The organism is Pseudoalteromonas aurantia (assembly GCF_005886875.1).
GTDB classification, from domain to species: domain Bacteria; phylum Pseudomonadota; class Gammaproteobacteria; order Enterobacterales; family Alteromonadaceae; genus Pseudoalteromonas; species Pseudoalteromonas aurantia_A.
In genome coordinates, this window is the sequence record NZ_PNBY01000089.1 from 57,672 (window position 1) to 115,342 (window position 57,671).

The window sequence follows — 57,671 nt, forward strand, 5'->3', positions numbered from 1 at the left end:
CGCCTTTTCCTGACATAATCGTCGCCGCACTAATTTTCAATGCGGCGGTGTTTTCATCGATATCATTGTCAATAACAGATACTGTGACGGCGTTATCTTCATTGGTGGTCGCGGCATCATCTTTTGCTACTGGCGCTTGATCCTTGGCGGTAACAGTCACTGTTACTGTTGCAATCGCAGTGCCATTGGCACCATCGTTGATCGCATAGTTTATCGAGGCCTCTCCCACAAAGTCTGCATTTGGCGTAAATAATATATTTGCCCCAGACCAACTCACCGAACCCACCTCATTAGAGAGCGTTGCAGAGGTAATAAAAAGCGTATTGCCTTCTGGGTCTTGGTCATTAGCTAATACATTAATATTAACCGACTCACCTTGCACCGTTTCAGCGGTATCATCATTCGCAATCGGTGCTTGGTTTACTGGTAATACTACAGCCGCTAAATCAAAGTCTGCAATCACAGGGTCATGATCAGATGAACGATACGGTGTTTCACCAAACCACTTGGCTTGTTGAGCTTCAGTTTTATCCTCAGTATTGTAATCAAGCGCCGTCGCTTCATCAGCGTTAATGTGCCAGTGCATCACTTGCGCAACGCTATCCACTGAAGTATTTGCCGTTAATAAGTGGTCTAAACTTCCAGCCACCCCGGAGTAATAATATGAATAATTTTCGCCCGTGCCTTTGGCTAAATTTACATTAGTAAACCCTGCGTTATAAAACTCTAGCATAGGCTCTTCATAGGCGTAGGCATTAAAGTCTCCTAAAATGGCAAATATTGGTTCATCATTACTATATACCTCAGTGCTCATTGCACTGCGCGATTTCAGATCTGGGGCATTCAACTTTGCCGTTTTACCGAGGCTTTTAAGTAATGTTTTTGATGCCAATACACGCTGGCCATTACATGCGCCTTGCACATCATCATCCATATCTGCGCCACAAGAGCCCCCTTTCGAGCGGAAGTGGTTCACAATCACTTTTATTTCTTTACCACCAGTGATTGGCATAAAGCTCTGCATCATTGGCGGGCGATGTGCTTTGGTTTGTTCATCAAATGGCGCGTCAGTTATCACCTGTGGTACACCAACCGGCTGTACTCTATTACTACGATAAATAATCCCAACGGTAACCGCATCAGAGCCGACTTTGTCTAATTTCGGATTAACAAATTGCCAAGTGTGTTGCTGATCGCGCTCGTTTAACCCATCAATCAAGTTTTGAATCGCACTGCTACGACCAAACCCACTATTTTCTATTTCCATTAAGCCCACAACATCCGCATCCATGGCTGTAATAGCCCGGATAATTTTGCTGCGTTGACGCTTAAATTCTTTTTCGTTATTGGCACCTCTCCCTTTAAAATCAAGGAAATAGTTCAAAACATTAAAGCTTGCGACACGAATATGTGGTGATGATTTTCGGGCAAAAGGTTTGCCGCGCCGTGCATTTACATTATCAAATTGAGGCACAGTGGTTGGCAGTAACTTATACTTGCCGAACCCGTAATGGATCACACCACTAAAGCCTGAAACCTGCGCCCCTGAACGAAGCGGTTTGTCTGCACTAAATTGCGGGTAGTAGCTAATGCTTTCTGGATTGCGTTGTGTAGAATCGTCGTCTATCAATAGTACATTTCGAGCGTTCAAATCTGCGAGTGCTTGACGCTTTGGGTCGCCCTTACGGTATTTATTGGTCGGTTGCACACGCATGCCGTTAGATAATAATATCTCTCCATACTTTGTGAAGTTATGACTCAAAGTGACATGTAGCTTTTGAGGCAGCGTGACCCACATCCCTTCTAAAGACTCTTGCATAAAGTTTTCCGCAAACGGTAAATTAACCTGCGTTGGCGTTACCTTCGTCAATACATTGGTGGCACATGTGGTTATGTTTGCAGCGTCATTAAGTTGCGTTAAACCGTATTTTTCAGCCACTTTCGCTGTAAAACGAACTTGCTGGCCCACCGTAACCTCTGTGGCTGTATGCGCCACAAATATGCCTTCAGAAGTGGCTGTATTATCATCTTTTTGTGTGTCTTCTTCTTGTACAAAAAAGCCACCATGCTGGCCTGCACCTTGATAGCTTGCCACCACAATACCTTCTACCACGACACTTTTATCAACCAGTGGGCTTGTACTCTTCGCGCCTTGAATGGCACTGATTAAAGTCGCGCTATCACCACATTTGCCCAGTTCAACCGGTGATGTGCCGCTAGAACCACATGCTGCCGTACCACTGCACCCCAAGCCATCAGCAAGGTTTTTAGCAAAGCCTTGCCATTGTGCGCTTGGGTTAAATACATCTTCGCCGTTTACATCACCGGCTGTAATACCCGCTTTGCGTCGTAGCGTTTTATCTTTTGTTGATGTCTCGCCTGAGCCCCAGCTACTGCCTGGATCTGTCCCTAATTGACCAAACACATCGGTGACTTTCTCATCAACCATAAGCACCAAAGTATCGTCACCATTAAAATAAGTCACCGTACTGGTGCTATTTTGACGCCCCTTTATCTCTTCATTGGCACCACTATTGGCAATCACATAGCTTGCTTTATCGGCTAATACCCCTGATAAGATTTGCGAGCGTAGCCCTTCGGTTGCAAGTGGTTTACCATTGTCCGCAAGCACTATTTTAACGCGACTTAAATCTAGGCTCTCCCCCGAGAAGTTAGTGATCTCAATCGCTTTGTTATTGCTGCTGCCTTCAATATATTCGGTAAAAATGACATTATTTACCGGCGTATCATTACTGACTAAAATTGAAAAAGGCGCAAGTTCAACCGCTGTAGTATTGCCATCAGTCACACTGATAACAATCCCGTTATAACTCCCTTTGTCCGAAGTCGTTGGCGTGCCTGACAGCTCACCCGTACTGGTATTAAATGCAGCCCAGCTTGGTTTATTAACAATGCTAAAGGTTAAACTATCGTTGTCACTGTCATGGGCTGTAGGCACAAAACGGTATGTTTGATTAATTAATACACCCGTACTCGGTACGCCTGACAGTGTGGGGGGATGCTTAATGGTTTTTGGGTCAACCACGTCAATATTAAACGCCGCCAAACTCGTACTGAATACACCATCGCTCACAGAGATTTGAATATCACGATATGTCGTAACATCAGCTATTTCAGGCGTCCCAGTCAATGCACCCGTGACGCTATTAAACTCAGCCCATGTTGGTTTATTCACCACGGAAAACGCTAACGTATCACGATTCACGTCGCTTGCTGACGGCACAAAGCGATAGGCACTGCCAGCACCGATGCTAAGTACCGGGGAGCCGCCAATAACTGGCGCTGTCGGACCTATTTTTGGACAGGTTTTCCCAAACAACAATTCAGCAAACTCGCCATTATCGACAAACGGATTACGGTTGCCCTGCTGTTCTACTATGCGTTGATGGCGATCACGCTCTAGGGTATCGATAGGATCCTGACGATGCCACTGCATTAAATTACATAGGACACCTAACGTTGGTGACTTACTGCCACTTACCGTGTTAACCAGTTCTAAATCAGGCATGTTGCCGTCAGTACCATCGTAGCGTACGGCCATGTAAAACATCATACGCGCTGCATCACCTTTGACTGCATCACGTGGCTCAAACGAGTCATCATCAGTAAAGTTACCAGGCGCTCCACTTACCGGAGCCCCCCCCTCATCATAATCTTTATTACTACGCGCAGAATTTACTTTTACATTGGTAGGGCGTAAATGATGTATATCAGTGTAACCATATTGATTCTGTTCAGGAAAACCATGAGACTTTGGCCAGCTGTGCTCTCGGTTCCACTGTGTTGTTCCGCCACCATTGGTATTTTTGGCTTGGCTGCGACCAGAGTAAAACAAAATCACATTCTCTGAGTTTTGTGGATCTTCATCTGAGTACTTAAGTGCGTCCCATACCTGCGAATAGGTCATTTGCTGCTGACCTTGACGTGCGATCAGGGCTAACGCCTGCTCAAGTTCTGTATCAGTTTTGCCAATTGCTGAGGCATAGTATTGGCTGTAATCATAATTACTGCCTGGCTTGTCTGTCACCGTAATAGAGAACGACGGCAGACTTTGCGCAGTATTGTGTCCATCAGAAACAGAGATGGTAACATCAGCATACACCCCAACATGTACTTCATTTGGCGCACCACTTAATTGACCGGTTTTTGTATCAAACACAGCCCAACTGGGTTTATTATTAATTGTAAAAGTCAGTGTATCGTTTTCAACATCCGTCGCTTTTGGCGCAAAGCTGTAAGACCGAGTTGCTTGAATCGACAATGCTGGCGTGCCGGTGATTTGTGGTACATCGTTCGTACTAGCAGGCCTGACCAAAATAGAAAAAGATGCCAGCGCATCAGAAGCAGTCCCATCATTGACAGTTATCACAATACCAGTATGGCTACCAATATCAGCAGCTGTTATGTCTCCTGAAAGCTGACCTGTTGTTGTATCAAATTCAGCCCATTCAGGTTTATTTTCAATCGTAAAAATAAGGGAGTCGTTATCAAGGTTGGTCACACTTGGCGTAAAGTCATAGCGGGTACCGGCATTAACAACTGTTTTGGCAGCCCCACTAATTTTAGAAGGTATATTACCATCTCCACCACATGCCGCGACCCCAGAGCAGCCTAAACCATCAAAGGTATCTTTAGCAAAACCGACCCACTCATTAGATGGGATAAACGCGTCATCATAGATCGTATCTCCCACAATAATGCCTGTTTTACGACGTAATGTTCTATCGAGTGTGCTCGTCTCGCCACTGCCCCAGCTTTTACCCGGATCTGTACCCACTTGCCCAAAGCTATCAACCACTTTGCCATTTAAAAATAGCGTTAACGCGTCATTACCATTGAAGCTAGTCGCATTACTGGTTGTATTACTGAACGCTTTAAGCGCATCGACCGCGCCACCATTGGTCAATACATAACTGCTTCCTGCAGCTAAAGTACCAGAGAGTACAATAGGCGTAACATCAGCATGAACTTTACCATTGGTGGTTAATGCAATTGAAACCTGAGTTAAATCGACGCTAGATACGCCAACATTGGTGATTTCTAGTGCTTTGTTACTACCACCTCCTTCAACATACTCAGTAAAAATAACATTGGCTGTCGCTTGACCCATAACAAGGTTCGCACATACCCCGGCAATTATACTGCGTTTTAAATATCGCAATCGCCTGTAAGCGCGTGTGTAATTAGACATAATATTCCCGTGTGTGTATTTTATCTCTTTGGTTTTAATAAAGTTATTAAAATCGAGATTTATTAGCTTACTTTTTATACAAAAAAGCCCATTCACAAAATAGGCTGGGACTATAATAATGTATTATGAATTATTTATTAAAATTAAATTAATTACTCAAATTGAATTTACAACAAAAAGCAGCGGAAAAAATTAACAAATAGAAAGCTAAAAACACAAACTTAAGATACTGATAAAATTAACTTAAATATGATAAATGCATAAGTAATCTTCTACTACCAATGTAAAAAGCAAGACTGTCATTATTAGCAAAAACAAAATAAACACATTTTAGATACAATTGAAACCTATAATAAACAAGTTGGAACGGTATTATTTTTACATTCGTTTACATTGTGTGTAAATAACATACGATTTAAGATGGGCTTATGTCTTGCGTTACTTATTAATTGCAACAACGCCTCATTGTTCTACTTTTATCCAGAACACTTGCTGACAGTGAGTGCGAATTGCGGCCAGAACCACCTGACAAATTCGAGTATGATAAGCTCTGTTAATAGATTTCTTTGAGGAACCAGAGTGATGTTCGTTGATTACTTAAACACCCCGCTCGGTACAATCGAGTGCGTATCATCTGAAAAAGGCCTAAGACACGTCATATTTTGTGGCGACCAGGTCAACGAGGCGAACCCTAATAAAATTACTCATATGTGTATTAAACAACTCGCTGAGTACTTTGATGGTTTACGCAGTACTTTTACCATTCCACTTGACCCAGTAGGTACCGATTTTCAACAGCAAGTGTGGCATTGCTTAAACAGCATACCTTTTGGCGAAACTCGTTCTTATTTAGATATTGCCAAACAAGTTAATCGCCCGAAAGGATCGCAAGCCGTTGGTGGTGCCAATGGCAGAAACCCAATCAGTATCATTGTGCCTTGCCATCGTGTTGTAGCCAGCACTGGTAAGTTAACAGGGTATGCAGGGGGGATAGAACGTAAATTATGGTTACTCGAACATGAGGGCATTTGTATCAAAGCGTCTAATGAAACCAAACAGCTTGATATAAAAAACGTGTTACATACTCGCCAATCAAAAACACAATATTTAGTCTAACTGAATGTAGAACACGCTCTCTCTTTACTCGCAACTCAAAACGATGGTACTTTCCAACTCAGTTGTTATCAAAAAAGTCTTTAGTAAACGCTTTAACATTGATCTTTTTATTGAGGTTATGAGTAAATTGGAAAATATACGTATATTGATTGTTGGTGCTGGGATCGCTGGAAGTGCCTTATTTCGTCGTTTAAAAGCACAGAGACATCAAGTTGATATTATTGAAAAGTCGCCTACTTTAACCAATGAAGGCGCCGCCATCTGTTTGCCTGCCAACGCAATGATTGAGCTTAAAAAGCTAGACTTAGTTGACCAAGTTATGGCATGCGCACATCAAGTAGAGCAAATTGAGTATGCGCTATCGAATGGCAAAACACTCGCTAAAGCGTCGCTTAATGATGCCCCATTAAATAAAGCGCCCTTCGTCGCTCTAAAGCGCGATGCACTAATGAATATACTCAGAAAAGACATCGCCAAAGAAATAACGCTCGATACTTGCCTGACCGATATTGAACACACCGATGAAGGTGCTACCGTGACGTTCAATAACGGGCACTCTCAGCACTACGATTTAGTGGTCGCCGCAGATGGGATTAACTCACAAGTTAGGGAAATTATCCAACCTGACACGCCGTTACTAAAGCATACCGTGACCAATTGGCGATTTATCACCCAAAAGCCTTCACAAGACTTTCAACCTGTGTACTACGTAGGTAACACCTCATTATTTATGATTTACCCCATTAGTAATGAAGAAGTGTACTGCTATGGTCACGTTATCGACCCTACAGGGCAATACTATGCGATGCCTGTTAAAACCGCGTTAAATGCCATATTTGCCAACTATGCAGCGCCCATAAAACATTGCCTAGACAACATGCCTGACAATAAAGATATTGTTCGAGGTGGCCTAAAAAGTGTTGCTAAAACAGAGTCTGTTTATAACAATGTGGTATTAATTGGTGATGCCCTACATGGTTGCCCACCTAGTTTGCAGCAAGGCGCAGGTATGTCTTTAGAAGATGTAAACTGTTTGGCTGAACAACTTACTGATAACACACTAGATTTACAGCAAGCACTGGCAAACTATCAACAAGCCCGCAGTGCACGAGTCGCTTGGACAGTTCAAGAATCAAATAAAATTATAAAGTTTGCAAGGTTAGGGCAAAGCTTTATAGGGCGGTTAGTAAGAAACTTTATTATTCGCCGTACAGGCCCGGCAAATGTGGTTGGTTGGCGAAAGCTGTTAGCAGAAAAAATATAAGCACACGGCCAAAAGCATCATACACAATGGAATGCATGATGCTTTATCACTACAACTTATACAGCTTAATGACCCGATAGCACCGTCACTGTGTCATTAAATTTACCACCGACACCGCTGATCACCTTATAACCATCTATTTGCCTAATATGTCCTATATGTCGGCCAATATGGTTATATGAAGACACATACACACCATTTGCAGCATAAACACGTATAATATTATCACTACTGGTCAGAACGTGAACATTACTTTGCTCATCGACCGTCAAGCTTTTTGGTCCATTGAGATCGTGCATTAATTCAGTCCCGAATTCGCCAATACTTGCTACAGTCTGGCCATAAAAATCAAGGGTTGTAATGCTATGTTTACCATATTCTAATATATGTACTGATTGAAGCGCATGATCAATGGCAAAGTCTTTAATACCCTCCATCGTATCTGGTAAATGAATTTTACCCGCACTCTCGCCTTGCAACGTAAAAATACTAATTTCTTTCACCTGTTCAAAATATACATAAATAGAGTGTGCGTAACGACGAATTATTCGCGGCTTTAGCTGAACCTCAACCGTCTCTCCTGTTGGCGTAATAACCACCATACTAGGAAAAACGATATTTAATTTACGTAAGGCAGCAACCGACAGTCGTTGTGCCATTTGGTCAACATGAGTATTATTTTTTTGCTCTTGAGCATGAGCTGATAAACCCAGTAACCCCGCCGAACAAAGCGCTGAGGTTGATTTTAAAAAGGTGCGGCGTTCCATAGCTAAGCTTCTAAAATGTGTCACAGTAGATATATTGTCACACGATTAAATAATGATTTAAATTACACTCAATTACAGTCATAAAAGGTTTAAAAAGATTGAATCATCTTGCTATTTTAAGGTTACTCACGGCCTAAACTTTGCCAATAAAAAATACATTAGACGGAATCTCATATGAACTTACCTCTTCGTCGCATTCAGCTTTTGAGGTAAATGAAAAAGGAGAAATCATTGTCACCGAGCCAACTGATTTAGACTACGAGCTTGGCAATAATACTGCGACGCTGATGGTCGTCGCGACTGATAGTTTAGGCAATACATCAGCCGCTGCGGAAATAACCATTAACATCGAAGATGTACCTGAGAAAACCACAGAGCAACCCATAGCAACAGCATCAACAGATTCATCTTCAGAATCTTCGGGCGCTTTTGCTTGGCTTGCGCTGTTTGCAATACCTTTTGCAGCACTTCGCCGCCGTAAGCAAAAATAAGTCTGTAAATACATAGAGCGCCAGTCAGCATTGATTGGCGCTCATGATATAACTTTTAGTATTTACAAGGGTAATAGGTATCACCTCTTGCAACTATAATTGCAAGGTGGAGTTAATTTGAATTACCTATTTGCAAACTGCTTATACCATTCACTTTCACTGATTAAATCTTGCGTTGACTCTAATTGGTCAATAAACGTCAGCCCATTTAAGTGATCCAGTTCATGCTGAAAAATGCGAGCGACAAAATCATGAAAAGTTTTATGTTGCTCATTACCCTGTTGGTCAAAGTATTTAACGGTAATTGCAGTATGTCTAGGTACTAAGCCACGCATACTGGGCACACTTAAGCAGCCTTCCCACCCTTTTACTTTTTCTTTTGAATACGATAGAACCTCTGGATTGATGATAGCGGTGGGTTCCATTAAAGGTGCATCTGGATATCGCGCATTCGGCTTTGAACACATAATAAAGATGCGTTTACTATGATGTATTTGTGGAGCTGCAATTCCCACACCACCCGCTTTTGATACCACAAGCAGCATGGTGGTAATTAATTGCTGACACTCATCCGAGAGAATATCCTCTACTTTAGACGCGGGCTGTCTTAATACTGGCGCGCCCAACTGAGCAATATCATATCTGTGCGTGTTTACATTATTCATTGAGTTTCCTTTTTTATGCTCAGCTGACCGCGCGATGTTTACTTTGCTTTTTACTCTTAAATAAGCTGTGCGATATCATTACCCAACAATAACACTCACTTTATAAACTAGCTGATGATATGTTGATAACGCTAATTAGCTGCCAACACTAACTCAGCCAGCGATTTTTTTGACGCAACATGATTGCTAAACAACACATTCGTATGATTTACATCGGTTAAATAGTCTATGGTTTTTGGCACAGCACCTAACACTTGAAATTCTGTCGAGTTCAAATCATAAGACCACAACTGTGATGCTTCATTTACCCCATAAATTACATTATGTGTGATCACGAATCGCTTATCACTGCCTTGAGACATCAAGGGCGGAATTAAGGTATCTTCAACCGAGCCTGTTATCCAAAAACGGTCGAGTAGATCCGTGTAAATAACACGTCCATCCTCACTTTTTTGTGCCCATTTGACGCTTTTTTCACTCACTATTGTATAAGCTGAATTTCTCAAATTAAGCGCAACAAGCATAGGCTGCCCATCAATATTGACTAGCCCCAATGCACTGTCATCTTTACTGTTCCACTGAAACAACTCTCGAATAGGGTCATTCATCGGTATACGCTTTTGGCTGCCATCTAATAACACCCTGAATAACTCAGAATTCACATTCACTAACACACTCTGTCCATCTTGCGCCCAATGAATGCCATTAAAATAGCTGTCTTTTGGAAAATTACTGAGCTTTTGTGAGCCTTTACCATCATACAGCCATATTTGAGCCTCCCCCGAACGATTCGACTGAAAAGCGATTAAATCTCCACCAGGCTGAAACTGCGCTGCGTGTTCAAATTGAGTTGAACGGTCGAGGGTAACATAATTCTCAGCGTGTACATTTGATAACGCCATCATCGCAATATCACTATCATAAAACCCCTTTACCACTAATGCGCGCTGGCCATTTAGATGAAAAGTAGGCGTACTAATGGAAGTGTCTAATGGAATACTAATATTCGACACTTGGCCATCAAAGGTAAGGCCAAATAACTGTCGGCCAGTGCTAAAAATAAGCTGCTCATCATCAGGGGTAAAATTAGGTGAAATGCGTCGATAAGGTGATATTTCAGGTATGTTTTCAACGGGCTGACTCGATACGAGTTCACCACTTGGCCTGACTATATCTAAATAACGCTGGTGATCATTTCTCAGTACAATTAATGCGATTAAGTTATCTTTACCGGAGTAATCATAATCAATGAAACGGCCATCAAGCACATCATAAATAGTCTGACTTTCATTGCCAGAGACTGAATATAAGATCAGCTTCCAACGTTTATCAGTCAGCTGCATCAGTAACACTTGATCGTCATTCAACCATGTCGGTTTGATTATTTTGGTATTTTTACACTCCATGATTTGTGTCGGTTGATTATGCCCCTCAAATGCCTTTGCAACATCAAGACGCTGTAATGTATAACACTGCTTTTGGGTGACGGGTGTTGTGCAGTCGTTGGCTTCAATATAAATAAGCTGTTTGCCATCATCAGACAGGCTATGCTCACCATACGTGCCTAATTTATCCATGAGCGGGGTTTCACGCCCAGTTTCAAGATGCTTGGCCCAAATACTACTGCGACATAGTTTTTCAGGGTAACGCTGAAATATGACATATTGACCATCCGCTGAATACACACCACCATATTCTTTATTATCTGTTGCGGTCAATGAGCGTAGCTCTTTTACCTCAAATTCAAAAGGTTTAGAGCCATTGAAGTAACCCATACTGTTCAAGCCAATGCCTACCCCAAACAAAAGAGTTAACATAAAACCAGCAAAAATATGGCGCCAAGATCTGTTACCTTTTTGCCGCTCTTTTCCCCCAGCAAGTGCGTGTGTTTCATTAGCTGATTGCTTACTGCGCTTTGTTAGTTTGGGAGTCGTGATATTTGCTTGCCAACGTACCTCGCACTCCAAACTGTATCCTTGCTTGGCATGCGTTTTAATATATGCCTTCGATTCAAGGTTGGCACTTAATACTTTTCTTAATTGTGCAATACTCCTTTGTAACGTATTTGGCGTAACAATGGTATCAGGCCATACTGCGGTCAGTAACTCATCTTGGCTCACCACTTGGTTAACATTTTTAGCAAGGCACGTGAGTACAGCTAAAGCCTTAGGCGGCACTGTTTGAGTTTGGTGATCATAGGTAACTTGATTTCGAGAGAGGTCGATAAAAAAATCACCTACCCAATATTGAACAGACATATCTACGCTTTCCAAAGGTGAATAATATAAATTAATACGCTATTTAAATGAAAAACCATCCTACCATACCGTTTGAACATCCCAAAATTAGGCTTATAAACATATGATAAATATATTATTAATTTAAATTATCGATATATCATTTATAAATCAGCACAACATCAGGTTTTTCCATATTTTTGCCTATACAGTCAAGTTCAACATTGAGTCAAAAAGTATTCATTAAAATAATAGATAAAAAGGAAACACCATCATGACCATACAAAAACACTTTATCCTTGTGTTGAGCTATCTAGTAACCCTGTTAATTATTTCAGTCGCTCAAGCAAAAGAGTTTCATTTACCCAACACCCACATAGTGCCTATTAATGATACTCAGTTAGCGCGTCAGTACGAACTTTTAATTACTTTACCTGATGGATATAACAAAAACGCCAAAAAGCCTTATCCTGTGGTTTATTACACCGATGCCCCCATGCATGTTAGCTTACTCTCAAGCGCAAGCAACTTCATATTAAACGAGACTATTTTAGTTGGGATCTCATGGCAAACGAACACCACTGGCGCGCTCAAAAAACGGGGAGTGAGCGCTAGTCGTGTTCGTGATTATTCAATTAATGAATCGAGTAATGCTGCAAGACAAGCAAAATATCAATATGGTCAAGCCAGTACCCACTTAGCGTTTATAAGAAACACCGTGTTTCAATACATAGAAAAAAACTACGCTGCTGACCCAAGCAACCGCACCTACTTTGGTTTTTCATTGGGAGGATTGTTTGGGGCATACATATTAACGGCGCACCCTGATACTTTCAAAAACTACATCTTGGGTAGCCCAGCACTGCGCGGTGATATACCACTACTTACAAAGCTTAGTAACAACCACACACACCTTAATGCCAATGTGTTTATTTCTTACGGTGCATTAGAGTCAAAGCTTGCAGATCACGTAAATGAGTTTATTGATGTATTACAAAAAAGAAATGATAACAGCTTGAAGCTACAAACCGCGGTGATTGACGCAGCGGGCCACAGTGATTCATTTCCAATGGTTGGGGTACGCAGTATTATGTGGTTATCGTCGTTGACCGATATAAAGACGCATTAAAGCACCCCCTTCCTCACCACGGTGGTTGCCTTGTGATTAAAACGCTCTTGTGATAAAAACAAGACAAATTTGCCTGCTTTCATATCGTATTTACAACGTACCTAATGAAAGCGGCATACATCATAATTATATTAGCAATACCTAACGTTCTGCCCATCAATAACTAAAACGAAGAATGCACTATAAATACTTTTGCTTCGCTTTAGTCACCTTTTCAAGATAACGACGCGACTCATCGCGAGGATGATCATAACGCAGCTGTTTATACACGCTAGCTGGTGATTGTTGATTAATTTTTTTGACCGCTGTAGTGCGGCTTGGGTGGTAAGTTTTAAACACATTTCCCGCACCGCCATTATATGCTGAAATAATGGTGTATTCGCGGCTCAGTTGATGCTTCACTCCGACTAAATAACGGGTATTGAGTATTTTTAAATAGGCAGTGCCAATATCAATGTTTTGCTGGGGGCTCATAAGGGTAGATTTAGTGGGTTGCCCAGCACGATTTTTCTCCAATTTGTAAACATCGCGCCCCGCCGTTGCGGGCACAACTTGCATTAATCCGTACGCATTTGCATGACTCACCGCATACGGATTAAAGGCACTTTCAGTTTCAATAACAGCATAAATCAGTGCTGGTGAAATATTGTATTTTTTAGCCGACGCCAATACCGCATCACTGTATTTTAAGTGCCTTAGATGCTTGTGATCCGTCACTAAGTTAAACGTCACTTGTGTCATTTTTCGACCATTTTGAAGTAAGGTCGTTAAATTATTGGCCACCAAATAACTTGCATAGCGCTTTGCCCGCCATTCATAGCGCACCACTTGCCCGTCTTGATCACGTACTTGCGGGTATAAAAATGGCTCACCTGATAATGTTGGCGATTGGCTGGAGAATATATCTGTTTGACTGGGATCATCTGAGGTTAATAATGTTTCAAATATTGCCTGAGAGAGCTTAGACTTTATATTCTCCGTCGCAATCGTTTCAATGGTTACTGAGCCCTGAACGAAATCGACAATTGCTCGTGCTTCATAATCATTCGAGTACTTCACATAACGGGTATTACTGGGTAACTCTTTATTTGATTTACCCCATACTTGCTCAATGATTGCCTCTAAGTTGCCAAATAAACGCTGTATCTTCGCCATATCCTGATTTATAGACTGCTGACTTTTATTAATACCTTCAGCGATCACTGCAACATCATGTGGATTCTTTTGGATCTGCTCTGTTAGCTTCTTGATTTCTTTAGCTGATTGTAAATTCAATGTGGACTGACATGCTATTAAAAAAATGACAATATGAATAAGGGCAGCTAAACGCAGTATGTTTTTTTGCATAAAAGTTCACCTATCTGAGCAGGGAAATTGTTCCTTTACCTATTGTGAACCATACAGTTAGCTATAGCGAGTCAATATTTCAACAAAGTGACTCTTATCAGAAATCGTATATTTGGAAACAAATTGGGGAAGTCAGAAAGTTAGTTGAGCACTAACTTTCAAATAAAAGAAAAAATTATTTCGTCTTACTTACTACAGGTACCTTGAATTGCTAACTTCAATGGTTTAATCGCTTTTTTTCCTTTATCTTCAGAAACAAGCTCTAGGTTTGCACCACCAACCATCACACCCATTTTTATATATTGTTCAACAAAGTAGTGTTTTCCAGCCTCAGTTTCTAAAAACAAATCATTAGGTGAAAACTCCGACTCTGTCGATAGCTTATGCTTTTTCCCACCTTCAACTTCTGTATAGAAAAATACTTTTGGTGCAGTTTCACCGACACAGTTATCATTAACCCATACATCTTTTTTTAGTGCCGAACCCAACATTGAATCACGGTAGATATAAAGCCCAGCCATACCCTCTTTTGGTGCATCATATTGTTTTGCTTTATTCGATATTTCTGTCGGCTCTAAAGGCACAGAACTACACCCAGCAAAAAATAATGTTGCAATAACGCTGACGCCTAATTTCTTGAACATTTTTACTCCATTTAATATTCATTATTGTTTTCGGCGCTATAGTACGATGCTAAATCACGTTACTCAATAATTACCCTTTATTAATGTAAACATATGTAAATAAAAGATTTGCAGAGTGAGTCTTGACGTAAAAAGAGTCAATTAATAATTACTTAAATATGAATTAAGTTGGCTTTTTAAAGCAATCATATAAAAAAAACGTGCCTTTCATGCAAATACATGAAAAAAACAATTCATCACATTAAGTAAAAACCGTGCATTTTGCTCGGCGCCGTAAGACCTCAGGCCATGTACCTTATTTGTTTTAAGGTTACGTTGCGACGAAAACATCATACCCTCTGTAAATAGAGCGACACGCCCTTTACCCACTTCCATTACAGTTCCCTGATTCCAACCACCAATGGCGAGTTTAAGAGGTTCTGCATTATCCTGAAAGAGTATTTTAGGCACAAGAAACACTGCATTTGGATGGATAGTTAACAGCGATATTGCATGAACAGGGATTTGGAACGCTGAACCACCAAAGGTTCGGATTTATGTTATACACTTTGCTGATCCATTAACTTTCAGCCCATCAATCAAAAAGCGAGAAGCATATACCGGTTGCTTTTGCTCTACCTTAGGGCAAGTAATATCATGCTTACGCAACGTTTCACTTTTAACTCTAAAAACCGCATCGCTAACATATCAGCTAAACCCCTCAACTAATTTTGCAATAACAGCGGGAAAATGTAATTAACGTCAAAAAATTATTATACGCTACATCTGTGAAGACTAAGGGGCTATTTTGTGTACTAAATTACTTAATCATATTATGGGGTTTAAAATCAGGGGCTGCCTGTTGGGCACTCTCTGAACATGCTAATCACTGTATACTAAGCGCCCCTATAGCACTCACTTTAGCGAGTAAATTCAAATCACATTCCTTTTGAAAAGTGGGAGGCCATGAGTACAAAATCATGCATTTCAATTTCATAACGGCCCACAAACGTTTAGTAAACTAAACCCTGTTAATGAATATACTAACCTTATCCATCACTCACTAATGTTTTCGTTTTTTAATACTTCTGCCAACTTATTGCTTTTTTGTACTCGCTCAGAATATCGGTCAGTTAAATACTGCTTATTGTCACGAGTAAGCAATGTAAACTTCATCAGCTCTTCCATTACATCAACAATACGCTCATAGTAAGACGACTCTCGCATACGTCCCTGTTCATCAAATTCTTGATACACTTTAGCGACTGATGATTGGTTCGGTATGGTAAACATACGCATCCAACGGCCAAGCACCCGCAATTGGTTGAGCGCATTAAAAGACTGGGATCCACCTGACACCTGCATGATAGCCAAGGTTTTGCCTTGCGTGGGCCGTATTGCATTTATAGACAAAGGGATCCAGTCTATTTGTGTTTTCATCACACTCGACATGCTGCCATGGATCTCAGGGGAGCACCACACCATACCATCAGACCAAGTTACCCGCTCTCTTAATTCTTGCACCTTAGGGTGTTGTGCACCTTCGGTCGTGCTATGTAGCGGCAATCCTTCTGGATGAAATATGAATGTTTCAGCTCCCATTTCTCTGAGTAATAGCTCGGCTTCTTCAATCACCTTGCGACTATACGACCCTTCTCTTAATGAGCCATAGAGCAAAAGTATTTTTGGCTTTTCATGTAATTCAGGTACGCGTAATTCTTTACCAGTTAATGCAGCAAGCTCAGTTTCTTTAATATTTAAGATCTTTTGTAACAACAAATCTTTGTTCATAACGGCGGTTCTCTCTTTATCAAAAAACACATTCGATTTTTCATATATGTTTTATCATATACGATTTAACATATATGTAAAGTCACATATGATTTGACAGATATGAGCAGTCAGCGGTATAAGTGCATTATTAATCCTTAATCAATCACTTTACCCAATGGAACCATTGATATTTTTTAAATGTTTAGCAGATGAAACTCGGCTAAAAACATTGATGTTGATCAGCTTAAAAGAGTCACTGTGTGTGTGTGATATACAATGCTGTTTAAATTTAAGCCAACCTAAAATCTCACGTCATCTGGCCGAATTAAGAAAATGTAATTTGGTGGTCTCTAGCCGTAAAGGCAAATGGATTTATTACCAATTAAACCCTGAACTCCCCGACTGGGCAAAAGAAGTCCTACAAAAAGTGACCGTAGAGCAGCAGCAGAGCTTAAAATCCTGTTTAGCAGCATTGCAATGTTAACAACCTTGTAGATTTCCTATTGTTGAGTATTACACGGGGTGTATTTGAAGACCGTCAAATCTTACCTCAACGTTGTTTAACTGCGTATTCAAAGTAAACAATCTAAACTACTTGGCTTGTCTCTATCATCTACCGTACACTCAGCACTATGTATACGTTACTTATTTAGAGATTGCAGTGGCACAAAAACAAAATAAACCAACTGGCGTTTTTAGCCAGCTTCTGTTTAATATTATTATTCCTGTGGTCATTTTGACTCGCTTTTCAGGGGAAATGCATTTAGGCCCTACATTGGGCGTCATCGTCGCTTTGGCCTTTCCAATTCTATTTGGCTGTTGGGAGTTGAAAAAAACGGGGAAATTTAGTTTTCTATCCGGACTTGGGATCGTATCGGTATTACTCACCGGTGGGATCAGCTTATTAGAATTGGATGTAAAATATATCGCAATCAAAGAAGCATTGATCCCAGGCTTAATAGGCACCGCCATTATTGTTAGCCAATACACAAAATATCCATTGCTGAAAACCCTGCTATTTAACCCCAATACCATGGATATAGATCGTATTGAACAGGCCTTAGAAGCAAAAGGAAACTTAAATAAACTGCCAAAAGTACAAATCGTTGCATCAAACATTTTGGCGGGTTCTTTCTTTTTATCGTCTGTATTGAATTACGTGCTCGCAAAAATAATTGTGGTGAGCCCCGCGGGTACTGAGGCCTATAATAATGAGTTGGGCCGTATGACTGCGTTAAGCTACCCAATCATCGCAGTGCCGACCATGATCGTGTTTTTTATTGCTTTTTATTATCTGCTCAATTCAATAAAAAAACTTTCTGGATTAAAAATTGAGGAAATGTTTCCAGAGTCGGGTGGATAAAATATAAAAGTACCGGATTACAAAGGGCTTAAAACTTTACTTTGAAAAGCCCAAATTCAAAGTTTATATTACTCGCCAGCCAACATAACAACTGTACTTAATGTGCAGTTGTTATCCCAATATAACACCATCAATTTCATTTATAGAACACAATCTAAAATTGCCTTAGTCTTATAAGCTCATTGATATAATAACCCCCCACAATGCAACGATATAATAGAGGTTCAAGCCCCTAACAATGGCAAATGCTTGCGCTGCTGGTAAGTTAGAGCGAGTTCTATGCAGTGCGTAAGCACCAACTCAGGAAGTGGGTTTGATAAAGTAAGTTGAATTGCCCTAGCGCCTTGAAACGCTAATGAGTCACCGTACAGCTCTCTAAACGTGTCAACCAGCTTAGTGTTACAATTGAAAAACAGATAATAATGCTCAGGAGACTTCAACTTCCAATCTAGACGAATTGGACTGCCTGTTTTTACGCTATAACTGGGCTCACCCCACTTTAGTGACTCTTCAACTTCACCTAACTCCAAAGATGTGGCCACCGTTAAAATCAAGTGACGCAGTGCAACCAAGTGAATTTTTGCTTCTTTCGGATATTCATCAAATCGATATTTAACAGCTTGATTCATTCACCATACCCTATTCATGTTAAAAACGTAAGTAGATACTGAGCATATGAAAAACCGCTTACGTATACTTTTTATCCTAACAGTTCTAGATTATACCAATAAAGGTACAAGGCCTTTGTTATGAGTTTAGCCGCATAAAAAGTACAAAGATAATGCCTGACACACTGCGAGTGAAGCCGCGTTACTTTTAGCTCAGGGGCTTATCGCATTAGGCGGCTTTACACATCAACACTTGTCATATAATAACCACATTTAAAATAGTAAATTTATCAGTGAGGTAAATCCATCAGCTTCGTAATTATAACTTAATCAAAGCTTCTTGCTCACCCTGATACAAGTAAATAGGTACTATTTCACTCTTTCCAGCGTTTTCTCGTAGTTGAAAATAATTTTCAGTGCATTCATTAGAAAAAGAACTATCTTCTCGGGGAATAATCTTACGTTTAGTGTCATCTCCATACTGGGCGTACAATGTATTACCCTCAAGAGAAATAGTTAACACTTTGGAACTTGAAGACTGATAACGACCAACCAATTTTTGAGCTAATTGCTTAACCTTTTGTGAATCAATTAGTGGTTCAGGTGATAACTTTAGCTGAAGTGCAATCATATCGAGTAACATCGGGCCAGGATGTTTTGTGTCAGCATTACTAAATGCAGTAGCAAATAAATTATGCTCAGGAAAAGAAACATTCCATGAAAGGAACCCTGGCACCATTCCTTCATGACTTAAACTATCTACTGTAGCTAATGGCTGTATATTTAATCCCAGCCCATATTTGATGTATTTACCACTATTCAATCGCGTTTTAGTCGCCATTAGAGTAAAGTTTTGAAGTGTAATTACTTCTCCTGACGATAAAGCTTTATTCCACCGGCTCATATCAGCAAGCGTTGAAGCAATAGCCCCCGAAGAGTAGATCCAGCTGCGATCAACTTTCCATGAGCGCGATATTAGTTTTTCCGCTTTAATATACTGTTTTGCAGCAGGATCGCGCGTTGTATAACCCTGAACATTTCCTACGCTCAAACCTTTGGTCATAACAAATGTGTTTTTCATCTGTAATGGCTTAAAAAATACTTCCTCTAAGTAGGCTGAGTAAGGTAGCCCTGATGCCACTTCTATCACTTTTCCTAACAGAATATAGCCTAGATTTGAGTAAGAATATTCCTCTGTGGGATTAGACTGAACAGGTTTTTTCGTTATTCTGTTAATAACATCTTCAATCGACGCATACTCATCCCAGACTTTATGTACAGTGGGATCATCCAAGTAATCTGGTAAGCCCGACGTGTGACTTAAAATATGCTCTAATATTAGATGTTTATAATGAGGATTAATATTAGGAATAAACTTGCCTACAGGGTCTTTTAACGACAGTTTATTACTTTCCAATAGCTTGAATATTGCAGCTGCTGTAAATGTTTTAGTAATTGAACCGATCTGAAAAACATCATCGACTTGAAGCTGCCTCATCGTTTTTAAATCTGCAATACCAATTGCACCACTATAAATCAGTTTGTCAGATTGTTCTAATCTCACCACCATACCAGGTTCACTCAGTGAGTTATGGCACTGTGAAACGGTGTCGAACTTAAGCGTCTGCGCTAACACGCTAAAAGAACACATCCCTATAACAACACTTAATGCAATAAATCTCACCATGAAAAAGCCCTCTTAAACCGTATTTATTTAGAAAGCTCAGACTACGATCGATTACAGGTGTAGTCAATAGAGTAATCATTTTTGTATGAGCAATCTGAAAGAGTCTGTTAAGACGGGTGAACACCATATAACGCTAATAGAAAGTCAACAAACATGCGCACATAATTATTACGCGCTGAGTGTAAATTCAAAAATTTAAAAACGGTTGAAAGAACGATATGAAACTTTCTGCTCGTTTTTTAACATGACATTTTCGATAAAATTTTTGATTGGATGTCATTTATTACTTTTTCAGACATGCTCTTTGACTTCTTGATGCAGCGAATGAAATCAATAAACAACTGCCACTATAAATGTTATTTTTCCAAACTAAAATAGAGTCACAGGGCTTCACATAGTGTTTCAACCTGCGCAGTCCAGCGTATAATTTCTGGGATCATGCCTCGATTTTCTGCTGGTAACTCTAGGTGAGGGCTAGATACAAAAACACGCCCTTTTCCATAGGTTGTTTGAATGCATGCAGCATGCCCGCTCATATGTTCATCGCTAAAATACTCAGGGAAGCGAATACGTTCGTTCTCTGAGTCTTCAGGTGCTATCACTGACGAGAAAGAAGCAACTTCTTTTATTATGCCAAAGCCTGCTTTGCGCTTTGACTCTGTTAATTTACCACCGGTTTGGTCAACCATAAGAGGACCTTGCCAGTAGAGCATCGGGAGCGTGTCTTTTAGTACCCATTGAGACGAAAAAACTTCTTCTGCATGATCCGCGTTCAACTTTACACTTATTAAACCGCCACCTCGGTTTTGGTGTTTCATGTCATGCAGCTTTACATCGACTAGGGCAAGCCACCCAAAACGAGCATTCGTAGCAAGAAACGCCCCTGAACAAATACCAAAGTACCCTCCTCCTTGGCGAACGAAGTCACGAACAATTTTTCTACCTCGAACTCCAAGAGCCCATTGTTGATACAACATTACTCCGCCACCCGGGATCATAAAAACATTGACACCGTCAAGCCTACTTTGCCGTAACTTTTTTCCAGTTACGATTATTGTCTCTATGTTGGTCTCAGCTTTTAAAATCGCATGAATAACCCGAGCTGATTTATTCTGAGGCCCAGCTAAAACACCCTCATTGTCAACATCGAAAATAGCTACAGTAATTGAATTCACAAATTTTTCCTTGTTTAATTATTACAATGCGGAATCATGATGATATGTTTACGTTATCATACAAGCTGGCTCATCCATTTTGGAAGGTCCTTTATACATAGGCACCACAACCAAAAAATTAACAACTAAAAAACAAACAGTCAACAACCAACTGTAATTAACAATCTAGCTTTGATTTTCATTCAGTGGCAACAACACGCCTGTGGCAGAAAACAGAGAGCCTGTACCCAATTTTAATGCGTTACTTTAAGTGATTGATCTGTTTCATCAAGAAGGGAAACTGGAGGAAACAGTTGAAACAGTGACTCCTAGAAACAGGGGGGAAACAATTCCGAATTCAAAAAGCTAAAATCAAACTAACACCCACAACACCAGTGCAGAAATTATGCAATCAATTCCAGGGATTGGCCCTATTATTGCCTCCGCATTCAGCGCCAGCATCGATAAAGGCCAAGTATTTAAAAGTGCGAAAGACTTTAGTGTCTGGCTTGGCCTTACGCCTAGGCAATATGCGTCTGATGAAACAAATCATTTAGGCACAATTACTAAACGTGGAGATGGATACCTCAGAAAACAACTTATTCATAACAGGGGGGAAACAATGACACCCATTCAAAAAACTAAAGCCAATAAGCAAGTAAAGTTCAATCTAAAATATCGCCTTATTTGTAAAATTGGATTAACGACATGTGCGATAAGCTCAAAGATAGGAGAAACTAAACTCATACGCAGCAATAAGGCACGGCTAAGCCGCCACGCTATGATGTTTTGGGTATCTAGAGATTATCTTGATGGTACAAAAATTAAGCCAGTAACTTTTCACACTGCTTGTAATTAGCCCGCCGTTTTATTTCTAGGCTCGCACAATAATTTTCAAGCTTTTGAGGACGCCCTACTGCACCATGGAATACTTTGGTAAATTGCGTGGTGAGTTTTTGCCAGTTCTCTGGGGCGATGTTGAATCTGTCTAGAATTGGTGAGTTGATTAGGCTTATAGCGCCTCGCTTATCTGCTCGCATACATCGGTCGGTTAGCTCTACCAGTTCTAAATAGGACTTTAATTCAAAGGGTAAACCTTTAAGCATGTGCTTTCGGGGAGCCTGTAATAGATTATGATATAAAAACACGGTTTTTCGCTTAAATTGCTCTGTTGTCAAGATATTGCCAACCCGATTGACAAGCTCCTTAAACATATCGTTCTCTATTTATCCGTGATCTCTACATCAAAGTACTGCGCTTTAAAAGGTTCATTGTTTAAAGTAAAGTGCCACCATTCTTCTTTTAACCCTTTAAAGCCAGCATTAAGCATCACTTTCGCTAACAGCATACGATTTGCACGCTGCTGTAAGCTAACTTTAGTCGAAGCAGGCCAAGACAATGGCGAGAAATAATCCCAGGTTGTGCCCATATCAAGCTCAGTCCCTGAACGCGCGTCAATTAAAGTAACATCCAATGTGCTACCTCGTGAATGACCTGATTTGGCAGCAATATACCCTAATTTAAATAGCTGAGACTTATCGACATCAGGATAGAATTTTGCTTTATTTTTTATATCACCTAAATCTTTAGCCCATGATACAAAATGATCTACCGCGCTTTGTGGTCTATAGCAATCATATACTTTTAGGCTGAGCCCAAACTGCTGCACCGATGTTTGCGCCACTTTGAGTGCTGCGAGCGCTCTAAGCGATAATAGACACTTAGGGGCTGCATAACCGGTGATACGGGTACCCACAAAATTATCGGTGCCAAAGTAACGAATATCAGTCACTAATGACGGGATTGCTTCTTTTACATCATAAAGGTCTTGTGCTTGCACAGATAAAGCCATAAAAGACGCGCCAAGTAATACGTAAGATTGAATGCTTTTTTTCATAATAAAGACCTTAAATATGATGTACTTAAAAACTAGCAAAACAATATGTACGAAGTATGAAGTCTATGGCTCAACGAGCACACCGTGTAGTATGCCTTAAAATGCGTGTTATAAGCACATAGGCTCGTTAAAAATAACATGAGTCAAAATGTTTAACATTGCTATCAAAAACACAACTTATTGGTCAATTTTATCATTACTGAATTTCCAAACCGAAAATAACTCTATATTTTACAGAGACTTAAATTTTGGCATCATGGTTGCTATAGTATGAGCAAATAAAAGTATAAAAATTCTAGGAACAACACAATGATGAAACTACTTACTCCAATATGCGCAGCACTCATGTTAAGCGGCTGTATTGTCCACGTTGGTGGTTCGGCAGCACATGCAGATCAACACACAGAGCAGCAATTGGTATTAGATGCGACACAATTAACCACGCTGAACGCCAACTTAGAAGCAGGTTCATTAACCATTATTGGTTCACCAAAAGCGACCGATATAAAAGTAAATGCTGATATTTATACCTTTGAAAACTCAGAATACACCTTGACCTTAGACAGCTCAGGTGACACTGCTAAATTAGTCGCAAAAACGGCATCACGCAGCGGTAATGTATGGGTGGTGGGTGGCCAAAGTCCCCGTATTAATCTGGCTATCACAGTGCCTGAAAGTTTAATTTTAGACATTGAAGATGAGTCTGGCGATATCAACATACAGCGTATGAAAAACCAAATTAAGATTGAAGATGGCTCGGGTGATATTACGGTTAATGGTGCTCAACACATCAGCATCAGCGACAGCTCTGGCGACATTGACATCAATGAAGGTGGAAATATCAATATAGATGATGGTTCTGGAGACATTGAAATTTATGGTGTACAGACGGTTAATATCACCGACGGTTCTGGCGGCTTATTCATCAAAAATGCGCAAGGAGATATCAATATTGTCGATGACTCTGGCGACTTAACCGTGCGTGACACCCGTGGTGAAATAACCATCGAAGATGGCTCTGGTAGCCTTGAAATTAAAAATGCACTTGGCAACATAAAAATTGATGACGATAGCGGTGATTTAACGATTGCACACACCAGTAAAAATGTTGATATTGAAGATCACAGTGGCAGTATTTCTATTGAACAAGTGTCAGGTAAAGTAACTATAGACGATGGGGCTGGTGATATTTATATTAATGGCGCTGGCAGCCTACATATTGCAGACGCAGGCCCAGGTGATGTGAATATCGACAATATCAAAGGCAGTGTGTCTGGCGACTTAAGCCGTTAATCATAAACACGCAATTAAATTACAGATCCAAGCTGTGGGTAGATTATCACTGTGTTTACCCACGCAACCTGCTGATTTTTTGGCTAACGTATATTGAACATAAGCTACCTATTCTCTCATCTCCCCCTTGAAATGACCTTGAAAAACCCTTTACACTATTACCCACTTTTTATTGTGGAGTATGCGCCGTCATGAACAACTAAGTCCTGTTATCCGAATTTTCATTCTTTTTTTGGATCTACAGGGTTAGTGGGCGTGGCTCTATACCTTTCATATTTTTGTGTGGCATGCACGCTGCACTTAGCATTTTGGCTACCTCACTGCGCCTGTTTTATTTCAGGAGGCAATAGATGCCGATATTTCAAATTCACACTATCAGCTTTAATCTAGCTCACGGTGAGCAGCTTTTTAATAACCTATCTTGGAGTTTAAACGCTCACCGTTCGGCGCTTATCGGGCGTAATGGCGTTGGTAAGTCAGTGCTTATCAACCTCATTCGAGGCAAACTTTCACCCACGCAAGGTAGTATCACCTGCCATAAAAATATAGGGTACTTTGATCAACAACATGAAGAAGTTTCCCCAAACTCAACACTCAGCATCGCAGCTTATTTGGGATTATCAACTCCCTTATTAGCCCTAGAAGCCATTGCCAATGGCAGCTGCGATCCCGATGATTTTGCTGCAGTAGGAGACAACTGGCTTTTAGCGCAGCACTTAAGCGCGCAGCTTTCTGCACTCAACATCCCCTCTGACTACTGGCAACACTGCAATACACTCAGCGGCGGCCAACTTGCCCGTTTAAAGCTCTGGCAGCTGTTCAATGCAAATTACTCAGCGCTTATTTTAGATGAACCCTCAAACCATTTAGACTTACACGCTAAACAATGGCTTAATGAACAAATCGATGCCTTTAATGGACCGCTCTTAATTGTTAGCCATGATCCACAACTACTAAAACACATCCCCTATATTTATGAGCTTACACCCCATGGCCTAAACACGTTTTCAGGTAATTATGACGACTTTATAGCCGCCAAAAAACGTGCCTCACAGGCGTTAGCACAACAAATTAGTCACGTAAAAAAACAACAACGTAAACTCCAATTAGAAACACAAAAAAACCAGGAGAAAGCACAACAACGTGCTGCAAAAGGTAAGGCTCTGCGCAAGCGAGGTAGCCAAGCTAAAGTATTATTAGATGCCAAAAAAGACCAAGCTACCGCCAACAGTAAACGCCAAAAAACCAGTGTGCAACAACAGCAGATTAAGTTGTCAGGCACAACCAATACCTTACTGGCTAAACAGATCCAACCCGAGCACACACATTTTTCGCTACAAACACAGGCTAGTCATAATAAAAAAGCCATCGTACGCGCTCTGCAACTTACCTTACCTTATGGTACAAATACCGCCATAGACCTCGTTGTATGTGAAGGAGAAAAATGGCATATCAGCGGAGGAAATGGCACAGGTAAAACAACGCTCTTCACTATATTACAACGTAAAGCAGAAGCCATATCCGGTACATTACAGCTTAATTCAGCAGTTTTTTGCCTCGACCAACATTATCAACTGCTTGCGCTTAACCGTAGCGTATTAGACAACGTAAACGATTTTTGCCCGACACTGTCTACCTGCGAGGCTCGCACACAGCTCGCTGGCATTGGCTTTAAAGCAGAGCAAGTGTACATAACGGCCGACAAAATAAGTGGTGGTCAAAAAATGAAATTAGCCATGCTCATTGTGAGCCACCAGCCAAAACGGCCCATACTGTTACTCGACGAACCCGATAACCACCTAGACGCCGCCAGCAAACAACATCTAGCAGATGCGCTCAGTCGATACAATGGCGCTTTATTATTAATCAGTCACGACCCCACGTTCATTGCGCAAGTTGGAGTTGACCGCACACTCAACCTCTCATAGCACCGTCTATAATTTCTCACCTAATTAGCACGGTGTTAGCGTATTTTTAGTCACCGGCACTGTGCTTAATAAAATGAATGCATTCAATACAGGGTTTGTTAACCGCGCTTGTGCATACACCAACGAAACTTCTAAAAAGGGCGTAATAAACTCAGTAAAAATAGTCATCAACTGACCACTGTCTAAAAAAGATTTCACCATAAAACGTGGTAGCCTCGCCACATCGTGGCCTTGCGCTGCAAAATATGGCAGATGTTGAAAAAGAGTTCATTGAATTCTTAAAATCAGAAAAAAACTGTGTATAACCGAATTGTTGCTCACCACCGAAACAACAATACCAGCCCAGAATTTGTTGATGCCTATTATCAGGCATATCATGGCAAGCTCGCGATAAAATAAGTCAATCACGCGCTAGGTACGCTTTAGGTAAAAGTACATTTAAGGTAAGCATACTTTGACAGTGAGCTGGCATGTAAAGCCCCTTTACATGTTCAAGAACCTTGTTCCAAAAGCACCTTACAATGCTTATGCATAAAATGACAAAACACCCTTTAGGTATGTTCACCCGACAACGAGTCAATCATTTACGCGCCTCCTCTACAGGATCATGCTAACGGCATACTGACATTAAACACTACCTAAAGAGACTCTCAGCGTATCAAAAACATAAAAATCTAAGCACAATTTTAACTAGGATGCTAATGTAATTATAAAGAGAGTCATTATATGAGGCTTAAGTGCTAGAAAATTTAAACATCACTAAAAAGCTCCCGTTTGTTATGATCAGTTTTGCGCTTTTATCTGCATTAGTGACAGGGGTAATCGCCTATATAAATACCTCTGACGAGCTAAAAACAGCAGCGCAAGATAAATTATTTTCATTACTAGAGTCACGCAAAGCTACGTTGCGTCACTATTTTGATGACATAAGCAATGATGTGCTTTTCCATGCACAAAGCCCCGCAATCAGAAACGCTCTTTCCGCATTTTCTCTGTCATGGAATGAGTTGGGACATGCGCCAACCGAGCAATTGCAACGCGCCTATGTTGAGCAAAACCCTTATGCAGATGGGCAAAAAAGTGCTTTTTTACAGGCCAAAAACGATACTCGTTATGATCAAGTCCACGCACAATATCACCCCACCTTTCTTAACCTGACGACCCTAAATTACTATCACGACTTGTTTCTTTTCGATACGCGAGGGAACTTAGTGTATACCGTTGCAAAAGAACGAGACTTTGCCACTAACATTTTGACGGGGGAATGGGCACACACGCATTTAGCCAGTACATTTATTGCTATCATGAACACTACCCAACCGAGTAAAATCATCTTTGAAGACTTTCAATTATACCCGCCTAGTAACAACGAGCCTGCTGGGTTTATTGGTACTCGAATAACAAACATAGATAATGTTGTCATTGGTGTACTCATTTTTCAAATGCCCATCTCTCCGCTTAATACCGTGATGCAAGTGACGGCAGGAATGGGTAAATCAGGTGAAACATATATTGTTGGTCCAGATAAGCTCATGCGCAGTGATTCTCGCTTTTTTACCGGAGAAAGTATATTAAAGACCCATGTTGATACCCCCTCAGTTGACATGGCACTGGCAGGTCACTCCGGTGTTCATATTATTACAGATTATAGAGGCATATCCGTTTACTCTGCATACGCGCCATTTAACTTTGCACAGCTAAGATGGATGATTGCAGCAGAAGTGGACGAGCGTGAGATCATGCAGCCAATTTATAACATGAATTACTTTTTATTTATTAGCACAGGTATTGTGATCAGTGTGATCCTGCTATTTGGTTATTTGTTATCTGCCAACATAGCTCGCCCCATAGTCAATATGACCCATATTATGAATCAGTTGGCCGATAATGACCTCACGGTAAATATTGGTGTACCTGAGCGCCAAGATGAAGTGGGCTATATGGCGAAAGCGCTCAATATTTTTAAAAAAAATGCCATCGAGCGAGATAAATTTCAAAAGCAGTTAATGTATCTGGCCAATCACGACCCGTTAACCGGGTTGCCGTCTCGGCAATATGGGACCCAGTATTTATCTGAAATGGTTAAACAATGCGCTCTAAAACACAATAAACTGGCCCTGTTATTTATTGACCTAGATGGCTTTAAAACAGTCAATGACAATTTAGGCCATACAGAAGGTGACGCTTTATTAATAAAAACGGCGCAAAAGCTGCAAGAAAGCATCAGAGCGAGTGATTTAGTCGCTCGCCTAGGCGGCGATGAATTTATTGTTGTGCTAACACCTATCACGCACAGCAGTGACTATTTAGAGATAGCAAATCGCATCTTGCAAAAAGTAGACTTCAGCTACAGTACAAACAATAAAAGCGCCCATGTAACCGCGAGTATTGGCATAGCCGTCTACCCTGATGATGCCAATTCTGCTCAAGACTTAATTCGGGTTGCTGACTTAGCGATGTACCAAGCTAAAAATGCAGGCAAAAATAAAGCGAAAAGACCCAAAAACCAATAAAGTAACACTGAATGCGTGCCGACCGCATAACTAAGAGCACCTAAACGGCATGTATTCCACCAGCTTTGCAAGCACACTCCGTAGATCATAATCCGCCGATAACAAACCGCACAATCATAAAGCTACATAATGATATCACTTACCCAAGTTCATTAAATAAATGTCCCATGTAAACCCAAAGGTAAATGATATGGCAAATCTGCGTAAGCAATTGGCCCATCAGGAATGCGCTCTGCATCAAAGACAGCCACACCAGTAGACCCCTTTACAAAGTTAATATAACTATTTATTAAATACCCCTGACCTTCACGCGTGGCATTGTCTTTGGCAACAAACAATGGCTCTTCAACCATCACATCAAGCCCAAAATCAAACCGTTCAAATATATCTTTATCCTGATTGTACCGTCCTACCGCGTTAAACTGCGAGCGCGTCCCTTGTGACCCCGTTGTGACACCCGTTTGCCACTCACTTTTTTGCTGTGCGTAACGTGTATCAAACATTGGAAATTCCATATCACGTGACGTGCGCACTAATTTCGCACGCTGCGCCGTTAAATCAATGATGATTTGACTGGCATTGGCTTTTTTATTGCTTTTCTTCTCTCCTATTAAATCGGCCATGCCAGTATGGTATACATACGCATCGTCATACCAACACGTGTTTAATACCAAGTTATTACCTTGCTGCCAACTGTTGCCAAAATGAAAGATAAACCCTGGCTCAAAAGGAATACGGTGCGACGCCGTCAATATATTTTTATCAATCACCAGTAACTCACCGCCTAGATGTGGCTGCCATTTAAAAGACTCAACATAAACATCCGATAACCGATCCAAAACCAAAGGTGACAAATAAAACACCAAATATTTATCTGTAATAGCAAAATCATGAATATAGCTACTTTGCGATAGCTCAATCAATTTAAACTCGCGCAGCGCACCATTCGCATGTAAATGATACAGCACCATTGTGGGCTTGCCAGAATAAGAAATGTTACCAAAGTTCCAAATACTGCCGTCTTTATCATGATGGGGATGCGCAGAAAAAGGCACACCATCAAGAGCATCATTAAACTTAACTTGCCCAAGCGTATCGAGTGACGAACGATCAACCCGATATGGCGATGCCGCTTCCCACATAGCCCACAACTCGCCCTGAATGGGCAGTAACGCCGTATTTGCTTGACTTACACTTTGCGCGCTGGTTGGTAGTGCTACGTTTTCAAAGCGTGTACCAGTGCCTGAATATAAAAACTGATTGGCGGCATGCTCTTCCATAAATTTTTGCGTACGGACAAATTTGCCCTTGTGTGTCATGCCCTGCTGCGATAGCCCAAAGTGATTAACCATACCATCACCATCGAAAAAGTGCTGATATCGCTCATTGCCCCGAGCGCGCAGCGCCGGCCCATTTCGATATAAGTCATGACCTACTAGCTGCTCTGGAAGCTTACCGTGCCAGGGTTGAAAATGTGCTGGAATATCGTTTTTGATCCCCTCATAACATCTCAAACGACTATGTTCACTGAGTTTATCATTGAACTTTTTTGCATAGGGACTTAATGACCGCTGCCCTTTATTAGATAAAACCGAAGATGCCACACTTGATGGGCTAAATCCCATTGCTGTTGATGCAACAGTAGAGGCAAGCGTTGATGATAATGCGGCATTTAAAAATTGACGACGATCCATGAGGTTCTCCTATCGGGCAGTAATCACTAAATTAACGTAGTTCAATATTGGTATTGATATGCGTGTCGCTCACGTTAACCGCTAACTGAGCAAACTTAGGCGGGCCCATTAAACGCGGGTTATTGCTAAATCCGTAAGGTTCGTTCGGGATCCCCATTAAGTTTCGCCCTAGCTTTCCATCACCATTGAGATCTTGATACACCATCACCGCGTAATCTCCATGCGCTAAATCCATCACTGTAAAAGTGAGCTGCGCAGCATCTGCTTTTTGTTCAAGTACTTCAAATGCTTGATATTGCTTCATACCTTTGGCTGAATCATAGATAGCAACCTTAATTGTGCCCTGATTTTCTTTGACATTATTTAAATTAATATTAAGCTGCGCAGCCTGTGCTGAAAGTGCCATACTAGATAAAGTGATCATTGCGGTTGTTAAACGAGTAAAAGTATTCATAATAAATCCTATTAGTTATTAGTTGTTCGCTGCTGATAGGATGTACTTTACCGAATGACGTGACGAGGCGCCTGTTGCATATGTCATAAACGTACCGTGACAAATGTCACTATGATAAAAGCAGCAATAAGCAGGTGAGCCTTTATAATTCCCCCTCATTTGCTTTATACAGTTACTACAATTAGTGACCAACGCCTTATTATTCGCTGTCAAGAAAGTGGCCAAGGAATTTCACCCGAGCGCATCGACAAAATAGTTGACCCTTTCTGTAACATTTCCATAGAGTACGGTGCAATTGGCCTTGGCTTAAGCATTGCTTATAACATTGTGCATCAACACTTTAAGGGCACTGTAAAATGTTCTAGCGAGCTCAATTAAAGTACCTTAATCGAAGTCACGTTACCTACAGACACCCTATTACAAAAGCCAGTATCATAAGCTGGCTACATCATTTGGTAGAGAATAATTCATACAAAATACTGTGACGGCGGTGCACTTATATGCTATTAAATAACCATTAAATGGCGTGTTCAGCGTGCTTATAAAAAGCGCTGTAAATGCTCAATAAAACAGATCATGCAAAGGGTTTGCACAATGAAAAGAATGGCACAGAGACGAAGACACATTTGGTTTTTTATGCATTCTCAACAGCATCGTTGCACCACTCATTCCGCGGTTAGTACCAGCACAGATACCAAGCAAGACACCTCAATACCAAAATTGGCAAGCTATGTAAGAAAGCATCATACCGATCCCACTAAAACGGCAGACCGCATCACCTCAGGCAAACACGGAAAATTTGCGCTGCAAAATACTGTTGTGATGAAATAACATGATCAATAATAGGGCGCATTCACACAGCCCCCCCTAATTAAGCGCTCGCATGAAAGCGACCACCGCCACCATATTGATAGCTTTCTAAAGTACTTATCAACGTTTTTGAAAATTGTATTTGCGTGCTCGACGCTCCATTTTGCATCTGGGTTTGCAAGCGCTCTTTTTGCAGTGCGATCACGTCAATTTTAGTGCTCTCTGCCGATTGCAGCTGCGCCAAAGACACCTCACCACTTGCCTGATTCAAGCCATTTTTTGTTGCACCATAATTCAGAGACAACACCGCATGCTGACCTAAAGACAACGTTCCGTCTTCATACAAAGCGTGTGACGCAGAAGACAACTCTTTCAGTGTCATATTAGAAAAGTCATACTGTTGCTGGCTTTCCTTTTCCGCTGCTGCCGCCTCAAGCGGTGCACTCTCTTCGCTTTTTTGCACGTCAGGTGCCGCAGGTGATTTAACTTGATATTGAGCATAATCATAAGCTTGGTTAGCGATTTTCATTTTACATATCCTTTGCAAAGCATCTGCATTAAATACAAGCAAAACGCATACCGGAATAATAATTCAATAAAACAATAGATTCTGACCTGCGTCAGAAAGACAAGATTCATATGCCCGTACTCGTTGGCAAAGCTTCATGCCGCGCACATGGCAAGTTTCACGCTATCGTCTCCCTGAACTTGATTCAGGGTCCATATAAAATCCACTACAGCGTAAATAATTCATCCTTGGAGCTGGGTTACATCAATCATTACCTGCATGGATTAAGCTAAACGGAGCAAGCAAACACTTTAAAACCATGGATTCTGAGCTATGTCAGAAAGACGAATTTTTGTGGGGGCCCAATCGTTGGCAAAGCTTCATGCCACGCACATACACAACGCGACCCCCTTTCGTCTTCCTGAACTTGATTCAAGGTCCATGAAAATACTCCAAGTCCTCGTCTCCTTCAACTTAATTCAGGATCCATAAAACAGCCACTACAGCGAAAATAATTCATCTATGGAGCTGGGTTACATCGGTCATCCATGACCTCACTTCTTCGCGCTGCACGGTCACTCATCACCTAAACTTCGTTGGCGGGGCTTTATGCCGCGCTTAGTACAACGGTATTTGATGTTGACCCACAAAAACACGCTCACATAGATACATGGGCCAGTATGCTGTCTATTTATGCTTTTCGTGCGCTGATCACTGACTATATCATCGAAATTAAAAATCCGAGCGGCCCTAACGGAGAGCTTAATTTTGAAAAGCTTAAAAATGCGCAGCCGGCTGTTTTGAACACTTTGCAAACAATCAATACTCAACTCGCTGAGCGTGACTTTTTAATCACCGAGCAGTTTTCTTTAGCCGATGCCATCATTTTACCCATACTTGGTTATCATATGCAGTTGCCAGGTGATCTCAACTTACTCGCTGAATTTCCAAATTTGGTAAAATACTATCAACGCCTTAGCGCTTTGCCATTTTGTAAAGGGGTTTTACACACAGCCAAACCCTTAAATTGACTGGTATAGACCCTGCCGTATTTTTACCGCTTATCAACAAAGTGGTAAAAATACGTCTGTGCGTAAATCACATTCATCTACTTCGTGGATCAGGTTTAAGTATTGAAAAAAGCAGGGGTGAGCAGCTGGTTGCTCATCACTCTGCACAAGCCAATGCTGATAAAACAGATAAATAGTTTGCTCAAGCGTATTATGGCTACCATGATGTGTTACCTTGGCACACCGCATAGCGGGGATCTCTGCATTGAGCACACCAAAGTCATTACTCGGTATGGGTGTTTTGACTGACCCCGCTATTTTAAACCTAAACTCACTCGCTGGCATCGTACTCGGATCTCCATTAGGTAGACCAAATGTAAGGCTTGAACGGATCGGCGACAACCCGCTTGATTTACGCCAATTCACAAATTCCCCTGCTGTTTCATACACCCGTTCAGGCGCACCTCGGTGTTCAAGCACTGCAACCTGAGTTTTAGGAAATGTCACAATGTCTTCGTTGAGTGTGTTTTCTATTTGCTTATGTGCTGTCTGTTCAAGTACACGATGCCATGTTGGCCATTGAGGTTGCTTTCTAAATTCGGACGGAGTTTGACTAAATGTACGTTTAAACGCGCGGGAAAATACTTCAGCACTATCAAAGCCCGCCTTAAGGGCGATGTCTATAATTTTAATATCGGTTTCAAAAGCAAGCTCAAATGATGCACGCTTCAATCTGGCCAGCAGTATGTATTTACTTACGGTAATATTAGTACTAGCAACAAACACGCGATGAAAGTGATATTTCGACAAGGCAGCAACTTCACTTAAGTGTTTCACATCCATCGGCTCATCAAGATTATGGTCTATATAATCGCATACACGCCTAATGCTGCGATGAAGCGGTAAAATATGGTTCATGATTGCATTGCTCATTCTAAGAAACTGGCTTAGGGCAGTATCGCAAACTGCGTATTAAAAATGCTTGATTGAAAGTGCGGTTTATTATTTACATCACTCCAGTAAAATACCTAGGTACAAAGGCTTTGTTTAAAAAATCAGGGCTATTCATATTGAGTTGTTTAGCCGTCAAATAAAAAAATGGCTATTGAGAGCGACTCCAATAGCCATTATACTTTTACTTAATTGATCGAACTTAGTAACGCTTATTTTATAAATGATGCAGCCCTAGCCACCACATTTATTAAATTCTTCACTCACTTTTTCATATACTGTACAAAAGTCATCACTGCCATTTGACGCGGTAATTTTACCGCCATCAAAAATCGCATTAATCACCTTCATTTTAGTTACTGTTAAGCGCTTATTCTTGCACGACTTAACCGCCATTGCGCCGCACTCTGCCGCCGTGCTAGCCTCTTTAAATTTAGAACAACTTTGTTTACCTTTGCACTTTTTATAACTAATTTTTTCTTTCCCAGGGCAAGACGTCCTGGTGTACTGAATTTCACAAGTACCAGCAATAGCAACTTCCATGAGAAAGTAGGCAAAAAATGCCACAAATAAACTAGCAATTTTCAATTTCATATAATGCTCCTCTCAAGCAAATTAGACGATTTAGTAGAGTAACTAAATTCTTAGTCACTAGGTTTTAAACTTAGTTAATAACTCACGCTGGGTTTCGGCCATTTGTGCAAGTTTTTGACTCGCCTGTTGGTTTTCCTTGGCTTGACTGGTAGTCATGTCGGTAATATCACAAATGCTATATACACTATCTAGCTGCGTTTGCGCGGCCACTGTTTGCTGTTCAGATGCAGCGGCTATTTGTTGGCTCATATCACGAATAGTCTGAATGCTTTCCACAATAGAATGCAGCATATTTTTCACACTGTTAATACCATCAACGCACTCTCTTGACGCTTGTTGCGAGCTAGTCATACTGTCAACGGCTTGCTGTGCACCACTGACTAGATGCTCGATGGCTGATTGAATCTCTTGCGTAGACTCTTGCGTACGGCTTGCTAATGAACGTACTTCATCAGCTACCACAGCAAAACCTCTGCCCTGCTCTCCTGCGCGCGCGGCTTCAATCGCAGCATTCAAAGCTAATAAGTTAGTTTGTTCTGCAATGCCTTTAATTTCAGCCAGCACCGAGCTAATACTGACCGTGTCATTATTCAATTGTTGAATAACATTTGCAGACCCTTCTATGGTTTTACCCAGTTCAGAAATGCTATCTACATTTTTAAGTAACACTAATTCACCTTGCTCGGCTTCAGTACTGGCTTTCTCAACTTCTTCAAGCGTACTATGAATACTCGATGCCACCGATGCCACTGTTTCGGTCATCTCTGTAATAGACGTACTCATTGCCTGCATTTGTGAGCTTTGTTCGTTAGCGCTGTTAAAACTTTGGTCGGCAATCACACTGGTTTGCTCTGCTGTACTGGCAAGCAGTTGAGAGTTGTCAGATATTTCATTCAAGGTGTGACGTAAACTATTCACAAGCTGCTGCATACTATCGGCCATATCGCCCAGCTCATCTTCTTGTACTTTTACAAACTGAACTGTCATATCGCCTGTAGCGGCACTTTGAATTTGTTCAACCGCTTTTGCCAGCGGCACCTTAATTGAATTCGTCACAAAATAGGACACGAGTAATGACAAAACAATAATAAGCCCAGCAAGCGTAGAAATAATTAACTGATTGTGACTAACTGACTCTTCTGCACCCGCTTGTACTGTTTCAGTATAAATAATTATTTTATCATTGAGTTCATTAATGAGTTTACGTGTATCACCCGCGTATTGCCCTGCTTTTTCAAACTCTTTTTTTACTTTCGTTAAGTGCTTTAGTACCGTGACCTTCGACGCAATGGCGCTGTCATTACCGATCAATGCAGACTTGAAACTGGCTAGGTTTTGGCTCATTGCAACTAATTCGTCGCTACCTTGTAATTCAGTGGCCCCTTTAATTTTATTGAAGAGCGTTGCAATTTCACTCGCCGAGCCATTCAATTCAGACTGCACACTCAGCACTTCAAACACAATGGCTGAACGCAGCGCTGCGTTTGCGGCATCAACAGATGTTTCAATAAGTGAAACAAACTCAGCCAGATCATTTATAACATCATCTTGCTCTGCCATGGCTTCCAAGTCGTAGGCGTAACTCAAGCTTTCATCACCCATATCGCCAAACTCACGCGCTAATTCACTGGTTTTTTCAATTTGCTGTAATGTGGCCAAATAGTCTCTGACACTTGGCAACGCAATTTCATACAGTGCAGCGTTCGTTTTTTCAACCTCAACAAATAATGCAGATAATTCGGGTAGGTTTTCCAACTGGGATCCTAGCGCCCTCAAACTACTTTGGTTCTCATTGTACCGAGTATCAAAATCTGCTTTAATCGCAGTCGCCTGACTTCGGCGCTCAGTACCCAATAATAATATTAAGTTCAACTCAGTCGCGAGCACACTTTCAGATAAAGCCGCGCCTTCTATTAAGGTTGGTACACTCTCAGTCGAGACTTGCTGTATTCCTTTACCAATATTCATAATACCAAAAATAGAAACAGCGAATAGTATTATGGATAAGAACAATACAACCGCGAAGCCACCAAAAATTCTCCACGTAACAGTTAGGTTCATATGATAAATTGTATAAATTGGTAATAATTAATTAATAGCAAAGATGCAATACTTTGCGAATAATATTCATAAAAACATACCATTTGATGAATTAAAAAAAGGAATAAACAGAAAAAACCATTAATTAACATATTGTGGCTTTTACCAAGCAAGGTGAAGTAATATAGGCCTGGCTGGCTATATATCGAGCTTAACGCTGAGACTTGTTGAGGTGTATCGTGTGGGTTGGCATAAAGCTATTAGCCACAGCTTAAAAATTTAGGTCACAGCCATAAAATCGGGGAGGCCTTCAACCTGCGTTTGCCATGCCAGCATATTTGGATAGTCTTTAGCAACATCAGTGGCACTTTCAGCCAACTTAATGTATCTCTGGTGCGAATACTCATGGTGGGGTTACGTAGCTTTAAAAGTTTACGTTTAGTGAAATGCCCTTTTTGAATTGCATCTTTCGTGATGGGATGTGCATTAAACAATGCGTCAAAGCTACCGTCGTGCATAGCGACGTGTAGCCCATGTGTTAAGTGCTTTCCCAATCGCTGGATACTTTTTTGTACAAAGAAACACAATAATATTTATAAGCTTGTTTGTTCTTTGGTTCAAGCGGCTCACTTTATTGCGGAAAATGTGTGCTCAATAATAAATGTACGATGCTTTCATGACGTTCATATGTTTGTTATTTCTCAGCGCTTATCAAAAGCGTATCAAATTGTGCCTGAATAGCTGCTTGCGCCAATTTCACACTCATGGGCACCGTCCCTTGATATGGGTGAACTGTAAAAACTGTGGCTGGGGCAAGCGATTGGTCTGTAAATACAGGCGCTAAATTAGGGTACTGCGCCAAAAGCACATTTGGGACCAACCCAATGCCAAACCCCGCAGAAATTAAAGACGCCGTTTGAGAAATCGTATCTGTGATATGAGTTGCGTCAAAACTTAACCGTTGCGATTCGGCTCCGTTACGCATTAGCGTATGTTTAATATGGGTCCCTTGCCAGTGATTAGCAATATACGCGACGGAATCTATATCCACATCACTCCCCGTGGCTTTGCATAATACATCTGTCAATGAACCAAGCCGGCGTTGTTTATAATGGCTGTCTTTGCTGTCACCAACTCGAATAGCTAAATCAATATCATGATGCATCAGAGCGAGTTGATTATCTTGGCATATCAAACAAAGCTGTACATTAGGGCAATGTAAAAAAGCATCTTTTAAAGCAGGAACAACCAATGTATCCATTAATGCGTGTGGCGCTGTTACCGTTAACTTGCCCGCAGGTTCTGCTTGCTGCGCCATGATCTCCTCCCACGCTTGTTCAGAAACTTGATGCATTTTCACACAATGGGCATAAAAGCGTTCGCCCGATGGCGTTAACGACTGACGACGCGTCGTACGTTTTAATAGTGTGGTTGCCAATTCGCTTTCAAGTTGTTTTAAATGCAGACTCAAAACGGATTTTGACAGTGCCATTTTCTCAGCCGCTTTGGTGATTGATCCCGCCTCTACAATGTGCATAAATACAGTCATATGCCGTAATTTTTTCATATTGTTCTACCTAGCTAAACAGTCTGTTCTATTAACTTTGTTTTTCTTATCAAAGCATAACGCTAAACTTTGCAGCAAGTAAACAATCGAGATAGAAGAGTATGGCACCACAAACTGTATTTGAAGCATGTAAAGCGGGCATTTTACAATGGCAAACCGCATTCAATAACCAAGATGCGCAGGGATGTGCTGCGCAATACCACAAAGACTGTACGATGGTTGCCAAACCATTTGGCACATTCAAAGGCACAGAGCAAATACAGGCGCTATGGCAAAAAATTATCGACCAAGGGTTTAATAATGTGCAGTACAGTGACGTTATTTGGCACCCAGAAGGAAACGATGGATTTTTACTCACCTCTCGCTGGCAAATGAACAAAGCCTTTGGTGTTGTGCACAAAGAGCACTGGCAAGTGCAAACTGATGGTAAAGCCTTATTAGTGTATGACGAGTTTGAAGTGCAAGGAGAACGTTAAGGCATCATTGGCAAGCAGCGCTCATTCATTGATATGGGCAGCATGGACCCTGAAATGAATTCAGGGAGACAAAATAAGCGAAGACGTCAATATACCCCGTCGTCTTCCTGACGCAGGTCAGGATCCTCAAATAAAAAACGCACAGCGTTAGTAAACCAAAGCACATTCATTTGACACATTTATGCTCTGCTTACTTTGCCAAAATGGTTCACTGCTCCAACGTTGCTCCCCATTGTAACGTTCAACCAATTCATTTAAGTAGGTATTATAAATCGAGGTCATTTGCTCAGAGTAATCATCCAGCCCTTGGCTTTTCCCTGAAAAGTATTGCGCTATTGCCTCTCCTGCTTTATCTGCCATATACATGGCGGTTGTCATTCCATGTGATGACAATGGATCAAATGACATCGCTGCGTCGCCAAGCATTAGCCAATTGCGACCTGTTAGCTGGCTACAAATATGACTGCTCGCATTAACTTTGCGGACTGGAACGTGAATATTTTTTTTAATAAACTGTTTAAAGTAAATAGATTTTTCGCTGACTTCGTACCAATTCTCAAATGCGCTATAACGCTCAAAATCTGGTGAAGTTTGATTGCTAAAAATAGCCAGCATGGTGCTTTTTTCACTTACCTGCGAAACCAATGACCAGCAGTGCTGCTGCGCCTCTACAAGCACAGGATGCTGTAATTGGGCTATTTTTACACTTGGCACATTCACCACAAAGGCCATTAATTTATCAAAGTAATGACGAGGAATGTTCAGTGCCCGGGGTAAATATCCTTGTCGGCCGCTGGCATCTGCAACAAAACGCGCTGACACTTGAACAGCCTCACCCATGTGATTTTTACTACTAATCTGCCAGTACGCGCGCTGCTGTTCAAGTCCCGAGACTTTACCAAACATCACCACGGCTTCTGGTAAATCCTCTACTAGCTGAGATATTAAATACGATTTATCGACTTTCCAACCCGGCTTTTGCTGCAATGCACGCTCAACATCAGGCTGTTTCAGCACTACAGACCCCCATGATGAATAAGTGCCAGAACATGGAAAGTGCGCGCTATGGTGTAAATACGGATGCAAGCCTAACCGTGCCAGCAAAGGATTAATTGATGCAGGCAAACTTTCTGCAAAGCTGGTTTTGATTGGTTTATCATCATGGAAAACGGCCACGTGCAACCCCATGCTCGCTAATTTACGTGCCAATAATACACCACTTATTCCCATGCCAATTAGGGCACAATCAAATGTTTTTATCATACAGTCTCTCACCAAGCATGGCGCTCTTTCGAGCGCCAACCTGCATTCTAGTTTTTATCCGCTTTGCTATACGCCACATAAACCACTTCTGGAATACCCGTACTGGTATCTTGTTCTACCGGTCTGGCCATGACCATGCCCATATTTTTCCATTGCGTGACCATTTGAACTAACCCGTTGGTATAGCCCCCTTCCGCGTGATAACCCACAAAACCTAAATCAGCAGTGTGCAGCCAATCTAATCGCTGTGCATATTGCTCTAACCTTAATTGATTAAACGACGCTTCACTCATACCTTGTGCAACAGTGTGGTCAAAGCCATTGGGGGTTGCTGTATCGGCATTTTTGCTGTCTTTAAATTTGTTATAACGCGCCAAAGGCACGATATGTACGGGTAAGTTTGCCGCCCACCATGCCGGTATTGGAAAGTCCTCTGGCGTATAAACCGCTTGGCAACTTGCTGCATCTGACTGCCAAGGAATACCCATCCACTTGGTTAAATCCCCAGGAGTATTTTCCCAGAACCAGCTTGCATCAGTGCCTTCTACCGTCGACTTTTCCACATCTGAAACTTGAATGACATGACCAAAATCTTGATACATGTTCGATGCATCAGCTGCTTGTTTTAGTCTAAATTCACTTAGCCCAAGTAAACTGATTGCCTCGTTTACCCCTGACTTTCTCTCGTTCGTTTTGTAAATATGATCATGGCGCATCGGCCATGTCAGCTCAACGCCTGGGTGGAATCCACCGCCATACAGCGCATCCAATGCAGCACGTGCTGATAACAAAGCTGGATGTTCTGATTCTGCAAAGGTGTTGATATAAAAATGAGCTAATGAATCAATCGTTTGAGCATGAGCTTGCTCTTCTTCAGTCACCGTAAAGTCGCCTTGTGCCCAGTTAAGCAAGTGCTGATACATAAACGGCGGAATTGCAAACCACTGCATTGGGCTGCCTGGGTAGTCTACCCCGTCATTCGGGTAAAACGGCAATTGTAATTCATGGGTTGCTTTACGACCTTTAATATCTGTGGTGTCTTTACTGGGAATAATTCGGCTGGTGTTTATCCATTCACTGTCGGTTTGACCTGGGTCTTGCTTATCTATCGCTCCATCAAACATGGGGTTTCTAAATTGCTTAAAAATTTCTTTGCGTAATTCATTTGTTGCAGTACTGCTATCAAGCAGTTGTGCAAATTCATTTTGATTACTCAACTCCCCCAAACGTGTATTAACTTGGTTGTCTGAGAAGTCGGCCTGATTAACCCATTGCATCCGATATAAACGATATAAAATAGGAAACACATCACTAAATTGTGTGGTGATTTGGTTTAACTGAGCTTCTTTAATTTGTGCACCGCACACCATATCGTACAAAGTGACGAGCGGCTCTATTTGTGGGGCAAAATCAGGCGGGGCTGTTGCAATCCAAGCACTGTTATCTGCTTGATCAATATTAACCACATCGCCATTGCTCAACGTCAAGATAGCGCTCACTTGACCATCACAAATATCATCATACCAATTAGAATTATCAGCAAAGTCGGTATTAAGCGAAGAAGGCGTCATTGCTTTTGAAATACCATCGCCGGCAAAAAACGACAACACCCCCGTGTTTGTGCAACTGATCGAGCCTTGCAACACAGTATGACGTTCTGTCATATCAAATATATTCGTTAAACGATGTGCAGGATCTGCTTCATTCGCAGGAAATTTACCACTGAGTTTAACACTGTTTTTATTATTACTTGATACGCTGCCACTGCTGCGAATAACCAATTGCTGTCGTAATTTATTACCCAATACATTTGGGTTACGTCGTTTCGCGGTTTGCGCAGGAGCTAGCTTTTCTAGGCTGACATTTTTAGCTAAGTTACCAGTTCCTTCAGACACCAAAGATAAATCTAAGGCATTGTTATAGTCGTACCAAAATGCTTTTTTATTCGCGACACTCACCTGCCATGTTAACGCGTCGCCCTCAGCTAAAGTCACTTGTTCAATGGGGTTACCTTGTGCATCACATTTGTACACATAAAAGCGCTGCGCTTGCTTTTTAACCGCGCCTAAGTATTTCTCTGCAAGCACGGCAATGACAATGTCTTTCGCCAAGTCTGATAATGAAAAATCAACCACTTGCATCGGCAGTGCAACATCATCAAGCTGATGTTCTAGCTCAATTTTAGTCAACATTTTACTCAGCTCACACTCGCTCAAAAGCGTCGTTAGCTGGCTTTGATGATCATCTGATAGTTTAACCGCTGGCGACGCTAACAAATTCGCGATCACACTCCCCTCTAATTCAATAATGCGATCATGCAACTGGGTTGCAAACACTCTATCGACTAGCGCTTTTATGTCGCCTAACGTCACTAAATATTCAACACTGGTATCGTAAAGGTGCTGCCAAGGTATTTCGGGAGTAAAAATAGCCGTTTCAGGCTGAGCAGGGCCATTACCTACCCGCGCAACGCCAAGAGGCGGGTAAATTTTATACGTGTACTGTTCAGACATGGTGTTTCCTTATCTATTCATAGATGACTTGATGCCAATGTATACCCCACACATTAAAGCCAAGTAGGGCAACTAGGTAACGAGTGTAGTCAAATACGAATAAATATCGATTACACAAGATTACAAAACGCGATATGCCCTGCTCTCATTTAGCAAATGATTATACTAACGACAGACAAATCTCATTTATAAGAATAATCTCAACGGCAGTCCCAAAATTGAGACAACTCGTACGCAAAAAAATATAAAACACATAAAATTCAACAGCTTGAGAATTGGCACGTATGCTGCTAACAGGATGGCATAACTCGCAAAACTAAGATGAAAATTACATGGATATAAAAGTAAACACGCAACGAGCAAGCAAACTGCCCTTCTATGTTATTGCGCTCATTGTGTTACTCGGCGTTGCTGTGGCAATCAAACAGGTATGGCAGTATGGGCGCTCAGAAGTGACGCTTTCAGCCTCTGAACTCGTCATGAGTAAAGTGCAAAAGGGCAACTTTACTGTATCAGTGCGCGGGAATGGCATTTTGGCACCAGATAAAGTGGAGTGGCTATCCGCAGGCGGCGATGCAAAAGTAGCCCAGCAATACCTAAAAGCGGGCAATCATGTGAAACAGGGTGAGTTAATTGTTTTGCTTAGCAACCCTCGTCTCAAGCAAAGCCTTACAGAAGCTCAGTGGGAACTATCAGCCATTGAAGCACAACTGATGGCCGAAAAGGTCAGCGATAGCTCTCGTATCAAACAGCTCAAGTCAACAATATTGCGTGATAAGCTCGCCTTACAAGGTGCTCAAAATGAGTACCAAGCACATCAGGAGTTGATCGCAACGGGTGCGGTCTCTAAGCTCGACTTTCAACGCGCTAAGATCACGTTAGATCAAGCTGAACAAGGTTATTTAGCATCTAAAGAATTACTCTCAGAAACAGAAAAAACCCATCAAGCCAATCAACAAGCTCGCTTTGCAAGGCTCAATCAAATTAAGAACCAAGTCGCACAAATACAATCACAAGTCGATGACTTACAGATAAAAGCCAGCATGGATAGCATTATTTTAACGGTGCCGATTGAGGTTGGCCAACATGTTACCACTGGCAGTAACCTTGTTAAATTAGCGGATCACAAAGCACTAATTGGTGAAATACAGGTTCCAGAAATTCAAATCCAGCAAGTTAAAATTGGTCAAACAGTGCGCATTAATACGCAAAATAGTCTGTTCATGGGCAGTGTGTCTCGCATTAACCCCGCGGTGACACAAGGTAATGTGCAAGTAGATATTACATTTAGCGACCCTCTCCCTGCAGACGCCAGACCTGACTTGAGTGTTGAAGCAGATATTCAAGTCGCCAAACTAGAAAACACCCTGTTTGTCTCTCGACCGCTATTTTCACAAAGCCAAACGGCCACCAGCTTTTATAAATTGGATCCTGACGGTGGACTTGCCCGCAGAGTCAAGGTAGAAGTAGGGCAGGGTTCTACAAGTCATATACAAATAATCAATGGATTGGAAGAGGGCGACACCATCATTATCTCTGATCCAAGCCGCTTCGATAGCTACCCAACATTTAGCATTAATTAGGAACCCTTATGTCTGATTTAATCATAAAACTCGACAACATGAGTAAAGTATTTTTCGCTGATGATATAGAAACTCACGCGTTAAACAAAATTTCTTTAGAAGTCGCAAAACAAGAATACATAGCAATATCAGGTCCCTCAGGATCAGGAAAATCAACCTTGTTATCGGTGCTCGGTTTACTTGATACCGCTACAGACGGGCACTATCACTTAGCAGATCACTTGGTAAGTAATATCAATAAAACAGAGCGTGCTCGGATCCGAAATAGAGAAATCGGGTATATTTTTCAATCATTTAATTTAATTAGTGATTTAACCGTTGAAGAAAACGTAGAGTTACCTTTGACGTATCGTACTGACTTAAACAAATCACAACGTAAAGACAAGGTCACTAATGCCCTAAAAAAAGTTAATATGCTGCACCGTGTGAGCCATTACCCCTCTCAGCTATCGGGTGGCCAACAGCAGCGTGTGGCCATTGCAAGAGCCATTGCTGGCGACCCAAAGCTGATCCTTGCAGATGAACCTACCGGTAACCTTGACTCAAAAAATGCCCATGATGTTTTACAGCTGCTTGATGACCTTCATCGCGATGGCGCTACCATTTGTATGGTGACACACGACCCTCGTTCAGCCCAACGTGCTCAGCGTAACATTAAAGTACTTGATGGGCGCATCGTACTAGATCAGCCAACAACGCTAAATAATGAAGCAGTCAACGCCTGAGGGATATAACATGCATATTTACAGTGATATAAAATACACGCTACGGGGTTTGGCTAAAAAGCCCGGTTTTAGTGCACTGGCCATACTCGTGATGGCAAGTGGCATTGGTCTCAGTGTTTATTTATTTTCTTTCATGAATGTCATGCTATTTAAACCCATGCCGTTTGAAGGCGGGGAGCGGTTTATACAAGTATTCACTTCACAAAATGGCAGTCGGATCCAAGGGATGTTGAACCTTCATGATTATCACGAAATTAAGCAGAACTTAACGGGGGTTAGTACATTAAGCGCTTATAGAAACCAAACAGTCACTGTATCTAAGCAAGATGGAACTCGCAGAGTAGAGGCCACCGACAGCCGAGCAAATATTTTCTCTTTCACACAGACCCAGCCGATTCTTGGCCGTACCTTTAGCGAAGCTGAAGACAAAGTTGGAGCACCTCGCGTGGTGGTGATAGGTTATGAACTTTGGCAAAATATGTTTGCCGGCCAAGCGACTATTTTAAACCAATCTCTGCGCATTAATAATGAACCACATCAAATCATCGGTGTTATGCCTAAAGGCTATTTCTTTCCGTACAACGCTGATTTATGGCGGCCACTACGCGACAATGTAGAGCAAGTATCACGCGAAGCAAACGCCCAAGTAAGGGGGTTACTACTGAGAGATGAAGACACACCTATAACAGAGCTTGATCAACAATTAAAACTTATCATGCAGCGACTAGAAGCGCGTTACCCCACTGCTAACAATGGCATCGGGGCTTATGCGCTCACGCCAAATATGATCAGTGCTGATGGTGGTATGGCAGTTGCTTACACCATGCATATTGCGGCAGTTTTAATCTTAATATTGGCCTCGGTGAATGTAGGTAACTTACTCTTGTCACGCGCGGTAGAACGCAGCCATGAAACCGCAATTCGTGTCGCACTGGGCGCGCCAAAAGGGCGGTTAATTAGCCAGCTGCTTTGGGAGAGTATTATCATTTGCTCTGTCGGTGGTTTTATCGGTCTATGCATGATTGGCTGGGGCCTTGAAGTAACACAAGTTATTACCAACCAATTTTATACTGATCGCCCGCCATTTTGGTGGCAGTTTGGCATCGATGCTTACACTTTAAAGTTGTTTTTCGCTTTTTTACTTGCCACCATTTTGATCACCGGATTACTCCCTGCCTTAAAAAGCGTTAATGGCGACTTTAATGCCGTACTACGCGATGGCACACGTGGTGCGCTAGGTAAAAATGCCGGTCGACTCAACACACTCCTAGTCATAGGCGAAATATTTTTATCTATCACTATTTTACTCGTCGCCGCCGTGATCATCATTGCAAGTAAAAAGGCAACAGAAGCCAATTATGGTGCCAATATTGACAATGTCATGGTCAGTAGGCTGCAGTTGCCTGATAACCAATACGATACGGCTGAGCGTAAAGTGGCGTTCGTTAACACCCTTAAAGCCAGTTTAGCCACTGCGCCCCAATTTAAACAATTGATCATCGCATCAGCCTTGCCCGGTATGATAAGCCATAGACCGAGTATCGCCGTTGAAGGCAAAGAATATATCCAACAGGGTAAAGCGAGTTATCCTCGGGTCAACCATATTGCAGTCAGTGCGGGATCTCTTAAACACTTAGAAATAGGGTTAATAGCAGGCAGATATTTTAATCATGCCGACGACCAGCCGAACACACACACCGTGATTGTCACGCAATCATTTGTAACGCAATTGATGCATACTGAGCAACCTATTGGCAAGCGTGTTCGGGTGGTCAATGACAGCACCAACACCTTACAATGGGCAACGATTGTTGGAGTGGTTGAACACACCATACAGACACGACCTAACCGCATTGAAGCGAGTATGCCATCGATATTTCAACCCTATAGCCAAACACCAAGAGACTCAATGGTCATAGCAACGCGTATCAATGGCAAAATAACACCAACTGCCAATACATTGCGCCAAGCCGTACACACCATCGACCCACAGCTTGCCATCTATCATGTTGAACTATACAACACTGCCCTGGCTCGACATATGGCACCACTTGCGTTCGTCAGCAACATACTGGGTTTATTTGGCTTGGCATCGTTTGTCCTCGCTGGATGCGGAATTTATGGCGTAATGAGTAATACCATTGCCCAGCGTTTGCAAGAAATGGGGGTAAAGCGTGCTCTAGGAGCCAATGAGCATCATATTATGCGTGAGTTTATGTACTCAAGTACCAAGCAGCTCTTGTGGGGACTCATACCCGGTCTTGGTATTGGCATTGCGTTAGGATTTGCAATGTCTACGACATTAAATGTTAGCCCGTTGGAGTTATTAAGCATAGCCGGCATACTCTCGGTGGGGCTTGCGGGAGTCGTGCTTATCGCTACGTACATGCCGACAAAACGCTCGCTGGACATGGAGCCCTCTCATGCACTTCACTATCAGTAATCACAAGTACACAGTATAGAACCAACTAATTGGCCGCTTTTTTTGACGTACTAAGTGGCCCTTCTCCACAATAGGTTTGATTTATTCGTGTGGTGGATATCAATTTTGTATACAATGATATGATTATGATTTTATTAAAGTTAGGTCAGTTATGAGCGCATCAATTTTAATTGCAGATGACGATGAGGGCATACTTCATGCGCTTAGCCTGATGCTACTTGAAGCAGGTCATGTTGCCACAACGGTGCTTACCCCAGCAGACACACTCATACAACTTAGGCAATGTGAATTTGATCTCGTCATAATCGACCTTAACTTTTCACTTGATACCACTTCAGGAGCTGAAGGTTTATCGTTACTGAAAAGCATAAAACAACTTTATGAACACTTACCTGTACTGGTAATGACTGGCTGGGGTAGCGTTGAGGTTGCAGTACAAGCGATGCAAAATGGCGCCAATGATTTTATTAAAAAGCCATGGGAAAATGAACGACTATTAAGCATCATAACGAATCAACTCGCCCTAGCAAATACCACATTAAACGCGCGTAAACTTCGCGAATGCAATGCGCTATTGAATCAACAAATAGATGATAGTGATTTGATGGTGTCTGACTCACCCGCCATACAGCATGTACTCAATACACTCAACCGAGTTGCTCTCAGTGACATAGATGTATTAATCACAGGAGAAAATGGCACTGGTAAGAGTATGTTTGCGCGATATTTACATGCGCAATCAAGCAGAAAAACACTGCCGATGATAAGTGTTAATATGGGCGCAGTTGCCGACAATCTCTTTGAAAGTGAAATGTTCGGCCATGTTAAAGGGGCATTCACCGATGCCAAAAACCATCGAATAGGGCGCTTTGAACTGGCTGAAAAAAGCAGCTTATTTTTAGACGAGGTCGCTAATACGCCGCTTTCTCAGCAAGGAAAACTACTGCGTGTATTAGAAGAAAGGCAATTTGAAAAAGTCGGGGCTAGCAAAACCCAACATGCTGATATAAGGCTCATATGTGCCACCAATGCTGATTTGAAACAGGCTGTATCTGATGGGGCCTTTAGGCAAGATTTACTCTATCGCATCAATACCATAGAGGTTTGTATACCCCCTTTACGCGAACGCCAACTCGATATTATTCCACTGGCTAGGAAGTTTTTACACAAAGCCATCGAAAAATATAAAGGGCCTGCGGTTGAACTAGATAACAAGGCCAAACAAGCACTGTTAAAGTATGGTTGGCCAGGTAATGTGCGGGAGCTGAGTCATGTTATAGAGCGAGCACATATTTTAGGTCAGCAGCCGACGGTAACAGTAGCTGATTTGAACTTACCCACACACAGTCGAACTATAACGCCTATACCAAATAATGACGACACGTTACGTCCACTGGAAGAATTAGAACATGAAATTTTAAAAAGCCGACTCGCTTATTTTGATGGTGATGCGGTTGCCGCGGCCACATCATTGGGGTTAAGCAGAAGCACGTTTTACAGACGGCTCTCTAAAGCAAACAACGATTAAAGGGAGCGCAACATGCCAAAACAACGCAGCATAGAAAGTAATATTGCACGCCTGTCACTGATTTCAAACCTGATACTCATGGGCTTACTTATTATATCGCTGCTAGTGTTTGATATATCACAGTGGCTCATATTACTTATCGGTGTATTAAGCAGTTTGCTGGTGCTCTGGACAACACAACAAATAAAACAACGCTTAACCTATCAATCGAAAAGCCAAGCAAACTTACTCGAAGCACTCATTTGTGGTGATTATAGTTTGCGTGCTCGGCGCTTTCCCAACGAACATGGCGTATCGCCTCTTACCAATACAATTAATCAACTTGCTGAGCGCCTCAGCAAACAACGTTGGCAATCTGTAGAAAGTCAGCTTTTGGTACAAACCATATTAGAACACATTGATATTGCTATTTTGGCACTGGATAAGCACCATTGTATTACCCTCTATAACCCAGCCGCGGAACATCTGTTTGGCCAGAGTATTTCTTATGCACAAGCATCGCTTCCAAAGTCACTGCATATTGCAAAATCACTTAAGTGTGGGGCGCGCAAAATAATTGAACTTAAAGCCCATGATCAGCTTACCAAATTTAGCTTACAGGTTGAGCAGTACAAAGACAGTGGCCAGACTAAGAAGCTATTACTTATTAGTAATGTACACACGATACTTCGCACCGAACAACAGCATGCATGGCAACACCTTATCCGTGTAATAAGCCATGAAATCAATAATTCTTTGTCACCCATCAGCTCAATCAGTCAAACGTTATGCAAAGTCATTGGCAAACAGCGCCCATACCCACAACAAAACCAGCTTATTAGTAGCCTGCAATTAATAGAAAAACGGGCATCTGGGCTAGGTACTTTTATTGAAGGGTATCAGCAAATTGCAAAACTGCCAGCTCCTACTTTAGCACCTTGTGTTTTGTCATCACTACTAAAAAAATGTACTACCCTGTTTCCAGAAATACGCAGTGATATCTCAGCAAGCTGCAATATCACACTAAACATTGATGTAATTCAGTTTGAACAAGTGCTGATCAATGTATTTAAAAATGCTTGTGAAGCCACGCCAACAGAGACACAAACACACATAGATATTCACTGTTATCAGACCCCGAAAAAAATACATATCACTCTTACTGACAATGGGTTGGGAGTCAATAATGCTGAAAACCTATTCGTACCTTTTTACAGTACAAAGGCGCAAGGATCGGGGATTGGGTTGGTATTGTGCCGACAAATCATTGAAGCCCACCAGGGCCGGCTATCTTTGGAAAATAACCCCTCAAGAACAGGCTGCATTTTAACCATTGAACTACCTTTACAAAGCAGTATGTCGTAACACAGATCATTCATCACCCATTAATGACAGCAAGGGTCAAATAGTCATGCGATTATTTTTGCTATATACCCTGTCATATCAATGCTAAATTAGCGCCTAATCATCTGATGTCTTTGATAAGTTTAGTATGGCAATCACAAAAATTTTAAACCCTTTAGGTATCGTATTCGCTATGGCATTTAATCATCTTGCAGTCGCAAACAAATCCGTCACCCAACAGCTAGGCCAAAAGCTTATGCTCGACTTTCGCTACTACTGTGAAACTGGTAACAGTACAGCGTGTCGCAGCCCAATGACTAAACTGCCTCAAGAACTGGCAAACGCGATCACCAAATATCATATTGGCGGCGTTATTTTATTTGCCGAAAATGTACAAGATACCGCTCAAATTGTCACATTAAACACTGCTTTACAAAATGCCGCTACGCAACCTTTGTTTATCGCCATTGATCAAGAAGGGGGACGAGTTGCCAGAATTAATAGAGAAGTCGCTACCTCTTTTACTGGCAACATGAGTATTGGTGCAACTTATCCAAAACAGGGTACTTACTATGCGACCCAAGTCGCTAAAGTAATTGGTAAAGAACTTAATAGCTTGGGAATTAACGTCAATTTTGCACCCACTGTAGACGTAAATATGAATGCAGCCAACCCCGTTATCAATGTACGCTCTTTTTCAGAAAACCCGGATGAAGTCGCGAAACTCGGGGCTGCGCAAGTGGTGGCATTTGAAAATGAGCAGGTTATTTCTGCGCTAAAACACTTTCCAGGGCATGGCGACACCCATGTTGATAGCCATACCGGCTTACCTCGGGTTGATCATGATAAAAAGACGATTTGGCAAAATGATTTAGCGCCATTTAAATATATTATTGATAAACATGCCCCAGGCATGATCATGACGGCACACATTCAATACCCTGCGCTTGATGACTCCTTACTTGAAAATAAAGAAGGGGAAAAAATGCTCAAACCGGCAACGATGTCTCGGGCGATCATGCATGACTTGCTTCGTACAGAGCTGAACTACCAAGGTGTGGTTGTCACAGACGCGCTTGATATGGCGGGCATAAGCGATTTTTTTGACCCTGAGACAGCCGTCATTGAAACATTTAAAGCTGGCGTTGATATTGCGCTGATGCCAATTGCGATCAGAACAACTGATGATATAAAAAAGCTTGATAAGCTGTTCACTAGACTCGTTAATGCAGTGAACACAAATACATTAGATAAAAATGAGTTAGCAGAGTCAGCACAGCGCATTGCAGTGTTAAAACAGCGCTTTCTAAGCCAGCCTTCAACGTTATCTGTCAATATTGCTCATGCAACGCTTGGTAACCCGAGTCATCGTAAGCTAGAAGCTGATTTAGCACTCGCCGCCATCACGCAAGTAAAAAATAATCAATTGCTACCAATCAAACCCGCTAATAAGTCTCTGCGACTCAAGCGCCTTCACCTGATCATGCCAGATACGCGCAAATGTATTGCTTTAGAACAAGCATTACAAAACTTAAGTGATAATGCGTTTACTATTACATGTAGCAGCTTACAGGGGTTTGATACCAAACTGAGCAAAAATACCATTAAAGACGCCGATGTGGTAATTGCCGCCCACGCGAGTCCGCAGCAAAGTGCAGTCGAGATTGGCGGAATGGATGACATTACAAAGATATCAGCACACAGCTTATCTCGCCATGAGCAACCAAAAGCACTTCGCGCGCAGCTTGAGTATGCCAAACAGTTACAAAAGCCTTTACTGTTCATTAGCTTACGTGCTCCCTATGAAATTACAGACTATGAACGACTCAGTGACGCAATTTTAGCAAGCTATGCCTATAATATTGATATCGACAATAAAAATCAGGTAGCTGGCCCTGCATTCACCGCGCTTGCTCGGGTCATATTGGGCCTTGACGTTGCACATGGTAAATTACCTGTCACGGTGCCGCTGCCTAAATAACACTTTTAGGGGCCTTAATTATGGATCCATCGGCGTCATTAACCGCACCACATGCGATACGAAAAATGATCCGAGAAGGTGACTATTCTGGCCCCACTATTGGCTTTGTGCCTGGTTTTACACAGTGCAATATTATTATTCTACCAAAAGAATACGCCTATGATTTTTTGCAATTCTGTCATTTAAACTCAGATGCATGTTCGCTGATGGCCTATAGCCCAGCACCCGGATCTTATACCCTAGATACCCTAGGGACAGACATCGACATTCGTACTGACCTCCCTCGCTATCGCGTGTTCAAGCAAGGCCAATTAATAGAGGATGTCAATGATATCTCGCCTATCTGGCAGTCTGATTTGGTCGCATTCGCTTTAGCCAGTTACCTGAGCTATGACTATGCACTCGATTGTGCTGGATTAAAACACACTTCAATCAACCCTCTACATGGCTTGCCCTTATACATTTCAACGTTGCCTTGTCAGTCGGCAGGCATTTTTTCAGGGTTTAATGTCGTCAGTATGCGCGCATTTAGGCCTGATGAAATTGTAAAAGCGGTACAAGTAGGGGCTATTAATCGCTCACCTCATGGTATTCCCGTGCACTTTGGTGAACCTGCAGATATTGGTATTTTTGATTTAGCTAAGCCGGCATTTGGTGAACCCATAGAAGTCACAGACAAAAAAATACCGGTATTTTGGACATCTAACATGACAGCCCAACTCGCTATTACCAAAATAGCCCCAAAATTGTGTATTATTAACAGCCCTGAACACTTGTTGGTAACCGATCAGCAAGATGTGAGCTTGGCAATAAAATAAGGTAAGAGCATGCTGTTAAATTGTGACTTAGGTGAAAGCTTTGGTGCGTGGACTATGGGGCTTGACCATAAAGTGATGGCCGAAATCGATTGTGCCAATATTGCCTGTGGCTTTCACGGTGGAGACCCTGATGTCATCGCTGCAACGCTGCAATTAGCAAAAAAGCATAATGTCATGATTGGCGCACATCCTAGTTACCCCGATAAACAAGGCTTTGGACGACGCTCAATGCAAATGCAACCGGCAGAGCTCATCAACTGCTTACACTACCAAATTTCAGCCCTAGAAGGCATGGCAAAAGTACAACATTTAACACTCAAGTATATAAAGCCCCATGGTGCGCTTTACAACGATATGATGCGCGATAGCACCATTTTAAATGTGGTTTTAGAGGCTATTGCTACTTACCCAAGCGATTTAAAATTAATGATGCTCGCTACTGCTAAACAAAATGAACATCGAAAACTCGCACAGGAATATGGTGTTGCTTTGCTATTTGAAGCATTTGCAGACCGTTTGTATACCGATGAAGGACTGCTAAGCCCTCGCAGTGAAGCCAATGCAGTTCATGATATTCCTGCTCTACTGGCGCAAGTAACGCAACTTATTAATCAGCACAGTGTACAAACTAGCTCAGGCAATGAGTTACCTTTAATGGCCGATACTTTATGTGTGCACGGTGATAATGAAGCCAGTATCTCGCTAGTCAAAGAGATCAGAGGTTTATTAAATAAAGCCGCTTCTTCAAGTTCAATGGCGTAAAGCCCCTTTACACTCGATTGCGACAATAACAGTAAGAGCGCGCTAAATAGCCAGAAAAAGACTCTAACGCACGTTGTTGCACACTCTATTAACTACTCCATAAGCCATAAAAAAACCGAGCTAATTGAGCTCGGTTTTTCGTATTTAACTAACTGCAATTATGCATTTACAATCGCATTGTGATAAACATTTTGTACGTCATCACAATCTTCAAGCATACCCATGAACTTTTCGAAATTTGCGATATCATCTTCATTCGTTATTTCAACTTGGGTCTGCGGAACAAAAGTGATCTCGTCTACTTCAAAGTTGATTTCAGGGAATGCCTCAGTAAGGGCTGTTTTCGCTTTGAAATATTCTGTATGAGGGGCAAACACTGAGACTTTTCCGTCTTCAACTTCCACATCAGTTACATCAACATCTGCCATCATAAGCGCTTCTAAAACCGCTTCATCGTCGTCACCAGCAAAACCAAGTATAGAAAAGTGGTCAAACATATGCGCGACACAACCTGGACTGCCGATCTTTGAATCTGTTTTTGTAAACGGTAAACGCACGTCTTTTATCGTACGATTAGGGTTGTCAGTTAAACAATCCACAATGACCATACAATTGCCTGGGCCATAGCCTTCATAGCGTGCTGGTGAATAGTCTTCACCCGCACCACCAGCTGCTTTTTCTAGCGCTTTATCAATAACATGCGCTGGAACTTGATCTTTTTTCGCTTTTTCTATTAAACGACGTAAAGACTGGTTTGTGTCTGGATCAGAGCCACCATTTTTCGCGACAACGTAAATTTCTTTACCATATTTTGAGTTTACTTTGGTTTTTGCCGCCGCCGTTTTTGCCATGGCGTTCTTGCGGACTTCAAATGCTCTGCCCATCTTAATTCTCGTTTTATAAATTAAATTGCCAAGATTTTAACAAGACTGAGTCAAATGAGCTAGAGCGGATGTAACTTTGTCCGACGATAAAATTAACGATGGGCTAAAATGAGCTCTGGTAACTCATTAAAATGCCGTAAAATGTATTGTGCCTCGGTGGCATAGGTTGGTACATCATCTGGGGCATAAAAACAGGCTCGCATACTCGCATTATGCGCTGCTTGAATATCGTAAAGGTAGTCGCCCACATAAATACAGTGCTTTGCATTAAAGCCCCATTGCTTCGCAATATCTAGCAAAGCGGTTGGATCTGGCTTTGCAGGAGCATCATCTCGCGTGATCAAATGTGAAATCGATATAGCGCATTGCTTCAATTTAAGCTCTGCCGCTTTTCCATAATTTCGCGTCACAATGGCCATTGGGATACCCAAATGATGAAGCTGCTCTAAACTTTCTTGAACACCGGGCAGTACCTGTGAATGCTGAGCATCCATTAGCTCATGCTGATGTACGATATGCATGGCTTCCTCGCGCATGTAGGCTGACGGCAAGTGCTCTATGTATGTTAATAAGTCTTGGTCGTGTGGACACCCAACTTGTGCTTTGATAATTGAAAAATCGAGTGAAGAGCTGACCAGCGTGCCGTCTAGGTCGAAAATCACGCCCTTAATTTGTGGTTGGATCACTGCTTTAATATTTCGTTGCATTGCCGTTACATGTTCCATGGTTTCCTTGCCCAAAAAGCGTGTCTAAATATAACTCTAGTTTACGATATCCTAGCTTGCAAAGATCACCTAACAATGAAATTTTCTCACCACATATTCGTTCGATTTGACTAGGGCTGTTGATCTTTTAGGTCTGTTTTTTTAGACCGTGATTTGGCCTTTTGACTCGAATTTATAACAGTGGTAAGACAGAATTCAATTAGCCGCGAGCTAGGGCTCAAGGTTAACCGACAACCAATCGTCATTACCATTGAAATGTAATGAACGCGTCGCATTGTGCACTTTAAAATTCACCATATTGACTTGCGCACACCACACATCTCGTAGCACTGTATTTTGCATACTTAACCGGGCGGTATCATCAGGTAAGGTTGACTGCTGATAAACAAAGAAAAATGGATTATGAATACGCGCCCCAGCATTGCGTAACGTTAATAGCTGACCATTCGGCTGCTTTAACCTAATATGCGCATGGACATACTCTGCAAATTTATTTTGCGCAGCCCGATCGGAGAATATATCTGCTTCATCGCCAAATAAATGTGCCACGGCGTGTTCCACATCATGTAAGTAGTAACGATGTGTCAACTCTAACTCGCTACTGGTCTCATTCACAACGACTGTGCTGAGTGCCGTTTTTAATTGGTGAGCATGACCATTGAGTGGCAACCACAGTAAAAAAGCCCCAATGAGCACTGTGCAACGGCCTCGCTTTATTGCAGATTTTTTATTTACTGAATTGTGCTGCCGTGAGGATATCAAAATAGCTTCCTTAAACATGCCTGTTAAAACATCAAAATAAACGTACAAATCGCCGTTCATACCCAAGCAGTAACGACTTGCTTATTTGATGGCCGATTTAGCTAATCTAGCAAATAAAACGCTTAGCAAACAGTCTAATTTTATTACAGCTAATGAGATAATGTAACAATAACAGAAACATGGAAAATAACACGCTATTCAGCTGTGATTAATTACTTCAGACTAAAGTACAAGTGAAACCGTTTAAAAACTCGACTTTACTGGGTTAATTAAAGCATTCAAAGGCGTGCCATTGTGATATTTTTGAAAGTTATTATGCTCATTTTTGAAATAAATAAAGAAAGGGCAAAAAAAGTATTGATATTTGGACCAATTTATCTTTAAAATCGCGCTCTTTTTTATTTCAGAGAAAATAAGGCCTAAAAACTTGGCGTCAGTTTTGCTCTGTAATTTATACCCGTTTAGTCATAGACAAGTGGTGAGCAGTATGGATTTTTACATCCTAAAAAAACAAGAAAAATTAGTTGCCATCCCTGCAGATGAGCAAAACTGCAAGCAATATTTAGATGAAGGCTACTTTTATGTAGATAAAATCGCTGCGTGTAATGAAAAATCTGCATTAAAAAGGCAACAGGCAAAACAAAATAGGTTTTTTAAAACACCTACTTTATTGTTATTGCTTGTTTTACCAATCATTATTTTTGCTTCGTTACAGATAACCCGTTAAACAAATCTGCTTTGCAATGCTATATTAGCGTCTTGATGAGTATAGGGACGCTTAATGAAAGTACTGCACACCTCCGACTGGCACCTTGGTCAGCAATTTTATGAACATAACCGGACACAAGAGCATAACGCTTTTCTCTCTTGGCTTTGCGACACACTTGCTGAGCAAGCAATTGATTTATTGGTGATTGCAGGGGATATATACCATACTGCAACTCCTCCAGCCTACGCAGAGCAACAACTATACACTTTCATTAAACATGCCAAAGCGAGCCGGCCAGCTTTGCAAGTCGTGATCATCGCCGGTAATCATGACTCAGCAAATCGCATCGAAACAGCCAAACCCCTATTGCAAGCGTTTGATACCCAAGTTGTTGGCAGATATAACAAACATGCACCTGAGGAGGTTGTGTTATCCATAGCAAGCGAGCAGGGCCCTTTAACGGTTGTCGCAATGCCCTTTT

48 protein-coding genes and 2 pseudogenes (2 of these 50 cut by a window edge) are annotated in these 57,671 nt (G+C 41.6%); 24 read left to right on the forward strand and 26 right to left on the reverse strand.

The annotated features are described in order from the left end of the window. Window positions 1-5,212, reverse strand: partial view of an ExeM/NucH family extracellular endonuclease gene (locus CWC18_RS16625; RefSeq protein ID WP_138675720.1) — the 5' portion only. Its footprint begins 2,822 nt before the window's first position; the window shows 5,212 of its 8,034 coding nt (coding positions 1-5,212); the start codon lies at window positions 5,210-5,212; its stop codon lies off the left edge, out of view. A gap of 582 nt (window positions 5,213-5,794) precedes the next feature. On the opposite strand from CWC18_RS16625, the gene CWC18_RS16630 reads away from it, so the two are divergent. Continuing rightward, window positions 5,795-6,328, forward strand: a complete 534-nt coding sequence (locus CWC18_RS16630) for a methylated-DNA--[protein]-cysteine S-methyltransferase (RefSeq protein WP_138675748.1) — start codon at window positions 5,795-5,797, stop codon at window positions 6,326-6,328. A gap of 118 nt (window positions 6,329-6,446) precedes the next feature. Next, on the forward strand, window positions 6,447-7,592 hold the full coding sequence (locus CWC18_RS16635) for an FAD-dependent monooxygenase (protein WP_171041141.1): 1,146 nt from the start codon (window positions 6,447-6,449) through the stop codon (window positions 7,590-7,592). Window positions 7,593-7,657: 65 nt separating this feature from the next. On the opposite strand, the gene CWC18_RS16640 is transcribed toward CWC18_RS16635, so the two are convergent. Next, window positions 7,658-8,359, reverse strand: coding sequence for a hypothetical protein (locus tag CWC18_RS16640; RefSeq protein WP_138591325.1), 702 nt, complete (start codon window positions 8,357-8,359; stop codon window positions 7,658-7,660). Window positions 8,360-8,499: 140 nt separating this feature from the next. Between CWC18_RS16640 and CWC18_RS16645 the strand changes: the two genes are divergently transcribed. Next, window positions 8,500-8,850, forward strand: coding sequence for a cadherin repeat domain-containing protein (locus CWC18_RS16645; protein WP_138591326.1), 351 nt, complete (start codon window positions 8,500-8,502; stop codon window positions 8,848-8,850). A gap of 122 nt (window positions 8,851-8,972) precedes the next feature. Here the strand turns inward: CWC18_RS16645 and def are convergent, their stop codons facing one another. Continuing rightward, window positions 8,973-9,515: a peptide deformylase gene (gene def, locus CWC18_RS16650; protein WP_138675722.1), complete on the reverse strand. Its 543-nt coding sequence runs from the start codon at window positions 9,513-9,515 to the stop codon at window positions 8,973-8,975. A gap of 131 nt (window positions 9,516-9,646) precedes the next feature. Next, window positions 9,647-11,773 (reverse strand): winged helix-turn-helix domain-containing protein, encoded by a 2,127-nt coding sequence (locus CWC18_RS16655; RefSeq protein ID WP_138675723.1) that lies wholly within the window; start codon window positions 11,771-11,773, stop codon window positions 9,647-9,649. Between the two features lie 253 nt (window positions 11,774-12,026). Between CWC18_RS16655 and CWC18_RS16660 the strand changes: the two genes are divergently transcribed. Beyond that, entirely contained in the window at window positions 12,027-12,881 is an 855-nt protein-coding gene (locus CWC18_RS16660) for an alpha/beta hydrolase (RefSeq protein ID WP_138675724.1), read from the forward strand. 180 nt (window positions 12,882-13,061) lie between these two features. On the opposite strand, the gene CWC18_RS16665 is transcribed toward CWC18_RS16660, so the two are convergent. The 4 genes from CWC18_RS16665 to arsH form a co-directional block, all read right to left on the reverse strand. Further along, entirely contained in the window at window positions 13,062-14,228 is a 1,167-nt protein-coding gene (locus CWC18_RS16665; protein ID WP_138591330.1) for a murein transglycosylase domain-containing protein, read from the reverse strand. Between the two features lie 185 nt (window positions 14,229-14,413). Then, on the reverse strand, window positions 14,414-14,872 hold the full coding sequence (locus CWC18_RS16670) for a DUF2846 domain-containing protein (protein WP_138591331.1): 459 nt from the start codon (window positions 14,870-14,872) through the stop codon (window positions 14,414-14,416). 207 nt (window positions 14,873-15,079) lie between these two features. Continuing rightward, window positions 15,080-15,322 carry a hypothetical protein gene (locus CWC18_RS16675; RefSeq protein ID WP_138591332.1) on the reverse strand — a complete coding sequence of 81 codons (243 nt, stop codon included), beginning with the start codon at window positions 15,320-15,322 and terminating at the stop codon, window positions 15,080-15,082. Window positions 15,323-15,907: 585 nt separating this feature from the next. Continuing rightward, the gene (gene arsH, locus CWC18_RS16680) at window positions 15,908-16,642 is read right to left on the reverse strand and encodes an arsenical resistance protein ArsH (RefSeq protein WP_138675725.1); all 735 of its coding nucleotides are present in this window, start codon (window positions 16,640-16,642) and stop codon (window positions 15,908-15,910) included. 157 nt (window positions 16,643-16,799) lie between these two features. Here arsH and CWC18_RS16685 point away from each other — a divergent pair, with 157 nt between their 5' ends. After that, entirely contained in the window at window positions 16,800-17,108 is a 309-nt protein-coding gene (locus CWC18_RS16685) for an ArsR/SmtB family transcription factor (protein WP_138591334.1), read from the forward strand. A 177-nt stretch (window positions 17,109-17,285) separates the two neighbouring features. Continuing rightward, a complete protein-coding gene (locus tag CWC18_RS16690; protein ID WP_138591335.1) occupies window positions 17,286-17,987 on the forward strand; it encodes a VC0807 family protein in 702 nt (233 codons plus the stop codon). A gap of 224 nt (window positions 17,988-18,211) precedes the next feature. Here CWC18_RS16690 and CWC18_RS16695 read toward each other — a convergent pair whose 3' ends face one another. The 3 genes from CWC18_RS16695 to CWC18_RS16705 form a co-directional block, all read right to left on the reverse strand. Next, complete coding sequence (locus tag CWC18_RS16695) at window positions 18,212-18,616, reverse strand: DUF1801 domain-containing protein (RefSeq protein ID WP_138675726.1); 405 nt, start codon at window positions 18,614-18,616, stop codon at window positions 18,212-18,214. Window positions 18,617-18,914: 298 nt separating this feature from the next. Beyond that, window positions 18,915-20,282 carry a serine hydrolase domain-containing protein gene (locus CWC18_RS16700; RefSeq protein ID WP_138675727.1) on the reverse strand — a complete coding sequence of 456 codons (1,368 nt, stop codon included), beginning with the start codon at window positions 20,280-20,282 and terminating at the stop codon, window positions 18,915-18,917. A gap of 380 nt (window positions 20,283-20,662) precedes the next feature. Further along, window positions 20,663-21,457, reverse strand: a complete 795-nt coding sequence (locus CWC18_RS16705) for a BPL-N domain-containing protein (protein ID WP_138675728.1) — start codon at window positions 21,455-21,457, stop codon at window positions 20,663-20,665. Between the two features lie 373 nt (window positions 21,458-21,830). Between CWC18_RS16705 and CWC18_RS16710 the strand changes: the two are divergent. Further along, window positions 21,831-22,043, forward strand: a pseudogene (locus tag CWC18_RS16710) (transposase); the annotation flags it as partial. A 217-nt stretch (window positions 22,044-22,260) separates the two neighbouring features. Here CWC18_RS16710 and CWC18_RS16715 read toward each other — a convergent pair. Then, a pseudogene (locus CWC18_RS16715) lies at window positions 22,261-22,557 on the reverse strand (transposase); the annotation flags it as partial. Window positions 22,558-22,658: 101 nt separating this feature from the next. Continuing rightward, the gene (locus CWC18_RS16720; RefSeq protein ID WP_138591342.1) at window positions 22,659-23,333 is read right to left on the reverse strand and encodes a M15 family metallopeptidase; all 675 of its coding nucleotides are present in this window, start codon (window positions 23,331-23,333) and stop codon (window positions 22,659-22,661) included. A gap of 309 nt (window positions 23,334-23,642) precedes the next feature. Here CWC18_RS16720 and CWC18_RS16725 point away from each other — a divergent pair, with 309 nt between their 5' ends. Together CWC18_RS16725 and CWC18_RS16730 are read left to right on the forward strand one after the other, a co-directional pair. Continuing rightward, window positions 23,643-24,626, forward strand: a complete 984-nt coding sequence (locus CWC18_RS16725; protein WP_138591343.1) for a DUF4097 family beta strand repeat-containing protein — start codon at window positions 23,643-23,645, stop codon at window positions 24,624-24,626. Window positions 24,627-24,976: 350 nt separating this feature from the next. Then, window positions 24,977-26,554, forward strand: a complete 1,578-nt coding sequence (locus CWC18_RS16730) for an ATP-binding cassette domain-containing protein (RefSeq protein ID WP_138675729.1) — start codon at window positions 24,977-24,979, stop codon at window positions 26,552-26,554. 24 nt (window positions 26,555-26,578) lie between these two features. Here CWC18_RS16730 and CWC18_RS21085 read toward each other — a convergent pair whose 3' ends face one another. Continuing rightward, window positions 26,579-26,755 carry a hypothetical protein gene (locus tag CWC18_RS21085; protein WP_171041142.1) on the reverse strand — a complete coding sequence of 59 codons (177 nt, stop codon included), beginning with the start codon at window positions 26,753-26,755 and terminating at the stop codon, window positions 26,579-26,581. A gap of 536 nt (window positions 26,756-27,291) precedes the next feature. Here CWC18_RS21085 and CWC18_RS16735 point away from each other — a divergent pair. Beyond that, complete coding sequence (locus CWC18_RS16735; RefSeq protein WP_138591345.1) at window positions 27,292-29,067, forward strand: GGDEF domain-containing protein; 1,776 nt, start codon at window positions 27,292-27,294, stop codon at window positions 29,065-29,067. Between the two features lie 152 nt (window positions 29,068-29,219). On the opposite strand, the gene CWC18_RS16740 is transcribed toward CWC18_RS16735, so the two are convergent. Both CWC18_RS16740 and CWC18_RS16745 read right to left on the reverse strand, forming a co-directional pair. Beyond that, the gene (locus tag CWC18_RS16740; protein WP_138675730.1) at window positions 29,220-30,761 is read right to left on the reverse strand and encodes a carotenoid oxygenase family protein; all 1,542 of its coding nucleotides are present in this window, start codon (window positions 30,759-30,761) and stop codon (window positions 29,220-29,222) included. 31 nt (window positions 30,762-30,792) lie between these two features. Next, window positions 30,793-31,215, reverse strand: coding sequence for a DUF2141 domain-containing protein (locus tag CWC18_RS16745; protein ID WP_138675731.1), 423 nt, complete (start codon window positions 31,213-31,215; stop codon window positions 30,793-30,795). A 159-nt stretch (window positions 31,216-31,374) separates the two neighbouring features. Here CWC18_RS16745 and CWC18_RS21995 point away from each other — a divergent pair, with 159 nt between their 5' ends. Together CWC18_RS21995 and CWC18_RS16755 are read left to right on the forward strand one after the other, a co-directional pair. Further along, a complete protein-coding gene (locus CWC18_RS21995; protein ID WP_171041143.1) occupies window positions 31,375-31,593 on the forward strand; it encodes an ATP-binding protein in 219 nt (72 codons plus the stop codon). A gap of 216 nt (window positions 31,594-31,809) precedes the next feature. Next, on the forward strand, window positions 31,810-32,046 hold the full coding sequence (locus tag CWC18_RS16755; RefSeq protein ID WP_171041144.1) for a hypothetical protein: 237 nt from the start codon (window positions 31,810-31,812) through the stop codon (window positions 32,044-32,046). A gap of 40 nt (window positions 32,047-32,086) precedes the next feature. On the opposite strand, the gene CWC18_RS16760 is transcribed toward CWC18_RS16755, so the two are convergent. Beyond that, the gene (locus CWC18_RS16760) at window positions 32,087-32,554 is read right to left on the reverse strand and encodes a hypothetical protein (protein WP_138591349.1); all 468 of its coding nucleotides are present in this window, start codon (window positions 32,552-32,554) and stop codon (window positions 32,087-32,089) included. Between the two features lie 575 nt (window positions 32,555-33,129). Between CWC18_RS16760 and CWC18_RS16765 the strand changes: the two genes are divergently transcribed. Next, window positions 33,130-33,564: a glutathione binding-like protein gene (locus CWC18_RS16765; protein ID WP_138591350.1), complete on the forward strand. Its 435-nt coding sequence runs from the start codon at window positions 33,130-33,132 to the stop codon at window positions 33,562-33,564. A gap of 33 nt (window positions 33,565-33,597) precedes the next feature. Here the strand turns inward: CWC18_RS16765 and CWC18_RS16770 are convergent, their stop codons facing one another. The 4 genes from CWC18_RS16770 to CWC18_RS16790 all read right to left on the reverse strand — a co-directional run bounded on the left by CWC18_RS16770 (window position 33,598) and on the right by CWC18_RS16790 (window position 38,695). Continuing rightward, entirely contained in the window at window positions 33,598-34,461 is an 864-nt protein-coding gene (locus CWC18_RS16770; RefSeq protein ID WP_138591351.1) for an AraC family transcriptional regulator, read from the reverse strand. A 267-nt stretch (window positions 34,462-34,728) separates the two neighbouring features. Then, complete coding sequence (locus CWC18_RS16775) at window positions 34,729-35,088, reverse strand: hypothetical protein (protein ID WP_138591352.1); 360 nt, start codon at window positions 35,086-35,088, stop codon at window positions 34,729-34,731. 57 nt (window positions 35,089-35,145) lie between these two features. Further along, on the reverse strand, window positions 35,146-37,056 hold the full coding sequence (locus CWC18_RS16780) for a methyl-accepting chemotaxis protein (RefSeq protein WP_171041145.1): 1,911 nt from the start codon (window positions 37,054-37,056) through the stop codon (window positions 35,146-35,148). Between the two features lie 766 nt (window positions 37,057-37,822). Beyond that, on the reverse strand, window positions 37,823-38,695 hold the full coding sequence (locus CWC18_RS16790; protein WP_138675734.1) for a LysR family transcriptional regulator: 873 nt from the start codon (window positions 38,693-38,695) through the stop codon (window positions 37,823-37,825). 101 nt (window positions 38,696-38,796) lie between these two features. Here CWC18_RS16790 and CWC18_RS16795 point away from each other — a divergent pair, with 101 nt between their 5' ends. Then, window positions 38,797-39,171: a YybH family protein gene (locus CWC18_RS16795; RefSeq protein WP_138591355.1), complete on the forward strand. Its 375-nt coding sequence runs from the start codon at window positions 38,797-38,799 to the stop codon at window positions 39,169-39,171. A 147-nt stretch (window positions 39,172-39,318) separates the two neighbouring features. Here CWC18_RS16795 and CWC18_RS16800 read toward each other — a convergent pair whose 3' ends face one another. Together CWC18_RS16800 and CWC18_RS16805 are read right to left on the reverse strand one after the other, a co-directional pair. Continuing rightward, window positions 39,319-40,434: an FAD-dependent monooxygenase gene (locus tag CWC18_RS16800; protein ID WP_138675735.1), complete on the reverse strand. Its 1,116-nt coding sequence runs from the start codon at window positions 40,432-40,434 to the stop codon at window positions 39,319-39,321. A gap of 47 nt (window positions 40,435-40,481) precedes the next feature. Next, on the reverse strand, window positions 40,482-42,947 hold the full coding sequence (locus tag CWC18_RS16805; RefSeq protein ID WP_138675736.1) for a LodA/GoxA family CTQ-dependent oxidase: 2,466 nt from the start codon (window positions 42,945-42,947) through the stop codon (window positions 40,482-40,484). A 332-nt stretch (window positions 42,948-43,279) separates the two neighbouring features. Between CWC18_RS16805 and CWC18_RS16810 the strand changes: the two genes are divergently transcribed. From CWC18_RS16810 to CWC18_RS16845, 8 genes are all read left to right on the forward strand, one after another. Then, window positions 43,280-44,530, forward strand: coding sequence for an efflux RND transporter periplasmic adaptor subunit (locus CWC18_RS16810; RefSeq protein ID WP_138675737.1), 1,251 nt, complete (start codon window positions 43,280-43,282; stop codon window positions 44,528-44,530). 8 nt (window positions 44,531-44,538) lie between these two features. Next, complete coding sequence (locus tag CWC18_RS16815; RefSeq protein WP_138591359.1) at window positions 44,539-45,255, forward strand: ABC transporter ATP-binding protein; 717 nt, start codon at window positions 44,539-44,541, stop codon at window positions 45,253-45,255. A gap of 10 nt (window positions 45,256-45,265) precedes the next feature. Beyond that, complete coding sequence (locus tag CWC18_RS16820) at window positions 45,266-47,698, forward strand: ABC transporter permease (RefSeq protein WP_138591360.1); 2,433 nt, start codon at window positions 45,266-45,268, stop codon at window positions 47,696-47,698. A 151-nt stretch (window positions 47,699-47,849) separates the two neighbouring features. Then, window positions 47,850-49,226 (forward strand): sigma-54-dependent transcriptional regulator, encoded by a 1,377-nt coding sequence (locus CWC18_RS16825; protein WP_138675738.1) that lies wholly within the window; start codon window positions 47,850-47,852, stop codon window positions 49,224-49,226. A 12-nt stretch (window positions 49,227-49,238) separates the two neighbouring features. Next, window positions 49,239-50,570, forward strand: a complete 1,332-nt coding sequence (locus tag CWC18_RS16830) for a sensor histidine kinase (RefSeq protein ID WP_138675739.1) — start codon at window positions 49,239-49,241, stop codon at window positions 50,568-50,570. Between the two features lie 172 nt (window positions 50,571-50,742). Then, on the forward strand, window positions 50,743-52,530 hold the full coding sequence (locus tag CWC18_RS16835) for a glycoside hydrolase family 3 protein (protein ID WP_138591381.1): 1,788 nt from the start codon (window positions 50,743-50,745) through the stop codon (window positions 52,528-52,530). Between the two features lie 20 nt (window positions 52,531-52,550). Then, window positions 52,551-53,348, forward strand: coding sequence for a D-glutamate cyclase family protein (locus CWC18_RS16840; protein ID WP_138591363.1), 798 nt, complete (start codon window positions 52,551-52,553; stop codon window positions 53,346-53,348). A 9-nt stretch (window positions 53,349-53,357) separates the two neighbouring features. Then, window positions 53,358-54,110, forward strand: coding sequence for a 5-oxoprolinase subunit PxpA (locus CWC18_RS16845; RefSeq protein WP_138591364.1), 753 nt, complete (start codon window positions 53,358-53,360; stop codon window positions 54,108-54,110). A gap of 158 nt (window positions 54,111-54,268) precedes the next feature. Here the strand turns inward: CWC18_RS16845 and CWC18_RS16850 are convergent, their stop codons facing one another. The 3 genes from CWC18_RS16850 to CWC18_RS16860 all read right to left on the reverse strand — a co-directional run bounded on the left by CWC18_RS16850 (window position 54,269) and on the right by CWC18_RS16860 (window position 56,481). Further along, window positions 54,269-54,994, reverse strand: a complete 726-nt coding sequence (locus CWC18_RS16850; RefSeq protein WP_138591365.1) for a YebC/PmpR family DNA-binding transcriptional regulator — start codon at window positions 54,992-54,994, stop codon at window positions 54,269-54,271. Window positions 54,995-55,086: 92 nt separating this feature from the next. Next, window positions 55,087-55,719, reverse strand: coding sequence for an HAD family hydrolase (locus tag CWC18_RS16855; RefSeq protein WP_432760754.1), 633 nt, complete (start codon window positions 55,717-55,719; stop codon window positions 55,087-55,089). A gap of 210 nt (window positions 55,720-55,929) precedes the next feature. Beyond that, a complete protein-coding gene (locus CWC18_RS16860; RefSeq protein WP_249348086.1) occupies window positions 55,930-56,481 on the reverse strand; it encodes a DUF6702 family protein in 552 nt (183 codons plus the stop codon). Between the two features lie 487 nt (window positions 56,482-56,968). Between CWC18_RS16860 and CWC18_RS16865 the strand changes: the two genes are divergently transcribed. Together CWC18_RS16865 and CWC18_RS16870 are read left to right on the forward strand one after the other, a co-directional pair. Then, window positions 56,969-57,208 carry a hypothetical protein gene (locus tag CWC18_RS16865; RefSeq protein WP_138591366.1) on the forward strand — a complete coding sequence of 80 codons (240 nt, stop codon included), beginning with the start codon at window positions 56,969-56,971 and terminating at the stop codon, window positions 57,206-57,208. Between the two features lie 54 nt (window positions 57,209-57,262). Further along, window positions 57,263-57,671 carry the 5' end (the start) of an exonuclease SbcCD subunit D C-terminal domain-containing protein gene (locus CWC18_RS16870; RefSeq protein WP_138591367.1) on the forward strand. The gene runs 809 nt beyond the window's last position, so the window shows 409 of its 1,218 coding nt (coding positions 1-409); it begins with the start codon at window positions 57,263-57,265; its stop codon lies beyond the right edge, outside the window.

What these genes read in the sequence shown, in the direction of transcription:
- CWC18_RS16695 (WP_138675726.1), bottom strand. Translation starts at nt 18,616, where the DNA reads ATGAATCAAGCTGTTAAATATCGATTTGATGAATATCCGAAAGAAGCA.
- CWC18_RS16820 (WP_138591360.1), top strand. Translation starts at nt 45,266, where the DNA reads ATGCATATTTACAGTGATATAAAATACACGCTACGGGGTTTGGCTAAA.
- CWC18_RS16660 (WP_138675724.1), top strand. Translation starts at nt 12,027, where the DNA reads ATGACCATACAAAAACACTTTATCCTTGTGTTGAGCTATCTAGTAACC.
- CWC18_RS16825 (WP_138675738.1), top strand. Translation starts at nt 47,850, where the DNA reads ATGAGCGCATCAATTTTAATTGCAGATGACGATGAGGGCATACTTCAT.
- CWC18_RS16640 (WP_138591325.1), bottom strand. Translation starts at nt 8,359, where the DNA reads ATGGAACGCCGCACCTTTTTAAAATCAACCTCAGCGCTTTGTTCGGCG.
- CWC18_RS16835 (WP_138591381.1), top strand. Translation starts at nt 50,743, where the DNA reads ATGGCATTTAATCATCTTGCAGTCGCAAACAAATCCGTCACCCAACAG.
- CWC18_RS16720 (WP_138591342.1), bottom strand. Translation starts at nt 23,333, where the DNA reads ATGAAAAAAAGCATTCAATCTTACGTATTACTTGGCGCGTCTTTTATG.
- CWC18_RS16865 (WP_138591366.1), top strand. Translation starts at nt 56,969, where the DNA reads ATGGATTTTTACATCCTAAAAAAACAAGAAAAATTAGTTGCCATCCCT.
- CWC18_RS16850 (WP_138591365.1), bottom strand. Translation starts at nt 54,994, where the DNA reads ATGGGCAGAGCATTTGAAGTCCGCAAGAACGCCATGGCAAAAACGGCG.
- CWC18_RS16795 (WP_138591355.1), top strand. Translation starts at nt 38,797, where the DNA reads ATGGCACCACAAACTGTATTTGAAGCATGTAAAGCGGGCATTTTACAA.
- CWC18_RS16770 (WP_138591351.1), bottom strand. Translation starts at nt 34,461, where the DNA reads ATGAACCATATTTTACCGCTTCATCGCAGCATTAGGCGTGTATGCGAT.
- CWC18_RS16805 (WP_138675736.1), bottom strand. Translation starts at nt 42,947, where the DNA reads ATGTCTGAACAGTACACGTATAAAATTTACCCGCCTCTTGGCGTTGCG.
- CWC18_RS16800 (WP_138675735.1), bottom strand. Translation starts at nt 40,434, where the DNA reads ATGATAAAAACATTTGATTGTGCCCTAATTGGCATGGGAATAAGTGGT.
- CWC18_RS16775 (WP_138591352.1), bottom strand. Translation starts at nt 35,088, where the DNA reads ATGAAATTGAAAATTGCTAGTTTATTTGTGGCATTTTTTGCCTACTTT.
- CWC18_RS16815 (WP_138591359.1), top strand. Translation starts at nt 44,539, where the DNA reads ATGTCTGATTTAATCATAAAACTCGACAACATGAGTAAAGTATTTTTC.
- CWC18_RS16745 (WP_138675731.1), bottom strand. Translation starts at nt 31,215, where the DNA reads ATGAATACTTTTACTCGTTTAACAACCGCAATGATCACTTTATCTAGT.
- CWC18_RS16840 (WP_138591363.1), top strand. Translation starts at nt 52,551, where the DNA reads ATGGATCCATCGGCGTCATTAACCGCACCACATGCGATACGAAAAATG.
- CWC18_RS16635 (WP_171041141.1), top strand. Translation starts at nt 6,447, where the DNA reads ATGAGTAAATTGGAAAATATACGTATATTGATTGTTGGTGCTGGGATC.
- CWC18_RS16855 (WP_432760754.1), bottom strand. Translation starts at nt 55,719, where the DNA reads ATGGAACATGTAACGGCAATGCAACGAAATATTAAAGCAGTGATCCAA.
- CWC18_RS16760 (WP_138591349.1), bottom strand. Translation starts at nt 32,554, where the DNA reads ATGAAAATCGCTAACCAAGCTTATGATTATGCTCAATATCAAGTTAAA.
- CWC18_RS16780 (WP_171041145.1), bottom strand. Translation starts at nt 37,056, where the DNA reads ATGAATATTGGTAAAGGAATACAGCAAGTCTCGACTGAGAGTGTACCA.
- CWC18_RS16845 (WP_138591364.1), top strand. Translation starts at nt 53,358, where the DNA reads ATGCTGTTAAATTGTGACTTAGGTGAAAGCTTTGGTGCGTGGACTATG.
- CWC18_RS16670 (WP_138591331.1), bottom strand. Translation starts at nt 14,872, where the DNA reads ATGTTCAAGAAATTAGGCGTCAGCGTTATTGCAACATTATTTTTTGCT.
- CWC18_RS16740 (WP_138675730.1), bottom strand. Translation starts at nt 30,761, where the DNA reads ATGGATCGTCGTCAATTTTTAAATGCCGCATTATCATCAACGCTTGCC.
- CWC18_RS16700 (WP_138675727.1), bottom strand. Translation starts at nt 20,282, where the DNA reads ATGGTGAGATTTATTGCATTAAGTGTTGTTATAGGGATGTGTTCTTTT.
- CWC18_RS16685 (WP_138591334.1), top strand. Translation starts at nt 16,800, where the DNA reads ATGGAACCATTGATATTTTTTAAATGTTTAGCAGATGAAACTCGGCTA.
- CWC18_RS16630 (WP_138675748.1), top strand. Translation starts at nt 5,795, where the DNA reads ATGTTCGTTGATTACTTAAACACCCCGCTCGGTACAATCGAGTGCGTA.
- CWC18_RS16830 (WP_138675739.1), top strand. Translation starts at nt 49,239, where the DNA reads ATGCCAAAACAACGCAGCATAGAAAGTAATATTGCACGCCTGTCACTG.
- CWC18_RS16810 (WP_138675737.1), top strand. Translation starts at nt 43,280, where the DNA reads ATGGATATAAAAGTAAACACGCAACGAGCAAGCAAACTGCCCTTCTAT.
- CWC18_RS16725 (WP_138591343.1), top strand. Translation starts at nt 23,643, where the DNA reads ATGATGAAACTACTTACTCCAATATGCGCAGCACTCATGTTAAGCGGC.
- CWC18_RS16655 (WP_138675723.1), bottom strand. Translation starts at nt 11,773, where the DNA reads ATGTCTGTTCAATATTGGGTAGGTGATTTTTTTATCGACCTCTCTCGA.
- CWC18_RS16665 (WP_138591330.1), bottom strand. Translation starts at nt 14,228, where the DNA reads ATGCAAAAAAACATACTGCGTTTAGCTGCCCTTATTCATATTGTCATT.
- CWC18_RS16790 (WP_138675734.1), bottom strand. Translation starts at nt 38,695, where the DNA reads ATGAAAAAATTACGGCATATGACTGTATTTATGCACATTGTAGAGGCG.
- CWC18_RS16755 (WP_171041144.1), top strand. Translation starts at nt 31,810, where the DNA reads ATGAAAAGAATGGCACAGAGACGAAGACACATTTGGTTTTTTATGCAT.
- arsH (WP_138675725.1), bottom strand. Translation starts at nt 16,642, where the DNA reads ATGAACAAAGATTTGTTGTTACAAAAGATCTTAAATATTAAAGAAACT.
- def (WP_138675722.1), bottom strand. Translation starts at nt 9,515, where the DNA reads ATGAATAATGTAAACACGCACAGATATGATATTGCTCAGTTGGGCGCG.
- CWC18_RS16730 (WP_138675729.1), top strand. Translation starts at nt 24,977, where the DNA reads ATGCCGATATTTCAAATTCACACTATCAGCTTTAATCTAGCTCACGGT.
- CWC18_RS21085 (WP_171041142.1), bottom strand. Translation starts at nt 26,755, where the DNA reads ATGGTGAAATCTTTTTTAGACAGTGGTCAGTTGATGACTATTTTTACT.